Source organism: Roseateles sp. GW821-FHT09H11 (assembly GCF_059415845.1).
Map to the genome: position 1 here is coordinate 453,336 of NZ_JBWKOA010000003.1, position 57,326 is coordinate 510,661.

Sequence of the window (57,326 nt, forward strand, 5' to 3'; positions counted from 1 at the left end):
GCGCATCGCCTTCGCGTGCGGAGTCCGATTCGGAGCCGTGGAGCAGTACCACCACGGGCACGGGGCCCTGGCCCCTGGGCATGACCAGACGCCCGACCAACGGGACGCCACCCGCATCGAAGGTGGTCTCGCGCACGTCGAAGGCGATGCGCTGGCCGCGCTGTCCGCCGAAGGTGATCTCGCCCTTGTCGCAGTCGGCTGACGACAGCGTGTCCGCCGCCGGGCGATCGGTCCATCCGACGGTGCTGGCCCAGGCGCCGTCGGGCAGGGGCCGCAGCCGGCCCGTCTCGCCGCTGAACACGGTCCAGCGCAAGCTGTTGCCTCGGGCCGGCGCGATGTCCAGCGTCCGGCCGCTTTCCAGTCGATAGGCGCCGACCAGGCAGCTCGTCGTGAGCGGGACGGCAGCGGGCGCCCGATCCGCCGGGGCAGGCTGGGCCATCGTGGGAGCGGGCGTCGCGGCCAGCAGCGCACACAGCGGCAGCACGGCAAGTGATGTCATTCTTTTCCTCGCAGGTCCATCATCGGAGAGCCGGAGTCTCGATGTCCGCCCCGCTCGAGGCGACCGCCAGGTGACGCGCTACCGGCGAGCCGTGACGAACTGCCATCCGGGCCGACGAGCGTCATCCGCGGACCGGGCTGTCGTCGATCCGTCCTGCGGGGGCCGGTCCCTCCCCGCGTAACGGAGCGGCTTTCGTCAAGCTGTTCACGGCGCCGCTCGGGTCGCGCCCGTGCCGGGTCTGTCCGCCGATGAAACAAGCGCATAGGCTCGCGCCCAACCCGGTGGGGGCTCCCCCCAGCACCCGCCGACCGCTTCCACCCCCTGTCCTGGATGAGGTCCTCATGACTCTGAACAACATGCGTGTCGGTACCCGGCTTGGCGCTGGCTTTGCCCTCATCCTGCTGCTGCTGGCGCTGATGCTGGTGGTCAGCGTGCTGCGCCTGAACAGCGCGTCCGTCGCCGTCCAGGCCATGATGGCGTCGCCGCTGGCCAAGGAGCGCCTGCTGGAGGAGCAACTGCGCAACGTCGTCGCCGGCGTGACGCGCGGCAAGGCGATCGCGAAGAATGCGGACGGCGGGCTCGAGGCGCTCTTCCGCGACGAGGCCAAGGCCTCGACCGCGCGCGGCAACGAGATCGTCAAGGCCCTCGCGGACCTGCCGACGGACGACAGCGAGAAGCCGCTGCTGGAGAAGTTCAACGCGGCCCGCAAGGCCTACCTCGACGCGCGGGACCGCATGATGACGGCCAAGCGCGCCGACAAGGCCGACGAGGCCAACCGCATCTACGACAGCGAGTTCAGCGTCGTCGCGCCGGCCTACGTGGCCGCCCTGACCGCCGTGCTGGACTACCAGCGCAAGGTCATCGACGACCTGAACCAGACCATCGCCTCCGACACCGCGCGCGCCCAGTTCCATCTGGAAGTGCTGGGCGGGGTCGCGATCACGCTCGGCATCGTGCTGGCGATCGCGTTGACCCGCTCGATCACGCGGCCGTTGGCGCGGGCCATCGAACTCGTCGACGCGGTCGCCCAGGGCGATCTGTCCAAGCGCCTGCAGGTCGAGGGCCGTGACGAGATCGCCTACCTGGTCGGTTCGCTCGGCAAGATGAGCAGCGGTCTCACCGACCTCGTGCGCCAGGTGCGCCAGGCCTCGGAAGGCATCCAGACCGCCAGCGACGAGATGGCCGTGGGCAACATGGACCTGAGCGCGCGCACCGAGCAGCAGGCCAGCTCGCTGGAGGAGACGGCCTCCTCGATGGAGCAGTTGAGCGCCGCCGTGCGTCACAACGCGGACAGCGCGCACCAGGCCAACCAGCTGGCGCAGAACGCGTCGGACGTGGCGGTGCAGGGCGGCGAGGTGGTCGGCCGCGTGGTCGAGACCATGAAGGGCATCAACGACTCGTCGCGTCAGATCGGCGACATCATCGGCGTCATCGACGGCATCGCCTTCCAGACCAACATCCTGGCGCTGAACGCGGCGGTGGAAGCGGCCCGCGCGGGTGAGCAGGGTCGCGGCTTCGCCGTCGTGGCGTCCGAGGTCCGCTCGCTGGCCGGGCGTTCCGCCGAGGCGGCCAAGGAGATCAAGCGCCTGATCACCGCCAGCGTCGAGCGGGTGGAGCAGGGCACGAAGATGGTGGACCGGGCCGGCGAGACCATGACCGAGGTGGTGGGCAGCATCCGCCGCGTCAACGACATCATCGGCGAGATCAGCTCAGCCAGCAGCGAGCAGTCGAGCGGTGTCGCCCAAGTCGGCGAGGCCGTCACCCACATCGACCAGGCGACGCAGCAGAACGCCGCGCTGGTCGAGCAGATGGCCGCCGCCGCGAGCGGCCTGAAGGCGCAGGCCGAGCAGCTCGTCAAGGTCGTGGCGACCTTCAAGCTGGCCTGATACGAGCTCGGCCGCTCACTTCGCGCGAGGCACCTTGCGGTCCAGGAACTCGCGGATCACAGGACCGATCTCCCGCACGTGCGTTTCCAGCGCGAAGTGGCCGGTGTCGAAGAACCGGACCTCCGCGTCGGGCACGTCGCGCTTCCAACGCGTTCTCGTGCATGACCTCCGTGGCGAAGACCTCGCGTGGCTCCGCGTAGAAGCGCTGCTTGAGCATGTGATCGAGTTGCCGCAGGTTCGGCGTCGGCTACGCTCACCGGCATGAAGCACGAGACCGCTTACGACGTGACCCAACTGATCGCAGGGTCCGAGATCGATCCGGTGAGGTCCGAGAAAGACCTGACCCTGAACTTCCACGCGGTGCTTCCCCTTCTGAAGCGGGCGCTCGCCGCGGCCGACGAACAACCGTAGCGAGGGCGGCGGCGACCGAAGTCGCCGTCCACGAATCCGATGCCGAGGCCTTTCGGCGCGCGCAGACTGCGCTCTGTCAAGCGCGGCTCAACGCCTCGTCGAAGCAGTGGCGCAAGCGTGCGGGATCAGAAGTCCAGTTTCGCTTCCCGCGACAGCGGCTCATCCGGCTTCGGCCAGTCGCGGCTGTTGAACAGCAGGTAGGCACCTTCTTCTCTCCCTCGAGCCGTAAAAATAAAGCGCGAGAGTGTGACATCGCCGCGCCAGGTTTTCGCTCGTGGTTAGCCCCGTCAATCGATTGACATGCCCGCCGCGGGCCGGGGCGGATTCAACCGGGCAGCGCCGGCCTGATCCCATACAAGGCCAGCATCCCGAAGACATGCCCGATCGCGACGCCGGGCTCGCCGGACTCGATCCGCGCGACGGTCTGGACATGCACGCCCAGGCGTGCGCCCGCCGCGCCCTGACTCTCGCCGGCTGCCACGCGCGCGGCCTTCGCCGCGGCGCCCAGGGCCTTGATCGCCTGGAGGGCGTCCTCGTCGATGTCCACCGAGATGCGTTTGCCTTGTGCCATGGGGTGGCATTCTCGCCCGGCGGCGGGCGGCAATGCGGCGACACTGCCGCCCGGGCAATTGCAATGGAGGAAGGCCAGTGAGTCGAGATCAAAAGACCAGCGATCAGACGATCATTCCGCTCAGCAGGACCAAGCTGCTGCTCGTGATGGCGGGCTCGATGGTGTTCGTCGTCGGCGGCTGGTGGATGTTCCGCGCGCAGCCGGGATCGGCGCTGGAGGGCGGACCGCTCGGCCATCTGACGCTGGTCCATGCGATGGGCCTCATCGGCATCGCGTTCTTCGGCCTCGTCGCGGCCTTCGCCTTCAGGAAGCTCTTCGACCGGTCGCCCGGTCTGGTGCTGCGCGAGGACGGCATCGTCGACAACTCCAGCGGCGTCGCCGCGGGCCTGATTCCCTGGCGAGACATCGTCGGCTTCGACGTGCTGGTGATCCAGCAGTCGAGGATGCTGGTGATCCGCGTGGTGTCGCCCGAGGCGTACATCGAGCGCGGCAATCCGCTCAAGCGGTCCCTGAACCGGATGAACTTCAAGCTGTGCGGGAGCCCGCTCGCGATCGCTTCGACCACGTTGAAGATCAACTTCGACGAGCTGGTGCGGCTGTGCTCGGCGTACCACGCGAAGTACGGCGCCGCGCAGGGCCGGTGATCGCCACGATCCGGGCGACCGCCGACGGCGCGGCGTGTCAGCCGAAGCCGTGCGGGTCTGAGACCCTCGGCCAGTAGTCCAGCGACCTGGTCCGGTAGGGCGTGCTCGCGAAATCGCAGTTCATCGCGCCGGGCGTGGTGACGTAGAGCACCGCCTTCGCGATCGGCGCGAACTCCGCGTGGAAGTGCTGCGTCGACTTCACCACGATCAGCGCCTTGTTCTCCAGCGTCAGGCCCAGGCCGGTGAACGCGTCGGTGCCGTAGGTCTGCGTGCGGATCGAGCAGAGCACGATGTGCACGCCGTTCGCCGCCTCGACGCGCACGCAGGTGCCCAGCCGCTCGCGCGTGCCGAGCGCGGTCTGCGAGTGGTCCTCGACCACCGCGCGAACGACCACGCGCAGGTCCAGCGGATCGCCCGAGGCCGGGCCGCACTTGCCGCCGATGCGCAGGTCGAGCTCCGCACCCACGCCCGCGTCGCGGCAGATGTGCACCGCGCCCAGGTCCCACAAGGCCCCGACGATCACGTTGCCGATGCCGCGCTGGACGATGCGGCGGAGGATGAAGGTGCTGTCGCAAGGCGCGCCGCCGCCAGGGTTGTCGGCGATGTCGGCCAGTACGACAGGGCCTTCGCCCATCGCCAGCGCGCGGTCGAGCGCGCCGTCGACATCGATCAGTTCCGGCCCGATCTCGTCGCGCAGGTCCCAGAACTCGCGCCCCAACTGCTCGGCGAGTGAGCGCGCCAGCGCCGGGTCGTTGTCGATCACGACCCAGAGCTTCGCACCCGCTTCGGGCACGTCACCCCACGGGAAGCCGTGACCGAGTGAGACCGACAACACGCCCGGCTCTTGCTCCAGCGCCTGCATGCGCGCGACGAAGGACTGCATCGGCTCGCGCGTCGTGTGCCAGAGCCCGACCATCTTGCAGTCGAAGGTCGCCGTCACCGGGCGCACGCGGCCCGCCGCCGTGTCGTCGAGGATCCGGTAGAGCTCCCGCCCGCGCGGCTCCGCGTCGATGTGCGGGTACTCCTTGAAAGCCACGATCGCGTCCGCCGAGCGCTGCATCAACGCCGTGAGATGGCAATGCAGATCGAGCTCGATCCCGATCGCGACGTCCGGACCCACGACCGCGCGGATGTGCGCCGCGAGGTCGCCCTCGCAGTCGTCATAGCCCTCGGCGGCCATCGCGCCGTGCAGCAGCAGTTGCACCGCGTCGACCGGCATCGCCGCGCGCAGGTCGGCGAGGATCTCGTCGCGCAGCGCCTCGTAGACATGCCGCACCGTGCGACCCGAGGGCTGCGCGATTGCGCACAGGCTCTCGGCGACTTCATGCCCGTCCGCCTCGATCAGATCGCGCAGGAATCGCATGAAGGCGCCAGTGCCCTGAGGATCGCGCCGGCTCGCGTCACCGTGGAAGATCCCGTATTCCTCGAACCCCCCCAACCCCGTCGGCGCCGGGGCGAAGGTGTTGGTCTCGGTGGCGAGGTGCGCGATGAAGAACTTCATGGGACGTTCGATGCTCAGTAGTTGAGGTTGAGGCTCATCAACTGGCCGACGACGCCGATCCAGACGATGCCCACCAGCGCGAGCGCCACCAGCACGCCCCACATGCGCGTGAGACGCGTCGCATCGACGCGGAACAGCCGCCATGCCACCCATACGCCGACGATGGCCGCCGCGAGCGCGAACACGCCGCTCAGCTGCATCAGGCCGAAGAGCCAGTCGTTCCCACCGTTGTAGATCGCCAGGTCGGTGCTGAGCACCGGCATGATCAGGACGATCCAGGCGCTCAGGTAGACGACGTCGACGATGACCGCGATGCGCTGCCAGCGGCGCAGCCGGAGCAGCGCGGGCGACGCGCCGCTCGTGGCCCGATCCGCGCGGCGCAGCAGCGCGCCCAGCGGCCACGCGACCAGCGCGCTGACCAGCACCAGCAGCGACAACCCCAGGATGCTCAGCGTCAACGGCGCCGAGCGCAGGAAGGGCGCTTCCTGCAGCACGGAAACCGGGTTCTCGCTGTCGATGACGGTCTTCACGCCGTCGACGTCGGCCAGCGCGAGCTCCTGCGTGCCGCCCTGCTTGCGCCACAGCTGCGGCGCGACCTCGCGGAAGGTGGCCATCTCGCCGGTCGGACCGGAGGGCGCGACGATCGTGCCGTCGGGATTGGCGGCGATCACCGTCTGGTTCATCAGGTACAGCGCGCTGAGGAAGCCGTGCTCGACGCGACGCGAGGTCTGGTAGCGGCCCGCGATCAACTGCGCGTCCTTCGGCGCCGAGGCCAGCGCCGGCGCGTCGACGACCGGCTGGCCGGGGAAGTAGCGGTCGAGGAAACCTTCCATCAGGGCCTTGCGCGCGAGGTAGACCGCCGAGTCCTTTCCGCGGCTGTTGAAGGACACGAAGATGCCGACGCCTTCGTCCGGCAGCAGGCTCAGGTCGGAATGGAACACGATGGTGTCGCCGCCGTGGCCGAGCAGCGTGTGGCCGTTGCGGTACTCCCGGAAGAAGCCGTGCGCCATCACGTTGAAGCCGGGCCGTGCCTGTGCGGACGGACTGTGCATCAGCGCGGTGGTGGCGGGGCTCAACAGCTCGACGCCGTCGAGCCTGCCCTGCTGCAGGTGCGCGAGCATGAAGCGCGCCATGTCCGCCGCCGTCGCGCTGCCGCTGCCCGCGGGCGCGGTGACGACGAGCTCGAACGGGGAGGGCGCGGGATCGCTCGCCTGCCGGTAGCCCTTCGCGATGAAGGGCTCGAACTTCGCCGGCAGCGGCTGCGCGGTCGTCGAGTGCCGCATGCCGAGCGGCTGGAAGATGTGGCGGTCGACGTAGGCGTCGAAGGGCTCGCCGGACACCCGCTGCACGATGTAGCCCGCCAGCGCGACCCCGTAGTTCGAGTAACCCGGCGCCTGCCCCGGCGCGAACAGCATCGGCCGCGGGTGCTGCTTCAGGTAGTCCTCGTTGGACGGCGCGAGCTTCGGGTCGTAGGCGAGCAGGTCCTTCAGGCCTTCCTCGAAACCGGCCGTGTGGTTCATCAGATGCCGCAGCGTGATCGGCTTGCCGAAGGTCTGCGGGATCTTGAAGTCGAGGTAGTCGTTGACGTCGCGGTCGAGATCCAGCTTGCCGAGCTGGACCTGTTGCATCACCGCCGTCCAGGTGAACAGCTTGGACGTCGAGCCGGGCCGCACCATCGAGGTCTCGGCGCTCATCGGTACCTTGGCCTTGACGTCGGCATAGCCGTAGCCCTTCTGGAACAGGACCTTGCCGTCCTTCACCACGGACACCACGGCGCCGGCGATGTCGCCGGCCTCGAGCGAGTAGGCGACGCGGCCGTCCAGCCAGGCTTCGAGATCGGCGGCGGTCAGCGCGACGGCGGGGCGAGGCGCCGAAGCGGACGGCAGTGGCGGCTCCGGCGTGGCGGCGGTCTTCGGCAGGAGCGGCTTCTCCGGTGGGAGCGCCGCGGGCTGGCCGCTCGGTTGGGCGTGGGACAGCAAGGTCGCGGACATCGTCAGCGCCAGGGTCACCAGACCGGCGAGCCCGGCCTTCTTCATCGGATTCATCGAGCATCCTTCAAGCGACACAGGCGCGCCTTGTGGGCGCGCCCCGACTCCATCCCGGGAGCCTCGGGTTCAGAAGTTCTGGTTGAAGCTCATCAGGTGGTGGGCGCCGCCGATCACGATCAACGCGGCGAAGGCCAGCACCCAGACGACGGCCAGCGCCTTCGCCGCCTTGCTGCCGCCCTTGAAGGCGAGCCGTGCGTGCCACAGCGCCGCGAGCAGCCCGCCGATGAAGGCCAGCAGGGTCAGTCCTTGCGCGAGCGGCAGGACGACGCTCAGGTCGCCGTCGCCTTCAAGCCGCGTGAACACCAGCGTCCACAGCGCCACGGTGAGCAGCACGAGGACGCTGGCGACGCGCACCGCCAGCAACGGCCGACCCGGCGCCGCGATGCCGTGCTTGCGACGCAGCACCGCAGCCACCGGCCACAGCAGCGCCGTGAGCAGCATCGTCACCAGCGCGAGCCCGACCAGCAGCAGCGCCAGCCCGCTCGACAACGCCGGCACCGGCTCGAACACGAAGGCGAAGACGTAAGGCTCCAGACCCCAGCGCAACACGCGACCGTTCTCGACGATGGCCTGCAGGCGGCGCTTGCCGTGTTCCTCCTCCCACAGATGCGGCTTGACCTCGCGGAACACGCTGCGTGAGCCGGCCAGCTCCAGCGCGACGCGGCCGTCGTCCAGCGCCTGCACCTTCAGCGGGCTGAGCAGCGGCAGCAGCGAGAAGAAGGTCGAGTCCTCGCGCCGCGTGCTCTGGTACGAGCCGGCCAGTTGCTGCGCGTGCTGCCTGGCGGTGGCGTCGTCGACCTGCCGCGGCGTCGCCGGGCGCGCATCGGGCAGATAGCGGTCGGCGAAGGACTCCAGCAGCGTGTCCCGCAGCCACTTGCCCTGGCCGTCCTTGCCCGGCGAGTTGACCGAGATGTACAGCCCGATGCCGTCGTCGACGAACAGCAGCAGGTCGGTGTGGAAGAGGATGGTGTCGCCGCCGTGCCCGACGACGCGATGGCCGTTGATATCGTGCTGGTAGAAGCCCAGCCCGATGCCGAGCAGCTCCGGCATCGGCTTCGTCAACTGGCCGTGCATCTGCTTCACGGTTTCGGGCTTGAGGAGGCGCGACTCGCCGAGCTGGCCCTGCTGCAGGAAGGCCTGCATGAAGCGCCCCATGTCCGCGCCCGTCGCCGACAGGCTGCCGGCGGGCGCCAGGCTGACGATCTCGAAGCCCTTGCCGGGCTCGCCCTGCTTCTCGTAGCCCTGCGACATCAGCGGCGCGAGCGCTGGCGGCAGCGGCTGGCGGAAGCTCGCGTGCCGCATGCCCAGCGGTGCGAAGATCTTCTGCTCGACGTAGTCGTCGAAGGGCAGGCCGCTGACGCGCTGCACGATGTAGCCGGCCAGCGCCGTGGCGTAGTTCGAATAGCCCGGCCGCGCGCCCGGCTCGTAGAGCGCGGGCGGGATGTAGTCCTTGAGCACCTTCGCCAGGTCGGGCGACTTGCCCGAATAGGTGATGAGGTCGCGCGCCGTCTCCTCGAACCCGGTCGTGTGCGTGAGCACATGGCGCAGCGTCATTGCCTTGCCGTTGAACTGGGGGATCTTGAAGTCGAGGTACTGGTTGAGGTCGGCGTCCAGGTGGAGCTTGCCCTGCTCGACCAACTGCATCACCGCCGTCCACGTGAACAGCTTGGACACGGAGCCCGGGCGGAACAGCGTGCGATCCGCATCGACGGGCACGCGCCGTTCCCAGTCGGCGTAGCCGTAGCCCTTCTGGATCAGCGGCTGGCCGTCCTTCACGATGACGACGACGGCGCCCGGCACCTGCGCCATCTTCAGCGCGGCGGGCATCAGTCCGTCGAGCCAGGCCTGCGTGTCGGCCAGCGTCATCGGCTGGGCGGCTGCCTTCGCGCTGGCGGTCGGCGTCGCGGCGGAGGGCGCCGAAGCCGGTGCTGTCGCAGTGATCGGCGAGATCGGCGCGGACTTTGGCGTGGTGGTCGGCGTCTGCGCGGAGGCGTTCGGCGCGGCGGCGCCGAACGCGGCCAGCATCAGCGCGACGAGGCGCAAGGTCAGTGGCTTCATGGGTCGGCGTTCAGAAGTTGTAGGTGACCGTGGCGCCGATCGTGCGCGGCTGCGCCGGCGTCGCGCGCAGCGGGCCGCCGAAGGCGGTGAGGGCGGTGTCGGCGCCGAGGATCGCGCGCTTGTCGGTCAGATTGCGGACGAAGGCGGACAGCTGCCAGGCGCCGAAGTCCATGCCCCACTGCGCGTCGACCAGCGTGTAGGCCGGCATCACGAAGTTGGGGATGGAGGTGGTGTCGCTGTCGTAGCCTGCGTTGCGCTTGCCGACGTGCCGCACCTGCAGGCTGGCGTAGGACGGCTTGCCGGCCAGCGCGAAGGCGTAGCGCGCGCCCAGGGACACGGACAGCCGGGCCGAGTTCGGCAGCTTCGCGCCGGAGGGGCCGAGGGCCGGCGCGTCTTCCTTCAGCTTGCCGTCGGTCCAGGCCAGGCTGCCCTCCAGCCGCCAGTCGTCGTTGATCGCATAACGCGACGCCAGTTCCAGCCCCTTGACCTCGGCCTTGCCGGCGTTGCCCATCACCGTCGTCGCGCCGAAGGCGAGCGGCTGCTGCAGCTTGCTCCAGCGGATGTCGAAGAGCGCGACCTCCAGCGACAGGCGCCGGTCCAGCAGGTCGGCCTTGTAGCCGGCCTCGTAGCTCCAGAGCGTGTCGGCCTCGAAGGACGTCGGCGCGCCGGGGATGACCTGGCCGTTCTCGTCGATGGCCTGCGGGTTGGGACCGCCCGGGCGGTAGCCGCTGGCGGCGCGGACGTACACGCTGCTCTGCTTGTCGAGCGAATAACGACCCGTCACCAGGTAGGTGTTCGACCGGTCCTTGGATGTGGCCGGCGTCGGGAAGTCCGGGACGTCGTTGGTGAGCGTCTCGTACGCCTGCTTGTTGCGCGCCACGCGGGCCCCCAGCGTGAAGGAGAGCGCCGAGCTCGGATTCCAGGTCACGTCGCCGTAGACGGCGTTCTCCTCGTAGCTCGCGGGCTGGCCCACGCGCACGAGCTCCATGTCCGCGTCGGCGCCGGTGGGCCGGCCCCACAGGCGCTGGTGGTAGTTGTTGCGTTCCTTGTTGTGATACAGGCCGATCAGCCATTCGACGGTGCCCCGCGCCGACGTCAGGCGCAGCTCCTGCGTTTCCTTGCGCAGCTTCGTGCGGTTGTCCAGCTGCACGAAGTCGAAGGCACCGCCGCCGAGGATCTCGGTGGCGTCCAGCAGCGTGTCGCCGTTGAAGCGCTGGCTCGACACGATGGCGTTCAGGCGCGCCCAGCCGAAGTCGTAGTCGACGTCGGCGGAGAGCAGCCGCGTGCGGATGCTGTAGGGCTCGGAGATCGACAGGTCATGGGTCAGGTCGCCGTGGATCGGCTGACCCGTCCCGACGTCGTACTGGACCACGCCGGTGCCGTCGCGCTCGATCTTCTGGTCGACCGCGGAGAGGCGGACCTTCATCGTCGACATCGGCTCCAGCAGCAGCGAGACCCGTCCGCCGCGCGTGTCGCCGTCGTTGACGTGCTTGCCTGGCGCCAGGCCGGAGGCCTTGATGTAGCCGCCGTCATGGTCGTTGAAGGCGGCCACGCGCAGGGCGGCGACGCCGGCGCTCAGCGGCACGTTCACCACCGCGTTCTCCGTGTGTCCGAGCGCGCCGCCCTTGATGCCGCGCACGCCCAGGCCGACCTTGCCGGAGAACTCCAGGGTGTCGGGTTCGTTGGTGACGTACTTGAGCAGGCCGCCCATCGCGCCCGCGCCGTAGAGCGTGCCCTGCGGGCCGCGCAGCAGCTCGATGTGATGCAGGTCCAGCAGCGACATGTCGAGCGCAGCCACCGCCGCGCCGCCGAAGGCGGTGCTGGAGCCGTAGGCCACCTCGTCGACATAGGTGCCGACCGTCGCCGTGCCGGCGCTGCCCACGTTGATGCCGCGGATGCTGACCTGGCCGCGTCCGGGGCCGCCGTCGCTGCTCACGTCCACGCCGGGCAGGTTGCCCACGTAGTCGACCAGGGAGCCGGCGCCGGAACGCTCCAGGCCCTCGGTGCTGATCGTCTCGACGCGCAGCGGCACGTCGCGCAGCGGCTCGCGGCGGCGCGTCGCGGTGACGGTCACGACTTCCAGCTTCTCCGCCTTGACCGCGGCGCGGTCGCCTTGCTTCTCCGTGGGCACCGCGGACGAGGCCGGCGAGGCGGGCGCCGCCGGTGCGGCGGCCTGGCTCCAGGCGGGCAACGCGTGCATCGCCGCCAGGCAGGGCAGCAGCAGCGGCGCTACGGCGAAGCGTCGCGCGGCGGACGCTCGGCGGCCGGAGCGGGGAGAGCGGGGGGAGGCGTTCATTCGGTGGACTCCTGGCGAGGCGGGCGAAGTTGAGCCACAAGTTTCCATTTTGGAAAAAGCTTTCGCATTGGTGGAAACCTTAGCTGCTATCGCGCGAAGCTTCAACTCAGGGTGATCGCGGTGGTCCGCCGGGGAGGCCTTGCTAAGATCGCCGCACTGTTTGCTTCTCCCGACCATGGCCATCGACTCGAACCTTCCTGGTGACCACATCCGCAGCGTGCGCCGACGGCTGGGCCTGACGCTCAGCGACGTGAGCGGGCGGACCGGCCTGGCGGTGTCGACGCTTTCCAAACTGGAAAAGGGCAATGTCTCGCTGTCCTACGACAAGCTGATGCTGCTCAGCAAGGGGCTGGGCGTGGACATGGCCGAGCTGCTGGCCGACGTGCCGGGCACGCGCGCCGCGCCGGGCGGCGGCGGGCGCCGCATCGTCGAGCGCGCGGGGGAAGGGCAGCAGGTGGTGACCGAGAGCTACCAGCAGCTCTACCTGGCGACGGAGCTGCTCAACAAGCGCGTCACGCCCTTGATCGCCGAAGTCCGCGCCCGCACGCTGGACGAGTTCAAGGCGGAGTTCGGCGACCTCATCCGCCATCCGGGCGAGGAGTTCGCATACGTGCTCGAGGGCGAGATCGCCTTCCACTGCGAGCTGTATGCGCCCGTGGTGCTGAAGGCGGGTGACTCGATCTACTTCGACAGCGAGATGGGGCACGCCTACCTGAAGGCGTCCGACGAACGCTGCCGCGTGCTGGCGACCTGCGCGCCGCGCAGCAGCGGCACGCCGGACGGCTTCAGCCAGCATTTCATCGATGTCTCGCGGCGACTGCAGGAGCCGGCGCCGGCGCCAGCGCCCTCGGGCAAGGGTGCGAAGGCGGGCGGCAAGGCGCGTTCGTCAAAGCGTTGAGGCGGGAGCTTCCAGCTTCCTGAGCATCGGCGTCAGCGCCAACAGCGCGACAGCCGACATGGCAGCAAGCGCCGCGAGCAGCACGAAGAAGCCTGCGGGGCCGAGCCACTCCCACGCGCGTCCCACGACGCCCGACAGCAGGTTGCCCGCGAAGGCCGCGAGGAACCACGCGGCGATGACCGTCGCGCCCATGCCCGACGGCGCGAGCCGAGCGAACAGTCCCAGGCCGACGGGCAGGATGTAGAGCTCGCCGATCGTGTAGACCGCGAAGAACACCAGCAGCCACAGGCCGCTCACCGGCTTGCCATCGGACATCGAGGCCATCGCCGCCAGCAGCAGGTAGGCCGCGGCGACGCCGGCCGCACCGATCGCCATCTTCCGGACCGGCGCCGGTTCACGGCCCTGCACGGCGGCGCGACGCCATGCGCGGATCAGCAGCGGCGTGAACAGGAAGACGAACAGCGGGTTGAGCGACTGCACCCAGGTCACCGGGATCGCGAAACCGAAGACGTGCAGATCGACGCTCGTGTCCGCCCACAGCGCCAGCGTGTTGCCGCTGTGCGCGTAGGCGCTGCGGAACACCATCACCGACAAGGCCACGAGCAGCAGCGGCATGACGATCGCCGCGCCGCCGAGCTTGCGACGCGCGTTCCCGCCCGCAGATCCCGCCGCGCCCATGGAGCCGGTCGAACCCGCGGCCCCCGCCGCATCGGGGCTCGCGGCGTTGGCGGCGCGGGCCGACGTGTCGCGCGGCCGGTCCTGCGGCAGATGCCGCCCGCCGAGCAGATAGATCGCCAGGCCCACGCACATGCCCACGCCCGCGGCGCCGAAGCCCCAATGCCAGCCGTAGACCTCGCCCAGCGTGCCGCAGGCCAGTGGTGCGAGCAGGCCGCCGAGGTTCACGCCGACGTAGTAGACGTTGTAGGCGCCGCCGCGGCGCGGATCGTCCTCGGCGTAGAGGTCGCCGACCTGGCTCGGCAGGTTGGGCAGGAAGAGGCCGTTGCCCAGCGCGATCAGCACGAGGCTCGGGTAGAACAGCGCCTCCCAGCTCAGCGCGAAGTGCCCGACCGCCATCAGGCTGCCGCCGATCACGATCGCGAGGCGCCTTCCCAGCCATCGGTCGGCGAGGTAGCCGCCGGCGATCGGCGTGAGGAACACGCCGCCCGTGTACAGCCCGTAGATCAGCGAAGCGTCCGCCTGCGAGAAGTGCAGCTGCTTGGTCATGTAATAGACCAGCAGCGCGCTCATTCCGTAGAAGGAGAAGCGCTCCCACATCTCGGTCAGGAACAGCACGGTGAGCCCGCGCGGCTGGCCGAACCAGGTCGCGCGCAGGGGCGTCGCGGCGTCGGGGGCAGGGCTGGGGGTGGTCATGGTGGCGCTCATCGTCGCGGTGCCTCCGGAAGGATTTCTGCGGGTCTTCCCGTGACAAACAAGGTTGTGCATCGAGTTGTCTGGATGGTAGAGTTATTTTCCATTTTGGAAAGTAGCTAAAAACCATGAGTGAGACGACCGCCCGCAGCGTGGATTGCCTGGTGATCGGGGCCGGCATCGCCGGGGCGTCGGTCGCGGCGAACCTGGCGCCGCACATGACGGTGGCCGTGCTCGAAGCGGAAGCGCATGCCGGGTATCACACGACCGGCCGGTCCGCGGCGCTGTATTCGGCGCTCTACGGCAACGCGCCGGTCCGGGCGCTGACGCGGGCGAGCCGCCCGTTCTTCGATCAACCGACGGCGGGCTTCGCCGAGGTGCCGCTGCTGCGGGCGCGTGACACGCTTTATCTGATCGGCGCCGGGCAGCAGGCCATCGCCGACCGGTTCGCCGCGGATGAGGACGTGCGCGCGCAGATGCGCCGCCTGGATGCGGACGAGGTGATCAGGCGCCTGGCCATCCTTCAGCGCGATCGGATCGAGGGCGCGTTGCTCGACGACACGTCGGCGGACATCGATGTCGACGCGCTGCATCAAGGCTACCTTCGCCAGGCCCGGGCCGGTGGCGTGCGGCTGCACCTCGGCTCGCCGCTGCGCGAGCTGGTGCGGGAGAAGAAGGGCTGGCTCGCCCGCACCGACAGCTTCAGCGTGCGCGCGCCGCTGGTGATCAACGCGGCCGGCGCCTGGGCGGACACGGTGGCCCAACTGGCCGGCGTCGCGCCCTTGTCCCTGCAGCCGCTGCGGCGGACCGCCGCGCTGATCGACGTGCCGGCGGGCGTTGCCGCCGCCGAGGCGGCCGACTGGCCGGCGGTCATCGCCATCGACGAGAGCCACTACTTCAAGCCGGATGCCGGCCTGCTGCTGATCTCCCCGGCGGACGAGACGCCGAGCCCGCCCTGCGACGCGCAGCCCGAGGAGCTGGACGTGGCCATCGCGGTGGACCGCTTCGAGACGCTCAGCGGGCAACGCGTCGCGCGGGTGCGCCATCGTTGGGCCGGGCTGCGCGTGTTCAGTCCCGACCGCACGCCGGTGGTGGGGTTCGATCCGACGGCGCCGGGCTTCTTCTGGTGCGCGGGGCAGGGCGGCTACGGCATCCAGACCGCGCCGGCGCTGAGCCGCGCGGCGGCGGCGCTCGCGCTCGGCCAGGACCTGCCCGAAGACATCGCTCTTGCCGGCGTGCACGCCCGGGATCTTTCTCCTCATCGTTTCCGCAATACCTGACCCTCCACGCTCTGTTCCCGATGTCATGACCCGTCTTCAACTGTCCAGCCATGTCGAGCAGCTCGTGCTGCGCGAGCCCTTCGTCATCTCCGGCTACCGCTTCACCGAGATGCCCGCGATGCGCGTCGTCTTGCGGGATGGCCCGTACGAAGGGCGCGGCGAAGCGGCCGGCGTCTACTACCTGGACGACCGTCCAGCGGACATGCCGGCGCAGCTGGAGGCCGTGCGTGAGGCCATCGAGGGCGGCATCGGTCGGCAGGCGCTGCGGCGCCTGCTGCCGCCGGGCGGTGCGCGCAACGCGGTCGACTGCGCGCTGTGGGAACTCGAAGCCCGGCGCGCCGGCCGGGCCGTCTGGCAGATGGCGGGGCTCGGCGAGCCGCGACCGCTGACCACGACGATCACCTTGGGCGCCGGCGAGCCGGGCGCGATGGCGAAGGCCGCGCTGGCGCTGCGCGACATGCGGGCGCTCAAGCTCAAGCTCACCGGCGACACCGACGCGGACATCGCGCGAGTGCGGGCGGTGCGCGGCGCGCGGCCCGACGTGTGGCTGAGCGTCGACGCCAATCAGGGCTTCACGCCGACCACGATCGAGCCGCTGCTGCCGGTGCTGGTCGCGTGCGACGTGAGCCTCGTCGAGCAGCCGTTCGCGCGCGGCCGCGAGGCCGACATGGCGCTCGTCGATTTCCCGATGCCGACGGCGGCGGACGAAAGCTGCCTGAACCTCGACGAACTCGAGTCGCTGCCGGGTCACTTCGACGTGCTCAACATCAAGCTCGACAAATGCGGCGGCTTGACCGAAGGGCTGCTGATGGCGCACCGCGCGCGGGTGCTCAAGCTCGGCGTGATGGTCGGCAACATGGGCGGCACCAGCCTGGCGATGGCGCCGGCGATGCTGGTCGGCCAGCTGTGCGACATCGTCGACCTCGACGGGCCGACGATCCTGCTGCAGGACGTCGTGCCCGGCGTGCGGTACGGAGCAGGGACGGTGGACTGCCCGGTGACGGTGTGGGGGTAGGACGACTGCAGCTGTGACGCAGCGCTGCTCTAGCTCGCCGCGGAGACCCGCGTGAACCGCATCACCCAGTTCGTCTCCCAAGTGCTCCCGCCGTCGGCGGAGAACGCCTGCTCCCAGCGGGGCTCCTCCGGGTTGCGCTTGTCCCAGGTGAAGCGGACCTTGATGTCTCGGCCGTCCAGCACGTCGTCGGCGAAGAAGAGGCCGACCGGGCCGTCGAAGCGGCCCTTGACCGGCACGTCCAGCGCATGCGGCGCGCGGCTGTCCAGCCACCAGATCGCCCATTGCCCGCTCGTGGTATCGAAGGACCGGAGCGCCACCGCGCGATAGCTGCCCTCCGGGAGATCCAGCTCGTTGTCCTCGAGGTTGCCGAGACCGCCCAGGATGGGCCGTGTCGTGCAGCGACCCTCGAAGGAGGTCCATTCGTCGCAAGCGCTCAAACGTCGATTCAATCGGCGGTGCTGGACTGTCCAGGCGCCGAATTCGAAATTGAAATCATCGGCGCCTGTGGAAGGGGGCGTGTGCATGGCGGGCCTCGGGTCGGGTGGTCGACCGGCCCAGTTTCCGCGCGAGGCCGTCCAGTTCTGGCAGCAGACCCGGACGCCCGTTTCAGGCCCGTCTTATGCCGTCTCATGCCCGTCTCAGGGCCTGTGCGCGATGGCGAAGTCGAGCGCGGCTCGCACCGCCGTCACCTGCGCTTCGACGCATTCCTCCGGGTTGGTGCGCGGACTGTCCGGATAGACCTCGGTGGTCGTCGTGAACGGTGCTCGCGTCACGCATGCGCACAGCCCCGAGTTGCGGACGGGGAACTCGATGACGCCGCGTGCGCTCAAGGGCGCGCCGATGATGTGGCCGTCCGCATCGGGCGGCGCGATGTGGGTGACCCGCTCCACCGCCTCGATGATCGCCTGCTGGAAATCGAGCCGGGTCGTCTCACTGTCGCCGACCAGATAGAAGCCGTCGGGTACTTCCTCGGCCTCGAGCGGCTTGCCATCGCGGGCCGCGAGCGCCAGGCGGAACTCGGTGATGTCGGTGTCCGTCGTTTCGTGCAGGTCGATGTGCATCAGGAACTGGCCGGCGTACGGCGCCAGCAGCTCGATCAGCGCCGACGACTCCGCCGCCTCGCGTCGCGCGCCGAAGTTCCGGTTGGGATCGACCGCGTGATAGTTCCAGCGGCAGATGCGCTCATAGGCCCACGGGCTCACGCAAGGCGCGACGAGGACGTTCACGCGATCGCCGAAGGCTTCGGCGTGTTCCTCGGCGAAGCGCAGCGCACCGAGCACGCCGCTGGTCTCGTAGCCGTGGACACCGCCGGTGACCAGCGCCACCGGGCGCGACGGATCCCACGAGCGGCTCTTCAACGCGAGCAGCGGGTAGGTGTCGGCGCCATACGCCAGTTGCCCGTAGCGGACGATCTCGAAGCGGTCGGCCAGGGCCTCGACGCGCGTGACGACGTCGTCCTGATAACGCCGGAAGGCCACCTGGCGTTCGCGCCAGGCGGTGCGTTCGGCGTCGCCCCACGGGACGCCGGGAGTGCCGATGGGGTAGAAACGCGCTGAGGTCATGAATGCTCCGTAACCGGGGAGGGCCATCAAGAGGTCGAGTGTCTCCCATTCGCGAGGCTCGACTATCCTGCGGCGGCATTTCGAATGGACGGCGGATGCCACCGCCGTGCGGCGTCATGTGCCGCGATGCATCGCTGTCACGCGGCATTCACTTGACCTCAAACCAGGAGCTGCAGGCATGAAGTACACCAAGCTGGGCAACACGGGACTGGATGTCTCGCGGCTGTGCCTGGGATGCATGACCTTCGGGGCCGCCGACGTCGGCAACCACCGCTGGACCTTGGACCTCGACGCCTCCCGCCCGATCTTCCGCAAGGCGGTCGACAGCGGCATCACCTTCTTCGACACCGCCAACAGCTACTCCGGCGGCACCTCCGAGCAGATGGTGGGCGTGCTGCTCAAGGAGATGACGCGCCGCGAGGAGGTCGTGCTCGCGACCAAGATGTACTTCCCGTACGAGACGCCTGAAGGCGTCAGGCATCGCCGGGGCCTGTCGCGCAAGCAGGTGCTCGCCGAGATCGATGCGAGCCTGGCGCGACTGGGCACCGATTACGTCGACCTGCTGCAGATCCACCGCTGGGATCACGACACGCCGATCGAGGAAACGATGTGCGCGCTGCATGACGTGGTGCGCTCGGGTCGGGCCCGTTACCTCGGCGCGTCCTCGATGTACGCGTGGCAGTTCGCGAAGGCGCAGGAGGTGGCGCGCCGCAACGGCTGGACGCCGTTCGTGAGCATGCAGAACCACGTCAACCTGCTGTACCGCGAAGAGGAGCGGGAAATGATCCCGCTGTGCGCGGACCAGGGCGTGGGACTGATCCCGTGGAGTCCGATGGCACGCGGCCGTCTCACCCGGCCCGCGGACGAGGCCACGCCGCGGCTGCAGACGGACGACGTCGGCAAGCGGCTCTACGACAGGTCGGGCGAGCAGGACCGCCCCGTCATCCAGGCCGTGCAGGACCTTGCGGCCAAGCGCGGCGCGAAGATGGCGCAGGTCGCGCTGGCCTGGGTGCTGGCGAAGCCGCAGGTGACGGCGCCGATCATCGGCGCCTCGAAGATCGGGCAACTGGAGGACGCGGTGGGGGCGCTCGATGTCGCGCTCGATGCCGAGGAGATCGCCGCGCTGGAGGCCCCCTACGTACCGCACGCGATCAGCGGACACGAGTAAATCCGGGCCGCGCGACCGGCGGCGTTGCGCTACCCTGGGCGCTCGGGCCCGGCGTCATCCATCCGGTGGTGGCGAGGCGGATCCCGCGAGGAATACAGGGATGGATGCCGCACATCAGGCGCACGGGAGGCGCACGATCCTGCTCGTCGATGACGAGGCCGCGCACCGCTATGCACTGCGGCGCCGGCTGGAACTCGCAGGCTTCGCGGTCGTCGAGGCGCCGGATGGCGCGCAGGCGCTGCGGCAGGCCGTCGATGGCGACGGTGCCGGGGTCGACGCGGTCATCCTCGACGTCATGCTGCCCGACATCAGCGGCTTCGAGGTCTGCCGGCAGCTGCGCGCGTCGACGTCGACCGCGTCGGTGCCGATCATTCATGTCTCCGGCATCCACGTCGCGGACCGGGACCTGATCCATGGGCTTGAAAGCGGCGCGGACGCCTATCTCACGCGCCCCGTCGACGAGGACGTGCTGATCGCCAACCTGCATGCGCTGCTGCGGCGGCGCGAGGTGCTGCGGTCGCTCTCCGACGAGCTCGACCAGAAACGGCTCGACGAGGAACGCGCGCGGGATCTGTTCCTCGCCATCCTCGGACACGATCTGCGCAATCCGCTGGACGCGATCTCGATGAGCAGCCAGCTGCTGGCGAAGGCGCCGCTGTCCGCCGAGCTGACGCAGAAGATGGCGTCCCGCATCACGGCGGCGTCGCAGCGCATGACGCACATGCTCGACGACATTCAGGATTACGCCCGGAGCCGGCTCGGCGCCGACCTGATCCTCCGGCGTACGCCGCAGCGCCTGGGCGCGTTGGCGTCCGCGGCGATCGACGAGGCGCGGGGCGCCAATCCGGGCCTCGTCGTCGAGCTGGTGCAGGAGTCGCCGGACGACGGCTGGTGGGATGGCGAGCGCTTGTCGCGTGTCATCGCCAACCTGTTGCGCAACGCCGTGGAGCATGGGGCCGTCGGCCGGCCGATCGTCGTGAGGACGAGTGGTCGTGCCGACCTCCGCGTACTGTCGGTGCGCAACGAAGGCCAGCCGATTCCGGAGGACGTGCGGGAACGGCTCTTCGAACCGATGGTCCATCGGGCCACGGACGCACCGGCGGCCAGCAACATGGGCCTGGGGCTTTTCGTGTGCCGCACGATCGTCGAGGCCCACGGCGGACGCATCGGCGTCCAGACCGGCGACGCGGGCACCGAGTTCCGGATCGAGTTGCCCGCCGGGCCGGCTGGCGCCGCCGACTGCGCGGAAGGCGTCTGAGCTACTATCGGCCCATAGACCGTGAGGTTGTCATCCCGAAGTCCTTGCCCCGTTCGAGCGTGTCGGATGCGCCGCAAGTCCTCGCCTTGATCGCTTGGCGCTTCTGTTCGCGCCGCATGTCGTGGCGCGAAACGCGAGGAGTAGGACGATGGCTGTACCGCAGGACCTGGAAGCCCTCCGGGCCTCATTGCGCACCTGCGTGGACGCGCTCCACCGGCGTCGCGCGAGCGAGATCCCCGAACTGCTGATCGATCGGCTCGTGAGCCAGCATTGGCTGGAATGGCGGGGTGGGGCCTTGTGCCTGACCGAGGTCGGCGAGGGCATCTACTGGCAGGAGCTGGCGTGAACACCGCGGCGGTGATGCCATGCTGATCCGGACGCGTCTGGCCAACATCAGCGGCCTGCGGATCGATTCGTTTGATCTGGTCTTTGTCACGGCACCCGCGACGGACGTCGGGGCGGTGATCTTTCAGCGGCCGGGGCTGCCGACGCGGAGGGTGCTCCACGTGGAGGGCGTCGCTGATGATCGCGAGGCGGCTGCGCAGGCGATCAGGAGAGCGCTCGACCCGTCGCTGAGCAGCGACGGGTGGAAGCTGTGAGGCTCGAAGGCGCGGCTCCGGGGAGATGCGCCTGTCAGCTCACTCAGCCCGCGTTCAGATGACGCGGATGCCGGAGGCTTGGGGACCCTTCGGGCCGTCCTTGGTCTCGAACTCGACCTTGGCGCCTTCGGCCAGCGTGCGGAAGCCGCCGGAGCTCTGGATTTCGCTGTGATGGGCGAACAGGTCCTTGGAGCCGTCTTCCGGGGTGATGAAGCCGAAGCCCTTGTCGTCGCTGAACCACTTCACAGTGCCGGTCTTCTTGGTCGTCATGTTGTTTCCTTTGGAATGAATGACAGGAAAAAACCCGGCGCACGATTGCGGGCCGGGACAGACACACTCAAGAGCTTGCAGCGGGGGGGTGTTGCTGAAGCAGTCCGCTCGCACGAAAGGCCCGGGGAGGGCCGGCGGCGGCTGCAGAGAAGACCTCAGAAGAAAGGTCTTGTGCGAATCTATCCGACTAATGTAGCACGAATGAAACCCCCTGGAGGTTCTCGCGGAAGAAGCCGTGTTCCGGCGCCAGGCCGGGCGGGTGCTCGACCTGGCGCCTTTCCTGCGGCCGCTGCTGCGGCCGTGACTGCGGCTGTCCCTGCGGCTGTCACTGCGGCCGGTAGGTCACCTTCAACTGGTAGCTGCCCGCCGAGTAGCCGTAGACCAGCACATAGACGTCGCCATTGGCCGTCATGTTGACGCTGCAGCCCTCGGTCGCCGTCGAGCCGTCCGACTTGCACGTGTAGGTGCTCGTCGTGGGCACCGCGCTCTTGCGGACGTAGAGGTCCATGTCGCCGGTGCCCGTCGTGCTCGCCGCGAGGCTGCCGCCGTTGGCGACCTTGAACGGGCCGAAGCTCTTGCTCTGGCCGCGCGTCAGGCTGCCGCTGAAGTTCTCGGTCTTGTCCGCCGGCGGCTGCGTGCCGGGACCGTCGCTGCCGAGCTCCACCGCGTAGGCCGCGGCCATGCGCGCGAACTTCAGCGCATGGTCGGCCTGGCTGCCCATGTTGGCGTAGGTGTCGTTGGCGCTGTGGATGTACGGGTTGTCCGCGCTGAAGCTCGACTCGAACGGCATGCTGGCGAAGTAGCCCTTGGCGTTCCACGAGGCATGGTCCGAGCAGGCGTAGCCGCAACGGTCCGTGCCCACGCGCAGCGTCGGCAGGTAGGTCGCGATCACGTTCGTGAGGAAGGTGTTCTGCGCACTGTCCGTGTAGTCGGTGAAGATGTAGATGTCGTTGGCGGCGCCCTTGTAGTTGGTCATGTCGAGCTGCAGCACGCCGACCACGTTGGTGTTGGCCGCGGCGAAGCTGTTGGCGATCTCCTGTGAGCCGCGCAGGCCGACTTCCTCCGCCGCATAGGCCATCAGCTTGATCGTGCGGCGGGGCTTGTAGTTCGCCTGCACCAGCGCGCGCAGCACCTCGGTCAGGCTGGCCACGCCGGAGGCGTCGTCGTCGGCGCCCGGCGCGCGCATCGTCTCGCCCGAGCCGCCGGACTGGTTGATCGAGTCCAGGTGCGCGCCCATCACGATCACCTCGCTGCCGTTGTCGCTGCCCTGGATCGTCGCGATCACCGACTTCTGCGCCCAGCCCGCGTGGGTGAACTGCTCGACGGTGATGTCGCTGCGGCCCGCGCCCAGCGTCGTCCACTTCTGCTTGAGCCAGTTGGACGCCGCCACGCCGCTGCTGCTGGTGTAGTAGCGGTTGATGTTGGCCGACAGGTCGACGATGGTCTGGCCGATGTTGCTCGCCTGCATCTGCGACAGGATGGGCGTGACCACGGATTGCTGATCGATCGTGTAGCTGGGCCGCGTCGCGACCAGCGCGGCGGCCAGCTGCTGCGACGCGACCGGCGTGCTGTGCCGCTTCAGCGAGGCCAGGCCGGCCTCCTGGCTGGCGTGGTACATGTAGCCGCCGCAGCGGCGCAGCTCTTCGTGGATCGAGTGGCTCAGCGAGGCGAGCGCGTCCTCGTCGACTTCCACCAGATGAATGCCCTCGGGCCTTGCGGCGAAGGACTGCGCCGACGCGTCCTGCGCGGCATCGGCCTTGACGCTGGCCACGGCGCGCGCGGCCGGGCGGTGCTTCTGCAACTGGGCCAGCGCGGCGTCGCCGAGGCTGATCCAGACCTTGTCGCCCGCGTACGCGGGGGTGAGCGCGGCCAGGCCGACGCACACCGCGGTGATGGTGAGGAATGAACGCATGGGGTGTTGTCTCCGGATTCGTTCCAGGAATGGCGAAGCCGGCGCGCCGCGCAGGGCAGCGCGCCGGAGCCCCCGACGCGCCGCGCGAGGCGGCGCGTCGGGGTCGTTCAGGCGGGGATCAGTAGGTACCGACCAGCGAGGTGCTGGTGACCGTCGAGTACGCGCTCAGCAGCACGTAGTACACGCCGGCCGTCGGCGCCGAGAAGGTGATCGTCTCGGCGTTGGTCGAGCCGATCGAGCGCTTGTCGTAGCTCGTCGTCGTCGGCGCGGAGCCGCGCTTGACGTAGAGGTCGCCGTCGCCCGAGCCGCCGGACAGCTTGATCGTCAGCGTCGTGCGGCCCGCCGGCACGGTGATGCTGTAGAGCTTGGTCGCCCCCTTGGCCAGCGAGATGCCGGTCACCGGCACGCCGCTGGTCAGCGGGGTCGCGGTCGGCGGCGGCGTGGTGCCGCTGCAGCTCACGCCGACGCTGGCGAAGGCCGCCGTGACGTCGGCCTTGGCGTAGCCGCGGTTGGTCGCCGCCGTCTCCACGCCGCAGGCGCCCTGGTTGAAGGTGCTGTTGGCGGTCCAGTAGAGGCGGTTGGCGTCGACCATCACCTCGAAGGCCTTGCGCGTGTTCCAGCCCGTCTTGGTCGCCAGCAGGTAGAAGGCCTTGTTGTAGACGCCGCTCGAGTAGTGCACGTCCATGCCGCTGCGGTAGTCGGCCGCGTTGCCGATGGAGCTGCCGTCGCGGGTCGGATCATCGAAGTAGCGCAGCGCGCCCGAGCCCTTGAAGATCTGCGCGCCGACCAGCCAGTCGTTGCTGCCGTTGTTGCGGTAGTACTCGGCGGCTTCGCCGGCCATGTCGGAGAAGGCTTCGTTCATGCCGCCCGACTGGCCGGAGTAGGTCAGGCCCGAGTTCTGCTCGGTGAAGCCGTGGCTCACCTCGTGCGCGGACACGTCCAGCGACACCAGCGGGTAGAAGGTGGTGCGGCCGTCGCCGAAGCTCATCGCCGTGCCGTCCCAGAACGCGTTCTCGTAGTTGCTGCCGTAGTGCACGCGCATGTACAGCGTGCCGGTCAGCGGACGGATGTTGAACCAGTCCCCGTACATCTTGAAGATGATCTCGCCGAAGTAGTGTGCGTCGTTCAGCGGCGAGTAGGCGCCGTTGATCTGCTTGTACTCGTTGCGCGAGCAGGTGAACTGGAAGGGCGTGTTGCTGGCGCCGGTGCTGCCGTTGAGGTTGACGGTGACGACGTTGCCGGAGTTCATCTGGCAGGTGTCGGTCACCTTCAGCGCCGGGTAGTCGGTGCCGTACTCGTAGCGGCCGGTCTTGGCGTTGCCGCCGGGGCCGGTCGCGTCCTTGTGGGCCAGGCCTTCCCAGCGCTCCAGCACGGCGCCGGTGGTGGCGTCGATCATGAAGTGCGGGCGGCTCGGCTGCTTCGCGTCATGGCGCACGAAGGACACCAGGTAGAACAGCTGCGCCTTGTTGTTCTGGTTCAGCCGGACGTAGAGCTTGACCTGCTCGTTCTCGGTGATCGCGGCGTTGATGGCGCCCTTGGCCTGCGCCAGCGCGCCTTGCGAGGTCAGGCTGGCCTGCGTGGTGGCCAGGTCCTGCTGGATGTTGGCCAGCATGCTGCCGGAGAAGCGCGAGGTGCCGGCGCTGGTGTCGAGCTGCTCGACCACGCCTTCGCCCCACACCGGGACGCCCTGGTAGTACTGCTGATGGCGCGTGACGACCTTGCCGGTGGCGTAGGTCTGGCTGCGCACCGGCTGCAGGTCGCTGGCCGCGAGGCCCAGCGCCGTGGCGGCCGATTGCGGAGCGGCGCTCGACGCGCGCATCTGCGTGTTCACCGGGGAGGCGTCGTCGAGCAGGACGCGGTCCGCGGCGATCGCCTGGCAGGCGGCGGTGGCCGCGGCGGCGATGAGGGTTGCGCGCACGGCGCGTTGGATGAATGCCTGTGTGGAAACCTTAGACATAAGCCTCTTTCTTTCGTGATGGATCGATCAGATCTCCCGAAGAAACGGCCGTGCTCGCTCAGGTAGGAACGGGACGGCCCCCTCTGTTCGCGACCCGTGGTGGGGCCGTGACAGATGTTCTTGGAGGTGCGGCTGGCGCCGCGTCCCGAGGTGTCGCCGGGTGCCCCGGAGGTCCCGAGGTCAGGTCTTGAGTGGTCCGGACGACTGGGCGAATGTAGGGGCTTCGCGGGCCGGTTCGGACTGTCAGGCCTTACAGCCGGTGTAACCCTTGCAACGAAGTTTCCGGGCACGTCCGTGGCTGGCGTGCGCGCGATAGGCGAGGATCCGGATTGTCGCGACCCCGATCCAGAGGACATGCTGGAAACGAGGGACGTCGACGACGGACGCATCAGGAGACGCACACCATGACGACCATGGACACGAACCCCACGCCGGCCGCCGCCGCGGCCTCGGGATGGCGCACCCACGAGGTCGCCAATCAGGTCGACGAACTGGCCGACTACTCGCTGCTCGACACCGATCCGGCGCTCAAGGAGGCGCTCGCGCGCGCCGGCGCCGACGCCTTCGTGCCGGGTCTTGCCGCTTACGCCAGCCAGCTGGGGCGGGCGCAGACCTACGCGATCGCCGAGCGCATCAACCGCGTCACGCCGACGCTCGAGAGCTTCGACAAGCGCGGCCGCCGCATCGATCGGGTCGAGTTCGACGCCGGCTGGCACGAACTGCTCGCGATGTACCGGCAGGCGGATCTGGTCGCGATGCCGTTCCGGGACGAGCGTCCCGGCCGCTGGGCGGCGTGGGCCGCGGGCTTCTACCTGCACGGGCAGGTCGAGGCCGGCACGCTGTGCCCGGCGACGATGACGCAGGCCAGCATCCCGGTGCTGCGTCGCGAGCCGCAGTTGTGGGACGCGCTGCGCGACCAGCTTTTCAGCACCGCGTACGACGGCCGCGACATGCCGCTTGCGCAGAAGCGCTCCATCTGGCTCGGCATGGGCATGACGGAGAAGCAGGGCGGGTCCGACGTGCGCGCCAACACGACGCGCGCCGAGCCGGTGGGCGCCGGCGGTCGCGGCGGCGAGTACCGCCTCACGGGGCACAAGTGGTTCTTCTCCGCGCCGATGTGCGACGCGCACCTGGTCGTCGCCAAGACGCCGGACGGTGCGCCGGGCTGCTTCTTCGTGCCGCGCTGGCGGCCCGACGGGACGAAGAACGCCGTCAACGTGCAGCGCCTCAAGGACAAGGTCGGCAACCGCAGCAACAGCAGCTCGGAAGTCGAGTTCCAGGACGCCTACGGCGTGCTGATGGGCGAGGAGGGCCGCGGCATCCCGACCATCATCGAGATGGCGACGTACACGCGGCTGAACTGCGTGGTGGGCAGCGCGGCGATGCTGCGGCAGGCGCTGGTGCAGGCGCTGCACTACACGCGGCATCGCACGGCTTTCGGCAGGCGGCTCGCGGAGCAGCCGCTGATGCGGGCGGTGCTCGCGGACCTCGCGCTCGAGAGCGAGGCCGCGATGCAGCTGAGCCTGCGTCTGGCTCAGGCCTTCGAGCACCAGGACGATCCGCGCGAGCGCACCTGGATGCGGCTGGTCACGCCGGCGGCGAAGTTCTGGGTCTGCAAACGTGCGGTCGAGCTCACCGGCGAGGCGATGGAAGTCCTCGGCGGCAACGGCTACATCGACGACGGCGTCATGGGCCGCCTGTATCGCGAGGCGCCGGTCAACTCGATCTGGGAAGGCTCAGGCAACGTGATGTGCCTGGATGTGATGCGCGCCGTCGCGCGCGATCCGCAAGCCTTCCTGGCGCTGCTCGACGAGTTCGAGGCGGACCTCGGCGACGACCGTGCGTTGCGCGCCGAACTCGATGCGTTGCGCGACTTGCTGACCACGCCGCCGGAACAGCTCGAAGCGCTCGGCCGCCGCTTCGCGTCGCGCCTGGTGCTGCTGGCGCAGGCCGCGCTGCTGCGCCGGCACTCGCCCGGTGTCGTCGCGGACGCATTCGCCGCCAGCCGGCTCGATCCGCGTTGGGGCGCGGTCGCCGGTGCGCTCGATACGCGCGCCGTCGATGTCGATGCGCTCCTGCAGCGAGCGTTTCCCGCGTGAGACCGAGCCCGTCGGCAGGCGCCGGTATCCCCCCTCGCTCCTACGACTCGCAGGCTCCCCAAGTCGCTCGGGGGGACACCGGCGCCTGCCGACCCGCCAGCGCCGCTGTTCCAGTGCCCTAAACTCGTCCGCTTTCGTTGCTCTCTGGGCCGTTGGCCCGTCGCTGTTTTGGACAAGATCCTGCTTCAGATTGCCGCCGAACTGAAAGTCCGTCCGGCTCAGGTCAACGCGGCCGTGGAACTGCTCGATGGCGGGGCCACCGTCCCGTTCATCGCCCGCTACCGCAAGGAGGCCACCGACGGCCTCGATGACATCCAGCTGCGCGAACTCGAGGCCCGCCTGAGCTACCTGCGTGAGCTCGAGGACCGTCGCGAGGCGGTGCTCAAGAGCATCGAGGAACAGGGCAAGCTCACGCCCGAACTCGCCGCCGCCATCGCCGCCGCGCCGACCAAGCAGGAGCTGGAAGACCTCTACCTCCCGTACAAGCAGAAGCGCCGCACCAAGGGCCTGATCGCCCGCGAGGCCGGCCTGGAGCCGCTCGCCGACAAGCTGTTCGCCGATCCGTCGCTCGATCCGATGACGGAAGCCGCCGCCTTCCTCAACGCCGATGCCGGCTTCGCCGATGCCTTCGCGGTGCTGGACGGCGTGCGCGACCTGCTCTCCGAGCGCTGGGCCGAGGACGCCCTGCTGATCGGCAAGCTGCGCGAGTGGCTGTGGGAGGAGGGCCTCTTCAAGTCCAAGCTGATGGACGGCAAGGACGAGAACCATCCCGACATCTCGAAGTTCCGCGACTACTTCGATTACGCCGAGCCGATCCGCACCGTGCCCTCGCACCGGGCGCTGGCCGTCTTCCGCGGACGCACGCAGGAGTTCCTCGACGCCAAGCTGGCGCTGGACGAGGAAGTCGTCCTCGGCCAGCCCTCGCTCGCCGAAGGCCGCATCGCGCGCCACCTCGGCTGGAGCCATGCGAAGCGCGCCGGCGATGAACTGATCCGCAAGACCGTGGCGTGGACCTGGAAGGTGAAGCTTTCGCTGAGCCTGGAGCGCGATCTCTTCGCGCGGCTGCGCGAGGAGGCCGAGAAGGTCGCCACCAAGGTCTTCGCCGAGAACCTGCGCGACCTGCTGCTGGCCGCGCCGGCCGGCAAGCGCGTCGTCATGGGCCTGGACCCGGGCATCCGCACCGGCGTGAAGGTCGCCATCGTCAGCGATACCGGCCGCGTGCTGGACACCTCGACCGTCTATCCGCATGAGCCCAAGCGCGATTGGGAAGGGTCGATCCACACGCTGGGCCGCCTGTGCGCCACGCACGGCGTCAACCTGATCGCGATCGGCAACGGCACCGCCTCGCGCGAGACCGACAAGCTTGCCGCCGACCTGATCAAGCGCATTCAATCGATGGCGCCCGAGACGGTCATCGAGAAGGTCGTCGTCAGCGAAGCCGGCGCGTCGGTGTACTCGGCGTCCGAATTCGCGTCGAAGGAACTGCCCGACCTGGACGTGTCGCTGCGCGGCGCCGTGTCGATCGCCCGCCGCCTGCAGGACCCGCTGGCGGAGCTGGTGAAGATCGATCCGAAGTCGATCGGTGTCGGCCAGTACCAGCACGACGTCAACCAGAGCGAGCTCGCGCGCACGCTGGACGCCGTCGTCGAGGACTGCGTGAACTCGGTCGGTGTCGACCTGAACACCGCGTCCGCGCCACTGCTGTCGCGCGTGTCTGGGCTGTCGGCCAGCGTCGCGAATTCGATCGTGCGCTGGCGCGACGCCAACGGCGCGTTCCGCAATCGCCAGCAGCTGCTGGACGTCACCGGCCTCGGTCCGAAGACCTTCGAGCAGGCGGCCGGCTTCCTGCGCATCCGTGACGGCGACAACCCGCTCGACGTCAGCGGCGTGCATCCGGAGACCTATCCCGTCATCGAGCGCATCCTGGCGCAGGTCCAACGTCCGATCGCCGACGTGATGGGCAAGTCCGACGTCATCCGCGCGCTGAAGCCCGAGGCCTTCGCCGACGAGCGCTTCGGCGCGATCACCGTCAAGGACATCTTCGGCGAGCTGGAAAAGCCGGGCCGCGATCCGCGACCGGACTTCAAGGTCGCGCGCTTCAACGACGGCGTCGAGGACCTCAAGGACCTGAAGGAGGGCATGGTGCTGGAAGGCACGGTGTCCAACGTCGCGCAGTTCGGTGCCTTCGTCGATCTGGGCGTGCACCAGGACGGCCTGATCCACGTCAGCCAGCTGGCCAACAAGTTCGTCAACGATGCGCGCGAGGTCGTCAAGACCGGCGACATCGTCAAGGTGAAGGTGCTGGAGGTCGACCTGGCCCGCAAGCGCATCTCGCTGACGATGAAGCTGGACGCGCAGGCGCCTCGCGGCGGCTCGAAGCCGGACAACAGCTTCCGCCCTGCTGGCCGCAACGAACGACAGGGCGGTGCTCGCCCATCCGGCGCGCGTGACGCCCAGCCTGTCGGTGGCAACGCGATGGCCGCGGCCTTCGCCAAACTCAAGCGCTGAGACGGTGAGACGGTGAGACGCTGAGACGGTGAGACGGTGAGACGCTGAGACGCTGAGACGCTGAGACGCTGACGAGCTCGGTGCCTCGGATCGGGACGACCGGGGCCCCTTTTCGGAGGTCAAGGAGGGAATTTGGCTGCCGGGAGGCAGCCAAAGGAGGGACACGGAGAAAAGGGGCCCCGGTTGTCCCGATGCGCTCGCTCGAAGGAGTGAACGCCGTCCACGGCTCCTGATCGCGTTTGATCCCACATTTTTCGCGGCTGGTCGCACCTGAGGTGCCAGGACTGGCGGTGTACGGCTACGCTGCGCGCCGTTTACCGTCAAAGACAAAAGTCGACAGACCTACACGGTGTCGACACCAAATCCCCGGGAGTTCCCTTGAAGACCCACGCCATCGCCAGGGCCTGCGCCCTTGTCTGTCTGTCCGCGCTTGCGCCTGCGACTGCCGTTCTTGCGCAGGATGCTCCTCCTGGGCTGGGCAACGAGCCGACCTCGGGCAAGCGCCTGGACCGCGTGGAGATCACTGGCCGGAACACAGATTCCGAGTTGCGCCGCCGCGCGCCGGTGGCTAAGCAGATCTATGGCCGCGACGAGCTCGACAAGTACGGCGACACGAGCGTCGCCGACGTGCTCAAGCGCCTGCCGGGTGTGAACGTGTCCGACGGCGCGCCGCGCATGCGGGGGTTGGGTTCGGGCTACACGCTGATCCTGATCAACGGCGACCCCGCGCCTCCGGGCTTCAAGCTGGACCAACTGGATCCCGCCCAGGTCGAGCGCATCGAAGTGACCAAGGGTCCGAGCGCCGACCAGAGCGCGCAGGCCGTCGCTGGCGCGATCAACATCATCCTGAAGGAAGCGCCGAAGATGTCGCAGCGCGACCTGCGCGTCGGGGCCGGCTACAACATCAACCACCCGGTGCCGTCCGCCACCTTCACCTACGGCGAGCGCTTCGGCCCGGTGTCGGTATCGGTGCCGCTGTCGGCGTTCCAGTGGCTGCAGGAGATGAAGTCCACGACCGAGCGCAACGGCACCGACCTGGATGGTCAGCCGGTCATCGCTTCCCAGCACGGGAAGATGCGCAACTGGGGCCACGGCTTCAATTCCGCGCCGCGCGCGACCTGGAAGATCAGCGACGACGAGACCGTGTCGCTGATCGGCTTCGCGCAGAAGGGCTTCTGGAACAACTCGGTGCGGCTCACGCCCGATGCCGTCTACAGCCCCGGCACGCGACTGGACGACAACGCCGACAACCAGGGCACGTGGCAGATGCTGCGTGCCAACGCGCAGTGGAACAACCGCTTCAGCGAGACCCAGAAGTGGGAACTGAAGGCCGGCGTGCAGGACGCCAAGAACCACATCGAGAACCACACGCTCACCGGCAGGCCGGTCGATGCGCTGCTCGACAGCCGCGACCGCAGCCTGACGCAGGCGGGCAAGTACAGCCAGATCCTCGGCGAGGAGCACACGCTGACCGTCGGCTGGGACTTCGAGTTCCGCAAGCGCGACGAGATCCGCAACACCCTCGTCGCCGGCGACGAGCAGAGCCCCGGACTCAATGGCGAGAACTTCGGCGCCCGCATCCGCCGCCAGGCCTTCTTCATCCAGGACGAGTGGGAGATCAATCCGCAGTGGTCCACCTACTTCGGCCTGCGGCATGAGCAGATCGTGACCACCAGCCGCGGCGTCGCCACCGATGCGCGCAACAGCTCCAGCGTGCTGTCGCCGCTGTGGCACCTGACCTACAAGCTGGACCCGAAGGGTCGCGACATGATCCGCGCCAGCATCACCCGCAGCTACAAGGCGCCGGAGCTGACGCAGATGCTGGGCCGCTACACGCCCAACAGCAAGTTCCCGAGCCCCGCCACGGGCGAGCAGAACGACGAGTTCAATCCCGACCGCATCGGCAATCCGGGCCTGAAGCCGGAGCTCGCGACCGGCTTCGATGTCGCGTACGAAAAGTACCTCACCGGCGGCAGCCTCTTCAGCGTGGGCGTCTTCCACCGCAACATCAGCCAGTTGATCCGCAACGTCGTGACGCTGGATCCGGCCAATCCGCCGCTGTCCACGGTGCCGCGTTACGTGATCCGGCCGATGAACTTCTCCAGCGCCACCACCAGCGGCATCGAGATGGAGCTCAAGGGCCGTGCGGGCGAGCTGTTCCCGTCGCTGTTCGATCCGAAGCTGCCGTTGAACCTGCGCAGCTCCGTGAGCGTCTACCGTTCGCGGGTCAAGGCCGTGGACGGCCCGGACAACCGGCTCGACCAGCAGCAGCCCTGGACCGCCAACCTCGGCTTCGACTACCGCTTCAGCAGCGTGCCGGTCACCACCGGCGCCAACCTGAACTACACGCCGGTCTACACGGTGCGTCAGACCGATCGTCAGAGCGTCGAGTACTCGCGCAACCGCGGCCTGGACGTTTTCGCCCAGTGGATGGTCAGCCCGAAGACCTCGGTGCGCTTCTCGGCCAATAATCTGTTCCCGCTCGACGCCCGGGCCGAGACCCAGCTCCCCGGGGATCAGTTCTACGCCACCGGTCGCGGTCTGAAGCCGTGGTTCCAGCTCAACCTGGAGATGAAGCTCTGAGCCTTCTCCGCAGCGAGGGCTTCAGGTCCGCGTCGGGCGTTTCCGTTTCTTGAAAGGACGACCCGCCCGATGCAGGCCTTGCAGATCCTCGCCGGACCCCGTGCGCGCCAACGGCTGCGCGACCATGGCCTTCGGGCCGCCGACGTGCGCGTCGTGCCCGGCGCCGCCGGCGGCCCGAAGGGGCTGGTGCTCAGCGCGCTCGACGCGCATCTCTTCGGCGAATTCCTGCCGTCGGGCGGTCAGGAGGTCCATCTGCTCGGCGCCTCCATCGGCGCCTGGCGCATGGCCACGGCCTGTCTGACCCGCGACGCCGCGCAGGCGAATGCGGAGTTCGAGCGCCTCGCCCACGATTACGCCCATCAGGACTATGAGTCGGCGCCCGGCAAGCGGCCGACCGCCGCGACGGTCTCGCGCGCGTTCTCCGAGAAGCTCGGAGAGATCTTCGGCGGCCGCGAGGCCGAGGTGCTGTCGCATCCGCAGTTCCGTCTGCATGTGTTCACCTCGCGCGGCAAGCACGTGCTTGGGCGGGAAGGGCGGCTGCGCACGCCGCTCGGCTACCTGGGCGCGTTCGCGGCCAACGCGATGTCGCGGCGCGCGATGGGTGCCTGGCTGGAGAGGGTGGTGTTCTCCGACAAGCGCTCGCCGCTGCCGATGCCGCTGGCCGACTACCGCAGCCGGCAGGTGGTGCTCGACGCAGGCAACCTGAAGCGAAGCATCCTGGCGAGCTGCTCGATCCCCTTCTGGCTGCAGGCCGTGCACGACATCGAAGGCGCCCCGGCCGGCGCCTACTGGGACGGCGGCATCACCGACTACCACCTGCATCTGAACTATGCCGCGATGGTCGGCGACGGCATCGCGCTGTATCCGCATTTCCAGGCCAGCGTCGTGCCGGGTTGGCTCGACAAGGCGTTCAAGCATCGGCATCGGACCAGCGCGTTCCTGGACAACGTCGTGCTGCTGACGCCCCACCCCGAATGGGTGAAGACGCTGCCCAACGGCAAGCTGCCTGATCGCAACGACTTCCAGCGCTACCTGAACGACGTCCCCGGCCGCGCCCGCGACTGGCTGAAGGCTGTCCGCGAAGGCGAGCGCCTGAGGGACGAGTTCCGCGAAGCCTGCGCCCGGCCGACCCTCGACATCCAGGCGCTCTGAGCTACACTGGCCGCCTCTTTTTTCTTTTTCCAACAAGGACCGGGAAAGGCGACATGGTTATGACACCGCGGACTACCACCTCCACTGCGAAGGTTTGAGCGACCGCGGCTCGTCACGTCTTTCATCAGCTGTCCGGAAAAAGTCAGCACCCCAGAAAAAGCGCGGCACGTGGTCGCGCTTTTTTGTTTTCTGGAGTTCCCTCACATGTCCCACATCTCCATCCAACTGCCCGACGGCTCCAAGCGCGAGTTCCCGCAACCGGTGACCGTCGCCGAAGTCGCGGCCTCGATCGGCACGGGCCTGGCGAAGGCGGCGCTGGCCGGCCGCGTCGGCTCGGGCGACGACGCCAAGGTCGTCGACACGAGCTTCCTCATCGACAAGGACACGCAGCTGGCCATCGTCACGGACAAGGATCCGGACGGGCTGGAGGTCATCCGCCATTCGACGGCCCACCTGCTGGCCTATGCGGTCAAGGAACTGTTCCCCGACGCGCAGGTCACCATCGGCCCGGTCATCGAGAACGGCTTCTACTACGACTTCTCCTACAAGCGCCCGTTCACGCCCGACGATCTGGCGGCGATCGAGGCCAAGATGGGCGAGCTCGCGAAGAAGGACGAGAAGGTCACGCGCTCGGTACTGCCGCGCGATGAAGCCGTCGAGTACTTCAAGGGCATCGGCGAGGCCTACAAGGCCGAGATCATCGCCAGCATCCCGGCGGACCAGGACGTCTCGCTGTACGCCGAAGGCGGCTTCACCGACCTGTGCCGCGGCCCGCACGTGCCGTCGACGGGCAAGCTGAAGTTCTTCAAGCTGATGAAGGTGGCCGGCGCCTACTGGCGTGGCGACCACCGCAACGAGCAGCTGCAGCGCATCTACGGCACGGCCTGGGCGACGAAGGACGACCTCGCGAATTACCTGCGCATGCTGGAGGAGGCGGAGAAGCGCGACCACCGCAAGCTCGGCAAGGACCTGGAGCTGTTCCACATCGACGAGCATGCGCCGGGCGTCGTGTTCTGGCATCCCAAGGGCTGGACGATCTGGCAGGAGGTCGAGCAGTACATGCGCCGCGTGTACCGCGACAACGGCTACCAGGAAGTGAAGGGCCCGCAACTGCTGGACAAGACGCTGTGGGAGGCCACGGGCCACTGGGACAAGTACCGCGACAACATGTTCACGACGGAATCGGAGAAGCGCGACTACGCGCTCAAGCCGATGAACTGTCCCGGCCACATCCTGATCTTCAAGCACGGCATCAAGAGCTACCGCGACCTGCCGCTGCGTTTCGGCGAGTTCGGCCAGTGCCACCGCAACGAACCCACGGGCGGCCTGCACGGGATCATGCGCGTGCGCGGCTTCACGCAGGACGATGGCCACATCTTCTGCACGGAAGACCAGATCCTGGCCGAGTGCGTGGCGTACACGGCACTGTTGCAAAAGGTCTACAAGGACTTCGGCTTCGACAACATCATCTACAAGGTCGCGACGCGCCCCGAAGCCCGGATCGGTTCGGACGAGGTCTGGGACAAGGCCGAGTTCGCGCTGATGGAGTCGCTGCGCGCGTCGGGCGTGGAGTTCATCATCGCCCCGGGCGATGGCGCCTTCTACGGTCCGAAGATCGAATACACGCTCAAGGACGCGATCGGCCGCCAGTGGCAGTGCGGCACGATGCAGGTCGACTTCTCCATGCCCGCGCGCCTGGGCGCCGAGTACGTGGCCGAGGACGGCGAGCGTCACACCCCCGTGATGCTGCACCGCGCGATCGTCGGCAGCCTGGAGCGTTTCATCGGGATCCTGATCGAGCAGCACGCCGGCGCGCTGCCGGTTTGGCTCGCTCCGACGCAGGTCGTTGTCGCCAATATCACCGACGCCCAATCGGACTACGTTTCCAGCATTGTGAAATCGCTGCAAAAACAAGGGGTTAGGGTCCAGGCAGATTTGCGGAACGAGAAAATCACGTATAAAATCCGCGAGCATTCACTGCAAAAGGTGCCGTTCATCCTGGTCGTCGGCGACAAGGAAAAGGCGAACGGCGCAGTCGCAGTGCGCGCCCGAGGCAACCAGGATCTGGGCGTGATGTCGCTGGAGGACTTCGTTTCGAAGCTCTCGACCGCCATCGCGGACAAGACCTGAGTCGGGCGCTTTTTGCGTTGTACTGATCATTACGGACCCTTGCCAAGGCCCGCCTAAAGGTAACCACCATCGCTACTTTTGCTGACCGTCGTGCGATTCCGGAGCGCAAGCACCGCCTGAATCGCGAAATCATCGCTTCTGAAGTCCGTCTCAATGGCCCCGAGAACGAGCCGATCGGCATCGTCTCGATCCAGGAAGCGCTCCGGATGGCCGGTGACCTGGACGTCGATCTGGTCGAAATTGCCGCCACTGCAGTTCCGCCGGTCTGCCGGCTGATGGACTACGGCAAGTTCAAGTACCAGGAGCAGAAGCGCGCCGCGGAAGCCAAGTCCAAGCAGAAGGTCATCGAGGTCAAGGAAGTCAAGTTCCGTCCGGGCACGGACGAAGGCGACTACCAGATCAAGATGCGCAACCTGCGCCGCTTCATCGCGGAGGACGGTGACAAGGGCAAGGTCACGCTGCGCTACCGCGGCCGCGAGATCACCCACCAGGACATCGGCATGCGCATGCTGGAACGCATCCGCGATGAGCTGTCGGACGTGGCGGTGGTCGAGCACATGCCCAAGCTCGAAGGGCGCCAGATGATCATGGTGCTCGCACCGAAGAAGCGTTGAGCTTCTGAAGAATCGACTCGGCGGGGCCGGCAGGCCCCGCCACAGTTTCAGCCCGCCGATCTGGTCGTCGGCGGGCTTATTAGTCTCCTGCAGGCCGGTCAAGTACCGCGGAATCCGCGGTCGCCTGGAGGGACGCACATAGAAGGAGCAGTCATGCCCAAGATGAAGACCAAGAGCAGCGCGAAAAAGCGTTTTCGCGTTCGTCCGGGTGGCACCGTCAAGCGCGGTCAAGCGTTCAAGCGCCACATCCTGACCAAGAAGACCACGAAGAACAAGCGCCACCTCCGTGGTGCGACGACCGTGCATGAGACCAACATGGGCCACATCGCTTCGATGCTGCCCTTCGCTGGTCTGTAATCCAGCAGTAGACAAGGAGATACAACATGCCTCGCGTCAAACGTGGTGTAACCGCACGTGCTCGTCACAAGAAGGTCCTGGCTCTGGCCAAGGGCTTCCGTGGTCGTCGCAAGAACGTCTTCCGCATCGCCAAGCAGGCGGTGATGAAGGCGGGCCAGTACGCCTACCGTGACCGCCGTGCCAAGAAGCGCGTGTTCCGCCAGCTGTGGATTGCCCGTATCAACGCGGCAAGCCGTGGCCTGGGTTTGAGCTACAGCAAGTTCGTGGCCGGTCTGAAGAAGGCCGAGATCGACATCGACCGCAAGGTCCTGGCCGACCTCGCCGTCAACGACCCTGCTGGTTTCGCCAGCATCTTCGCCAAGGTGAAGGCCGCTCTGGCTTGATAGCCATGGTCCGCCCGCCGGTGCTCTCCGGCGAGCGGACTGGCCGCTCCGGCCCTGCCGGGGTTGCCTCTTTCAAAGGCCGACACCCCGGTGTTCGGCCTTTTTTCATTCCGGCGCGGTGGTGCGATGTTCGCCATTCCACCGTCGTGCCATTCGATTTCCGCCAACGACGCCGACGCCCAGTCGCCGCCCCGCGATGAACGACCTCGATCAATTGCTGCACCAGGCGACCGGCGAATTCGCCGCCGCCACGACTCCCGCCGACCTGGAGAACGCCAAGGCGCGCTTCCTGGGCAAGACCGGTCAGGTCACCGAGCTGATGAAGGGCATGGCCAGCCTGCCGGTCGAGGAGAAGAAGACCCGCGGCGCGCAGATCAACCAGCTGAAGCAGGGCATCGAGGCGGCGCTGACCGCGCGCCGCCAGGCGCTGGCGGACGCGGAGCTCGAGAAGCAGCTCAAGGCCGAGGCGCTGGACGTCACGCTGCCCGGCCGCCAGCGCGGCACCGGCGGCCTGCACCCGATCACGCGGGCGATGGAGCGCATCGAGGCGATCTTCGGCTCGATGGGCTTCGACGTCGCCGACGGCCCGGAGATCGAGAACGACTGGTTCAACTTCACCGCGCTGAACACGCCGGAGGACCATCCGGCGCGCTCGATGCACGACACCTTCTACATCGAAGGGGGTCATGTCTTGCGCACCCACACCAGCCCGATGCAGATCCGCTATGCGGTGCAGCATGTCAAGAAGCACCGTGCGCTGATCGACGCCGGCCAGCCGATGCCCGAGATCCGGGTGATCGCGCCGGGCCGCACCTACCGCGTCGACAGCGACGCCACGCATTCGCCGATGTTCCATCAGGTCGAAGGCCTGTGGGTCGGCGAGAACATCAGCTTCAAGGACCTGAAGTCCGTCTACGTGAACTTCATGCAGCAGTTCTTCGAGACGACGGACATGGAGATCCGTTTCCGTCCGAGCTACTTCCCGTTCACCGAACCCAGCGCCGAGATCGACATGATGTTCGGCTCAGGCCCGCTGAAGGGGCGCTGGCTGGAAGTCTCCGGCTCCGGCCAGGTGCACCCGCAGGTGATCCGCAACATGGGGCTCGATCCCGAGCGCTACATCGGCTTCGCCTTCGGCTCGGGCATCGACCGCCTGGCCATGCTGCGCTACGGCGTCAGCGACTTGCGCCTGTTCTTCGACGGCGACCTGCGCTTCCTGTCGCAGTTCAAGTAATTCGAGCCCCCGGTCGCCTAGAGAGCAAGAGAGAACCCCATGCAATTCCCTGAGTCCTGGCTGCGGGCCTTCTGCAACCCCGCGCTGAACACGCAAGAACTGGCCGAGCTGCTGACGATGTCCGGCCTCGAGGTGGAAGAGCTGCGCCCGGTGGCGCCGCCGTTCCACGGCATCGTCGTGGCCGAGATCGTCGAGGCCGTCCAGCATCCGGACGCCGACCGCCTGCGCGTCTGCAAGGTCAACGCCGGCGGCCCCGAGCTGCTGCAGATCGTCTGCGGCGCGCCGAACGCGCGCGTCGGCATCCGCGTGCCGCTGGCCACGATCGGCGCCGAACTGCCGCCGGGCGAGGACGGCAAGCCGTTCAAGATCGGCAAGGGCAAGCTGCGTGGCGTCGAGAGCTTCGGCATGCTGTGCTCGGCCCGCGAGCTGAAGCTGGCGGAGGACCATGGCGGTCTGCTGGAACTGGCCGCGGACGCACCGATCGGCGAGAACATCCGCAAGCACCTGAACCTGGACGACACGCTGTTCACGCTGAAGCTGACGCCGAACCTGGCGCACGCGCTGAGCGTGTACGGCGTCGCGCGTGAAGTGGCCGCGCTGACTGGCGCGCCGCTGCTCGCACCCGAGATCAAGCCGGCCGCCGTCGCGACCGATGCGAAGCTGCCGGTGCACGTCGAGGCTGCGGACCTGTGCGGCCGATTCTCTGGCCGTGTGATCCGCAACGTCGACACGACCGCGAAGACGCCGCAGTGGATGGTCGACCGCCTGGCCCGCTGCGGCCAGCGTTCGGTGTCGCCGCTGGTGGACATCTCGAACTACGTGATGTTCGAACTGGGCCGCCCGTCCCACATCTTCGACCTCGACAAGATCCACGGCGAGCTGATCGTCCGCTGGGGCAAGCCGGGTGAGCAGCTCAAGCTGTTGAACGGCACCACGATCGAGGTCGATGCGACCGTCGGCGTGATCGCCGATCGTGAGCAGGTCGAGTCGCTGGCCGGCATCATGGGCGGCGACGCCACGGCCGTCTCCGACGACACGAAGAACATCTACGTTGAAGCCGCGTTCTGGTGGCCGAAGGCGGTGATGGGGCGCTCGCGCCGATTCAACTTCTCGACCGACGCCGGCCACCGCTTCGAGCGCGGCGTCGATCCCGCGGGCACCGTCGACCACATCGAGCGCATCACGCAACTGATCCAGTCGATCTGCGGCGGCGAGGCGGGCCCGATGGACGACCAGACCACGCAACTGCCCGAGCGCAAGCCGGTGGCGCTGCGCGTCGAACGCGCCGCCAAGGTCATCGGCATGCCGGTGACTCAGGCGGATTGCGAAGGCGTGTTCAAGCGCCTGGGGCTCGAGTTCACCTCGGCACCCGGCGTGATCACGGTGACGCCGCCGACCTTCCGCTTCGACATCCAGATCGAGGAAGACCTGATCGAGGAAGTCATCCGCGTGCTGGGTTATCCGAAGCTGCCGTCGACGCCGCCGCTGGCGCCGGTGGTCGGCAAGGTGGGCTCGGAATCGCGCCGCGCGACGCACGCGCTGCGCCACGCGATGGCCGGCCTCGGCTACTTCGAGACGATCAACTTCAGCTTCGTCGAGGCGCGCTGGGAGCAGGAGCTCGCCGGCAACGCCAACCCGATCCAGCTGCTGAACCCGATCGCCGCGCCGCTGGCGGTGATGCGTACCTCGCTGATGGGCTCGCTGGTCCAGGCGCTGCGCAACAACCTGGCGCGCAAGTCGCCGCGCGTGCGCGTGTTCGAGATCGGCCGCGTGTTCCTGCGCGACGCGTCGGTGCAGGAAAGCGACACGACGATCTCCGGCATCGCGCAGCCGATGCGGCTGTCCGGGCTGGCTTGGGGGCCGGCGGACCAGCAGCAGTGGGCGCAGAAGGACCGCTCGGTCGACTTCTTCGACGTGAAGGGCGACCTGGAGGCGCTGTTCGCGCCGCGCGTGTTGAGCTTCGAAGCCGCCACGCATCCCGCGCTGCATCCGGGCCGCAGCGCCCGCGTGCTGCTGGACGGCGAGGCGATCGGCGTCGTCGGCGAGCTGCATCCGAAGTGGCGCCAAGGCTACGAACTGCCGAGCGCGCCGGTCCTGTTCGAGCTGTCGCTGGACGCGGTGCTGGCCCGCACGCTGCCGCAGGGTCAGGGCGTGCCCCGCCTGCAGGCGGTGCAACGCGATCTGGCGCTGATCGTCAATGAGCAAGTGACCTATGCCTCCCTCCTCGGGGCGATCGAAGCCAGCGGCGAAGCCCTGGTACGCTCTGCGCGTTTGTTCGACGTCTTCAAGCCGGCCCAACCGACGGCGGAACTGAAGGCGAACGAGCGCAGCCTGGCCGTGCGCCTGGAGCTGCTCGATGACGAGAACACGCTGACCGACGAACGCATCGAGCAGGCGGTGGCGAAGGTGGTGGCGCAGCTGGGCGAACGCCTCGGCGCGCGCCTGCGGGGCTGAGGGAGGGGAGGGACACCATGAGTGATGACGATCTGAAGGAGCAGGCGCGTGTGCTGCTCGGCAGCCTGGAGACGCCCACGCTGACCAAGGCCGAGCTGGCGGAACTGCTGTTCGACAAGCTCGGCCTGAACAAGCGCGAGTCCAAGGACATGGTCGAGGCCTTCTTCGACATCATTCATCAGAGCCTGTCCAGCGGCCGCGAAGTGAAGCTCTCGGGCTTCGGCAACTTCAACATCCGGCGCAAGGCGCCAAGACCGGGCCGCAATCCGCGCACCGGCGAAGCGATCCCGATCAAGGCCCGCAACGTCGTGACGTTTCATGCGAGTCACAAATTGAAAGAAGCCGTCCAAGGCAACACGCCTTCGGGTGGTGACTTCGAGTAGAGTCTGACCCTTCCCGCCGCTGCCGGAGCCGTTGATCCCCATGGACGTCCAGCTTCCCGCCATTCCTGCCAAACGCTACTTCACCATCGGTGAGGTGAGCGAACTGTGCGGCGTGAAGCCTTACGTGCTCCGCTATTGGGAACAGGAGTTCACGCAGCTCAAGCCGATGAAGCGGCGGGGCAACCGGCGCTATTACCAGCATCACGAGGTGCTGCTGATCCGCCGGATCCGCGATCTGCTCTACGACCAGGGCTTCACGATCAGCGGCGCACGCAATCAGTTGATCGACGTCAGCCACACCGGGGTCAGCGCCCAGGAGTTTCGCGCCGAGGCGTTGGCGGCTGCGCAGCTCGACGCCTACCGTGATCATCGCGAAGCGTCGCGCGCGTTGGCGGCGGACGTTGCGGACAGCGCGGCACACACGACCGTGTCGCTCGAGAAACTCACGCTGGAGCAGGTCAGGGATGAGTTGTTGGCGATTCGAGAGAGTTTGCTTGCATGAGCCTCTCGAATACGTATAGAATCTAAGGCTTAGTCGGGGCGTAGCGCAGCCTGGTAGCGCACTTGCATGGGGTGCAAGGGGTCGCGAGTTCGAATCCCGCCGCCCCGACCATTTATAAGAAGAATCAGGAAGCCCGGTATCGCAAGATGCCGGGCTTTTTGCTTTCCGGGCTCAGCCCCATCCACGGGCGTAGCGCGTTCACGCGCATCGCCAGCAGCGCGGCCAGCAGGCATCCCAGCGCGGTGATCGCGACGAGTGCGATGGCCTCCATCGCGAGCGGCCACTGCAGCGGCGCGAGCAGATGCCCCGCGACCACGGTGACTGTCTGGTGGACCAGATAGAAGGGGAAGACGGCGAGCGTCAGCCAACGCAGCAACGGCGAATCGCGATCGGCCAGCCACTGTCTCCCGAAGCCCAGCACCGCCACGATCGGCAGCCATTGCTTGCCGGCGTTCAGCGCGCGCAGCGCCATCAGCAGCCACTGCGGGAAGTCATCGCCGTGCGCGAGGCGCCACTCGTCGGTGAGCATCTGCGACATCCACTGCACCACGACGTAAGCGATCAGCGCGACCCAGCGAAGTCGGCGGGCTCCTTCCCAGGCGCCATGGCGATCGTCTCGGCTGCCGTAGAGCGCGAAGCCCAGGACGAACACCGTCAGGTACACCCCATGCTGGTACCAGTCGTGGACGAGGTCGTGCGTGCTGGGGAAGCGTTCCAGCAGATGCTGGCGCAGCAGCGCGAACACCAGCCAGGGCCCCCACAGCAAGCGGCCTCCGGCGACGACGTGTCGCCAGCCCGGATGCGCGACGAGGGCGCGCACGGTCCGAAGCCGCAACGCCAGGAGCACGACCACGGTGTAAGCCCACAGGTAGGGCAGGAACCAGAGGTGATTCCAGGTCGGCAGCTTCAGGCAGTCGTCGCCGCGGCAGAAGCCGTGATAGGCCTGGAAGTAGAGCGTCAGGAAGTCGCCATAGTTGCCGGCGTAGTGCAGCTTCTCGACGACCTCCAGGTAGGCCTGCGGCGGCACGATCACCGTCATCCCGAACAGCAGCGGCAGCAGCAACCGCTTGCTGCGCGTCGCGATCAGGCCGGAGCCGCCGTCGGCGCGTCCCGTCATCAGCGCGGTCGCCGCGCCGGAGATCAGGAACAGCAGCGACATCCGCCACGGGTTCAGCCACAGCATCCAGGACTCGAGCGCGGGGACGAGTCGCGGCGACTTCACGTGCCAGTCCCAGCTCACGTAGAACATGCCCGAGTGGTAGAGGATCAGCAGGCCGAAGGCGATGACGCGGAGCCAGTCGAGCTCCGTCAGCCGGGACGACGCTGCCACGCTGCGCGCGGCGGGAATGGAGGTGTTCATGAGTCGGAGCTTCGTCGCGCAGGGCGCTTTCACGGAGGGAATGTGACGAGCCGCCCCCGCCGGGTGACGACCCGCCCCGTCCCAGGGGCCGCTCGACGGGCTCATCGGCGCGCGGCGCCCCTACACTGCGCCGCCATGACCGAGGACAAGTGGCTGGCGATCTATCTGAAGCGACGGCGCTGGGTCGAGCGCGGGATCTGGAGCGCCTTGCTGCTTGGCTCGGCCATCGCGAACACGATCACCACGAATCTGGACATCCGCCGTGCCGGCCTGCCCTTCGAGTCCTGGGAACCGGCGGTCTGGGAGTTCTCCAGCGCCATCGTCTGGATGGCGCTGATCCCGTGGATCGTCCGCGCGGCTGACACCAGACCCTTGCGCTGGGGGCTGCTGCGCAGGCATCTGCCATGGCACGTCCTCTTCGCGCTGGGGACCAGCCTCGCGCATGTCTTGGGCATGGTGGCCCTGCGCAAGCTGGCGTACGCGACGCAGGGCGCGGTCTACGACTTCGGCAACTGGCCGCTCGAACTGTTCTACGAAGCATTGAAGGACGTCCGCAGTTACGCCTTCGTCCTGGTGATCGTCGGGGCGTACCGGCTGTTCGTGTGGCGCTGGCAGGGCGAGGCGAGTCTGCTGGCGGACACGCCGGAACAGCCCGCCGCGTCGACGCCGCCATCGACACCTTTGCCGTCGGCGGCGTCGGCCACGCCCGTGCCTGGATCCACTCCTGGAATCGTCGCGGCGACCCCGGTGGAGCGGCCCGCGCTCCCCGAGCGCCTGCTGGTGAAGAAGCTCGGCAAGGAGTTCCTGCTGCCGATGGACGAGATCGAATGGGTGCAGGCCTGTGGCAACTATGTGAACCTGCGTCGGCAGCAGCACGACTACCCGCTGCGCAGCAGCCTGGGCGCCTTCGAGCAACGCCTGGACCCGGCGGCATTCGTGCGCGTGCACCGCGGCTACCTGGTGCGACTGAGCCTGATCGAGGCCATCGAGCCGACCGAGGCCGGCGATGCCCACCTGCGCCTGCGTGACGGCAGCCGCGTGCCCTGCAGCCGCACCTATCTGGAGCGCTTGCGGCAGCGTCTTGTCTGACGGGGCGAACTCCTGCCCGCCGGGTTCACCGGAGGGCTCGCGCGCAGCTATGCTCTGACCCCAATGGACGCCCCTCTGGAACCCCACGACGTCGCCGACCCGTCCCCGCGCCTGCTGCGCGAGTCCGGCGAGGGCGGACGCATCCAGGCGCGGCTGGAGGGCGACTGGACGCTGCTGGCGCTGCGCGAGCGCGTCGAGGCGCTGCGCGGCGAACTCGGCGAGGTGCCGACCGCCAATGTGTCCTGGGACCTGAGCGCGGTGCGCCGGCTCGACCCGACCGGCGCGCTGCTGCTGTGGCAGGCCTGGGGTCGCCGCCAGCCGGAGGATCTGCGCTGGCCGCCCGCCCCGATGGCGGACATGTTCCAGGCGCTGTTCGCACGACTGGGCAGCAAGCAGGGCAAGCCGGCGAAGCCGCCGCGCGCGCAGAACGTGCGCCAGTTCGGGCAGGGCCTGCTCAACCTCGCGAGCCATCTGCTCGATGCGACCGCGTTGCTCGGCCAGGTCACGCGTGACCTCGGCACGCTGGCCCGCCACCCCAACCTGATCGCGTGGAAGGACATCTCCGCCCACATCTACCGCAGCGGCGCTCAGGCGCTGGGCATCACGGCGCTGGTGGGGGTGCTGGTCGGCATCACGCTGTCCTACCTGACCGCCAAGCAGCTGCAGAGCTATGGCGCCGACATCTACGTCATCAACATCCTCGGGATCAGCGTCTGGCGCGAACTGGGGCCGCTGCTCGCGGCGATCCTGGTGGCGGGACGCAGCGGCTCGGCGATGACGGCGCAGCTCGGTGTGATGCGGGTGACGCAAGAGCTGGATGCGCTGTCGGTGATGGGCATCTCGCACACGATCCGGCTGGTGGTGCCCAAGATGGTGGCCCTGGCACTCTCGTTGCCCTTGGTCATGACCTGGACCAGCAGCATGGTGCTCCTGGGCGGCATGCTGGCCGCGCGCGCCACGCTGGGCCTGGACTACATCCAGTTCCTGCAAGGCCTGCCGGCCGCGGTGCCGGTGGCCAACCTGTGGCTGGGACTGGCCAAATCGGCGGTGTTCGGCGTCATGATCGCCTTCGTGGCCTGCCATTTCGGGCTGCGGATCAAGCCGAACAGCGAAAGCCTCGGGACCGGCACCACCGATTCGGTGGTGAGCGCGATCACCGTGGTCATCATCGTGGACGCGATCTTCGCGGTGATGTTCTCCGACGTGGGGTTGAAAGCATGAGCGGATGTATCGAACCGACCTCGGCCGAAGCCGTCGAGGAACTCAACGTCCAGCCGGGCGATCCGGTGATCGAGGTGCGTCACGTCGGCACGGTGCTCGGCGGGGTGCGCATCCACAAGGACCTGAGCCTGGAGGTCACCGCCGGCGAGGTGCTGGCCATCATCGGCGGCTCGGGCAGCGGCAAGACGACCTTGCTGCGGCTCATGCTAGGCCTGGAGCGGCCCAGCGAGGGCGATGTGCTGGTCTTCGGCCACAAGCTCGGCAAGTGCGAGGCGACCGACCTGGCGCAGGTGCGGCACCGCTGGGGCGTGCTGTTCCAGCAGGGCGCGCTGTTCTCGGCGCTGTCCGTGTTCGACAACGTCGCACTGCCGCTGCGCGAGCTCAAGAGCCTGCCCAAGGACCTGATCGCCGAGCTGGTCATGACCAAGCTCCAACAGGTCGGGCTCAAGCCCGAGGACGGCATCAAGATGCCGGCGGAACTCTCGGGCGGCATGATCAAGCGGGTGTCGCTGGCGCGCTCGCTGATCATGGATCCGCAGCTGCTGTTCCTCGATGAGCCGACGGCTGGGCTGGACCCGGCAAGCTCGAAGAACTTCGTGCAACTGATCGAGAGTCTCCGGCGCGAAATGGCGCTGACGGTCGTGATGGTCACGCATGACGTCGACACGCTGTTCGCGATCGCCGATCGGGTGGCGGTGCTCGCGGACCAGCACCTGATCGCACACGGGCCGCTCGAGCTGGTGGTGAAGCAGAAGCATCCGTTCATCCGCAACTTCTTCCTCGGCCATGCGGACCGCTGCGCCGCAGACAACCTGCGCAGCTACCGCGACGCGCTGCAGCACCGCGACGAGATGCCCGCCTGAACGCGGCGAACGGCCGGCGGACTTCTCCCACCACAACGAACAACGATCAATCACAAGGACTCGGGCGAGCACATGGAAAACAAGGCACATGCATTGGCCACGGGCCTCTTCGTGCTGCTGCTCGGGGCGGCGCTGGTGGCGGTCATCCTGTGGTTCCGCGACGATCGCGGGGACACGCAGACTTTCACCGTGGTGACCGCTTCGGGTGTACCGGGGCTCAATGTGAAGGCGCCGGTGAAGCTGCGCGGCGTACAGGTCGGCAAGGTCGACACCATCCGTTTCGATCCGGCGCAGCCGCGGCAGATCCTCGTCGACATCGAGGTCGATTCGGACGCGCCGATCGCGCCGGGGACGCAGGCCAAGCTGGGCTACCAGGGCATCACCGGGCTGTCGTTCATCGACCTGTACGACGGGCCGGATCCGACGGATCCGAAGCAGAGCGTGCTGCAGACGCGACGCATCGCGCTCGCCCCCGGTTTCCTCGACCAGTTGCAGGACGCGGGGCCGAAGCTCGCGGCCGGTGCGCTCGCGACGATGGACCGCATCCAGAAGGTGCTCAGCGACAGCAACCAGCAGCAGCTGAGCCAGACCCTGGCGCAGTTGAACGAGGCCTCCGCGGGGCTAAATGAGCTGGTCAAGGAACTGCGGCCAACGGCGCAGGCGTTGCCGGGGCTGGTGAAGAACACCGACGGACTCATGGTCGCGGGTCGGAACACGCTGGGCAACGTCGACACGCTGGCGAAGCAGGGCGGCGAACTCGTCGATGAATACAAGGGCAAGGCGGCCGCGATCGATCAACTGGGCGACGCGGCGGTGCAGTTGCAGCGCACGCTGCGCCGGGTGGAGCTGTCATTGGTGGGCTCGGCGGACAAGCCGCGTCAACGCGCGGTGCTGGACGATCTGTCGGCGGCGGCGCGCGCCCTGGAGCGCGCGGCGCAGAACATCGGCGATCAGCCGCAGAGCCTGATCCTCGGGCCGACGCCCGGTGCGCCCGGACCCGGTGAGACGGGATTCGAGGCGGGAGCGAAGAAATGAACGACCACATCGAACTTCCGTGGACCGGTAGCCTGCGCCGCGCGCTGCTGCTCGGCGGCCTGGCGCTCGCCGCGACGCTGAGCGCCTGCGGCAGCCGGCCGCCGGCGCCGACGCAGATGGACCTCGGTCCCGCGCCCGCGTGGCCGCAGCAGACCACGCTGGCCAAGCGCGTTGAACTCCAGGCGGTCACCGCGCCAGAGACGCTGCAAGGCACCGGCATCGCCTACCGGCTCGTCGACTCCGATCCGTATGCGCGGCGCGTTTACCGCGACTCGCGCTGGGCGGCGCCGCTCCCGGTGCTCGTGGGCTCGCGGCTGCGCCAGCAGATCGCACGTGCGCCCGTCGCCGCAGGCGCCGATCCGCAAGTGGCCATCAGCGTGACCTTGGAGCTTGAAGAGAGCCTCCAGAACTTTTCCAGCGCCTCGCGCAGCGACGTGCAGGTGCGGGTGATAGCCACCGCCGAGGACGGCACGCAGCGCGCGTTCGATCGGTCGGAACCCGCCGGCGCGAGCGCCGAAGGCGCCGTCAAGGCGACCGCGGCTGCGGTCGATGCGCTCGGACCGGAGATCGCGGCCTGGGCGGCGACCTTGTCTCCCCGCGTGCCTCAGGCGCGGGGGCGGCGCTGATCGGCAGGCTGCCCACCTTCACCCGGCTGTGCGTTGGCCGCCTGTGCTTGGGGCCCCGGAGGCGAGCTCCGAAACCCCAAGCACAGCCGTCCCCAACCACTGCCGTACTTCCTCGGTTTTGCTACCGAGGACTTTGGGGAGCGACAAGCGGAGAGGCGGGGCTGAGTCTTCAGTGAGAGGCGGCGATCCCGCCACCCATGCGCTGCTGGCGCTGGCGCAGGAAGGCCTCGGCCATGCTCGAGGCCGGCTGCAGGCGCTGGCCGATGTAGAGCTCCTGCCGCCGTTCGGTGATCTGGGCGCGCAGGCGATTGGCCATGATCCCGAGCGGATCCAGGCCGCGCTTCTCGGCGCGCTCGATCGACTCGCCAAGTTCATGCATCGTGTGGCTCTTCAGCAGCGCCAGGTGGGCCTGGACGACGCGCAGCCGCCCTTGCACCGAGCGTTCCGCGCTGCGCAGCCATTCCATGACCGCGTCCGCATCGCCGCCGCGAACCTTCACCAGGCTCTCTCCGGCAGCCAGCAGCAGCGCTTCGAGACGATCCCGATCGCAGGCCTCATAGGCCTCGTTGACCTCGGCCATCTTGCGTTCGCGATGCACGCGCTCGGCGTCGTCCGGCGCAAGGTCCGGATGCAGCCGCTTCGCGGCGCGGCGGTAGAGGGTCTTCAGCGGCGGCGGGCCGACCTGCACCAGGCCGCCTTCCGGCTCGGCGGGCAGCGGGGCGCCGGCCGGCAGCACCGGCAGTTGTGGCATGGCCGTGGCTCGGGGCGAATCAAGGGCGCGGACATCCAGTCCGTTGCGGGCCAACGCGTCGTGCAGGTAGCGCATCGCGCAGTAGAGCTGCGATTCGAGCGCGTCCAGCTCCATGTACAACGGACCCAGCGCGGCGACGTAACGGTCGACGAAGCGCTGCATGCGCTGGCGGCATTCCGCGTACTCGGATTCCTGCGAGGCCAGGTAGCGCTGAAGCTCGGCCAACTGCTCGCGGCGGCGTTCGAATTCGCGCGGCGTGATGGCCTGGCTGAGCATGTTGAGCGGAGTCCCTGGACGTTCTGGTATCGACAGCCGATTCTGCCGTGAGCGCATGACCCTTCAAAGCGCAAACAGCCCCTCGCGGGGCTGTTTTTCTCAGCGTTTTCACCGAGGCTCGGGCGAGCCTCGCCCAGTCGGCCTGACCGTCAGGGCGCGGAGGCCGCGCTGGCGGCTTCCGTCGGCCCGCTGGCCACCGCGTCCGGCACGCCCGCAGGCGCTGAGGCATCGGGAGCCGGCGCGGTCAAGGCCGGCGGCGTGTGCGCCCCCGCCGCGGGGCCGCTGATCCCGGCCGTGGGCAGCAGCGGCACGATCAGCAGCGCGACGATGTTGATGATCTTGATCAGCGGGTTGACCGCGGGCCCTGCCGTGTCCTTGTAGGGATCGCCGACGGTGTCGCCGGTGACGGCGGCCTTGTGGGCCTCGGAGCCCTTGCCGCCGTGGTGGCCGTCCTCGATGTACTTCTTGGCGTTGTCCCAGGCGCCGCCGCCCGTGCACATCGAGATGGCGACGAACAACCCGGTGACGATGGTGCCCATCAGCAGCCCGCCCAGCGCGGCCGGTCCGAGCACCAGTCCGACCACGACCGGCACGACCACCGGCAGCAGCGACGGCACGATCATCTCCTTGATCGCCGCGGCGGTGAGCATGTCGACGGCGCGTCCATATTCGGGCTTGCCGGTGCCTTCCATGATCCCCTTGATCTCGCGGAACTGGCGGCGCACCTCCTCGACGACCGAGCCCGCCGCGCGACCCACCGCCTCCATGGCCATCGCGCCGAAGAGGTAGGGGATCAGCCCGCCGATGAACAGGCCGACGATGACCATGTGGTTGCTCAGGTCGAAGCTGACCGAGAGTCCGCGCTGCTCGAGCGCATGCGTGTAGTCCGCGAAGAGCACCAGCGCCGCCAGGCCCGCGGAGCCGATCGCATAGCCCTTGGTCACGGCCTTGGTCGTGTTGCCCACGGCGTCCAGCGGATCGGTGATGTCGCGCACGCTCGCGGGCAGGTCGGCCATTTCGGCGATGCCGCCGGCGTTGTCGGTGATCGGGCCGTAGGCGTCGAGCGCCACGACGATGCCCGCCATGCTGAGCATCGCCGTCGCCGCGATCGCGATGCCGTAGAGCCCGGCCAGCTTGAAGGCCACCAGGATCGCGATGCAGACGAACAGCACCGGCCAGGCCGTCGAGCGCATCGACACGCCCAGCCCCGCGATGATGTTGGTGCCGTGACCGGTGGTCGACGCCTGCGCGACGTGCTGCACCGGCTTGTAGTTGGTGCCGGTGTAGTACTCGGTGATCCACACCATCGCCGCGGTCAGCAGCAGGCCGACCAGGCAAGAGAGGAAGAGGGCGTTCGCGCCGATGGTCTGTCCGCCGGGCAGCGTCAGGTCTTGCGGGAACAGCGCGCGGGTGATGAACCAGAACGCGATCGCCGACAGCACGCCCGCGACGATCAGGCCCTTGTAGAGCGCCGGCATCACGTTCTTCATGCCGGGGCTGGCCTTGACGAAGCTGCAGCCGATGATGGACGCGATGATCGACGCCCCGCCCAGCACCAGCGGATACACGATCGCCGCGATGGACATGCCGCCGAAGGTCAGCGCGGCCAGCGCCATCGTCGCGATCAACGTGACCGCGTAGGTTTCGAAGAGGTCGGCCGCCATGCCGGCGCAGTCGCCGACGTTGTCGCCGACGTTGTCCGCGATCACCGCCGGATTGCGCGGATCGTCCTCGGGGATGCCGGCCTCGACCTTGCCGACGAGGTCGGCGCCGACGTCGGCCCCCTTGGTGAAGATGCCGCCACCCAGCCGCGCGAAGATCGAGATCAGCGAGGAGCCGAAGGCCAGGCCCAGCAGCGGCTTCAGCGTCTGGCTGTCCGCGCGGGTGCCGCTGTCGCTGACCCACATGAAGAACAGGCCCACGCCGAGCAGGCCCAAGCCGACGACCAGCATGCCGGTGATGGCGCCGCCCTTGAATGCGACGTTGAGCGCCGGCGCCATGCCCTTGGTCGCCGCCTGCGCGGTGCGCACGTTGGCGCGCACCGAGACGTTCATGCCGATGAAGCCGCAGGCGCCGGACAGCAGCGCGCCGATGAAGAAGCCGATGGCCGTCTTCCAGTCGAGCGCGACGCCGATCAGGATGCCGAGCACGACGCCGACGATCGCGATGGTGCGGTACTGCCGCGCCAGGTAGGCCGCGGCACCTTGCTGGATCGCGCCGGCGATCTCCTGCATGCGGGGGTTGCCGGGATCCTGGCTCAGGATCCAGCTGCGTTGGATAAAGCCGTAAAGCACCGCCGCCAGCCCGCAGGCCAGCGCGAAGTACAGCGCCAAACTCGTCGACATAGGGTTGTCTCCTCTCGCTGATTCTTGATCCGTGAAGACGGTTCCATCCAGCGGGCGCCGGGCCTGCGCGCACGCAACAGCAACAGTCCGTCGATCGATGCTAAGGCCGTGAATAGTGCATGGCATGAGCGTTTACCAGCGGATTCACGGGCTTTGCAAGACGGGTGTCAGGCTTTGCAGGGGCGCGCGACAAGACAGGGGCAACAACTGGCCCCGGGCATGTCATGTGCCTCGTCACGTCACCTTTACACGCAGCCGGTGCGCTGCGCCCGAAGCCGGCGGAGCCGGTGCCCCTCTCCGCTCAATCTCCTCCTCGCCGCTCGGAATTCGCTCCGAGGGGCACCGGCTCCGCCGGCTTCTCCGGACCGAGGACCGCCCCGTCAACGCTTGCGACGTTCCTTGCGGGGATCGACCGGACCCGCAGCGCTGGGGCCGATGTAGCGGCCGCGCGGACGGATCACCGAATCGATGGCGAGCTGCTCCATGCTGTGCGCCAGGAGACCGACGCTGCGCGCGATCGCGAAGATCGCGAACCCGGCGTCCGGCGGCAGCTTGTAACGCGCGACGAGCGCGGCGAGCGCCACGTCCATCGACGGCGGCAGACCGGTCAGCGCCACGACACGTTCGATCAGGCGCGCGATCGCCGCGGGCGGCTTGAAGTCCGCCATCAGTGATGCGGCGCGCGGATCGCCGTCCGGATAGATGTGATGGCCGAAGCCGGGCAGCGGCATCGCGGAAGCCAGATAGCGGTCGACGACGGCATCGGCCCCGTCGCGCTCGACCTCGTCGAACAGCGTGCGCACGCGTCCCGAGGCGTCGCCGTGTAGCGGGCCGGAGAAGGTGGTGAGTCCCGCGAGCAGGCACGCCGGCAGCGAAGCGCCGGTGGACGCGGTGATGCGTGCGGAGAAGGCCGAGCTGGTGATCTCATGGTCCGCCGCAAGGACCAACGTCTTGCGCAGCAGCGCGGCCACTGCCCGCGGCTGGCCCCAGCCGCGGGCGAGGCGCTCGTGCAGCGGCAGCGCCTCCTCATCCGAGGCGCCGAAGGCGACGGCCAGTCGACCGACCAGCGCCGACGCTTCCTCGATCAGCACGCGCGGCACGCGGCCGCGCGTCGAATGTCCGGTGGCGGTGAGCGCCGCCAATTCGGCGAATGCGCGGGAGCGCCCATTCGGCAGCGCGGCGACGACATCGAGCGCGGCGCGCGAGGGCGAGCGCGATGCGACCGCGGGGCGCGGGAACGCCGGCGGCGTCTCGACGTTCCACAGCAGCCTCGCCGCATCCTCCAGCGTTGCGGTCGCGGCCAGTTCGACGACGTCGACGCCGCGGTAGAACGGCCGTCCGCCCGAGAAGGTCGAGACCGCCGTCGGGATACTGGGCTCGGCGCCGAACAGCGTCGTCGCGGCGAGCGTCTCGCGCGTGCGCCCCGTCTCCTTGCGGCGTACCAGCGCCTTCACGTCTTCCGTGCGGTACAGGCTTCGCCGCGAGTCCTGCGGGTCGGGCTCGACACCGATGCGTCCGCGGCTCACATAGGCATAGATCGTCTGCGCGCGGACGCCGAGCGCGTCGCGTGCTTCATCCAGGGTCATCCAGGCGGCCATCGGGGCATGGTCTCGTGTCGTTGATGTCGTCAATGTATTCATCAACATAAGTCCTGTCCAGGTTCCGACGTTCGCCGGTCATTGGGACGATTCAGTCGAATCAATGGGAGTATCCGTGCCTCAGATTGATATTGATCATCAATATTGACCGGTTGTTTTCGCGCTGCCAGCATGAGTCCACGCGACATCGACGGAGACCGCCCCGAAGCCTCCGCGATGCCGGCCCTCATGCCCCTTCCATGGAGACAACCGCATGAACCGCATCCCTCGCTTCCAGCCGGCCCGACGCCGGGCCTCGCTCGCCCTCGCGGCCGCCGCCGCCTTCGCCTTCTTCGCGTCCTCGGCCTCCTTCGGCGCGCTCGCGCAGGGCGAGACGTTCCCCTCCCGCGCCATCACCCTCGTGGTCGGCTCCAGCCCTGGCAGCACCACCGACGGCCTGGCGCGCGCCCTCGGCGCGGAGATCACCGCCGCGACCAAGGTGCCGGTGATCGTCGAGAACAAGGCCGGCGCCAGCGGTGGCATCGCCGCGCAGGCGGTGGCGCGCTCGGCGGCCGACGGCTACACGCTGTTCATCACGACCAACACCACGCAGGCCGCCAACCCGCACCTGTTCCGCAAGCTCGCCTACGACCCGGTGAAGGACTTCGCGCCGGTCGGTGCGCTGGTCAAGGGCTACCTGCTGCTGGTGACGAATCCGCGCATCCCCGCACGCAACGTCACCGAGCTCAGCGCGATCGCGAAGAAGCAGCAGCTCACCTTCGGCGCCGGCAGTTCGTCGGCGCGCGTGGCGGCGGAGCTGTTCCAGCAGATGACGCAGACGCAGCTGACCTATGTGCCGTACAAGGCCAATCCGCAGGCGATGGTCGATCTGGTCGGCGGTCAGGTCGATCTGATGATCGTCGACCTGACCACGAGCCTTCCTCAGGTGAAGGCCGGCAAGCTCAAGGCGCTGGGCGTGAGCAGCCCAAAGCGCTCACCGCTGGTGCCGGACCTGCCGACCATCGCCGAGGCCGGCCTGCCCGGCTACGAGATCAGCTACTGGAACGCCGTCTACGCGCCCGCGGGAACACCGACGCCCGTCGTCGAGCGCATCAACGCGCTGATGCAGAAGGCCATGACCGCGGAGCCGGTGAAGCGCTTCGTCGAGCAGAACGGCATGGAGCCGTTCACGTCGACGCCGGCGGAACTCGCCAGCTTCCAGGCCGCTGAATACAAGCGTTGGGGCGCTGTCATCAGGACCGCCGGCATCCAGCCTGAGTGAGCCGGGACGCCGGTGCCTGCATCCTTTCCGACCCTCCTGAAGTAGAGAACGCCATGAAGCCGAACATCCTGCAACTCAATCCCATCCTCGTGCCCGCGATCAATGCGCAGCTGGACGCGCTGTACACGATGCACCGGCTGTTCGAGCAGGCCGATCCGGACGCGTACATCGCCACGCACGGCGCTGCCATGCGCGGCGTGATCACCGGCGGGCACACGGGCATCTCGCGATCGATGATGGAGCGGCTGCCTGCGCTCGAGGTGGTCGCCGTGAACGGCGTCGGCACGGACGCCGTGGACATCGAGTACGCCCGCTCGCGCAGCTTGCCGGTGACCGGCACCTTCGGTGCGCTGACCGAGGACGTGGCAGACATGGCGCTCGCGCTGCTGCTGGCGACCGCCCGCAACGTCGCGTCGGTCGACCGCTTCGTGCGCGGCGGCCTGTGGCCCAAGTTCCCGCAGCCGAACGCGATCCCGTTGGCGCGTCGCGTGAGCGGGATGCGCGTGGGCATCGTGGGTCTCGGCCGGGTCGGCCGCGCGGTGGCGGAGCGCGTCGGCGCCTTCGGTTGCCCGGTGCGCTACACCGACCTGAAGGAGATCGCCGACGCGCCGTGGGCCTTCGAGGCGGACCTCGTGCAACTCGCCCGCGACAGCGATGCGCTGATCGTCTGCGCCGCGGCCGACAAGGCGCGCGATCTGATCGACGCGACGGTGCTCGACGCGATCGGTCCGCGCGGATTCCTGATCAACGTCGCGCGTGGCCGCCTGGTGAAGGAGTCCGATCTCGTGAAGGCGCTGCAGGAGAAGCGCATCGCGGGCGCGGGGCTTGACGTCTTCGCCGACGAGCCCAACGTGCCGCCGGCCTTGCTGGACCTGGACCACGTCGTGCTGCAGGCGCATCGCGCCAGCGCGACCGAGGAGACGCGCGCCGCGATGGGCCGCATGGTGCTGGAGAGCCTGGCGCAGGCGCTGGCCGGCGAACGGCCGGCGCACAGCCTGACGACCTGAGCTTGGCCGCGGGATGGCGAGGGATGACGAATCCCCGCGATGGAGGAGGGCGTCAGGGCCGGTTCAGGCGACCCTCTAGAATTGCTGCTTTTCCGGAACCCTCCGGATTCCCCCGCTTTCACCGCTGTCCACCACCATGAGCCTGCACAAAGTCACCCCTGGCGCGAAGGCGCCCGAGCAGTTCAACGTCGTCATCGAGATCCCGATGAACGCCGACCCGATCAAGTACGAGGTCGACAAGGAAAGCGGCGCGCTGTTCGTCGACCGCTTCATGACGACGGCGATGCATTACCCGTGCAACTACGGCTACGTTCCCCAGACGCTGGCTGACGACGGCGATCCGGTCGACGTGCTGGTGATCACGCCCTTCCCGCTGACCCCGGGCGTGGTGGTGACCTGCCGCGCCATCGGCGTGCTGCAGATGGACGACGAAGCCGGCGGCGACGCCAAGCTGCTGGCCGTGCCGACCACCAAGATCCTGCCGATCTACGAGCACTGGACCAAGCCCGAGGACATCAACCAGATGCGCCTCAAGGCGATCCAGCACTTCTTCGAGCACTACAAGGACCTCGAAGCCGGCAAGTGGGTGAAGGTCAAGGGCTGGGAAGGCCCGGAAGCCGCCAAGAAGGAAATCACCGACGGCATGGCCAATTACGCGAAGGCCCAGCAGGCCTGATCGCTGGACTGGAACGCCGGGCCTACAAGGCTCGCTGCAGTACGACAAGCGCCCCATGTGGGCGCTTTTTCATTTCTGACCGCAAGAATGTCCGCGTGGCAAACACGATGCCATGACGGTGCGTTACAACTGAGATGTCCCCGCTTTGGGGATTAACGTTGTGTGCTGGTGCGTGCGGCACCAAAATGGGCGACCTCACCACGGAAGTATCGTCACGTGAAAGTCGCCTACCTGCTCAATCACTATCCCAAGGTCAGCCACACCTTCATCCGCCGGGAGATCCTGGCGCTGGAGCAGCAGGGCGTCGACGTGATGCGGCTGGCCGTCCGCGGCTGGGACGATGCCGCCCCCGATCCCACCGACCAGGACGAGAAGTCGCGCACCCACTACCTCCTGCGCGGCGGTGTCGGTCCGCTGCTGAAGGCGATGGCGCGCCAGGCGCTGACCTCGCCGGCGAAGTTCCTGTCCGCATTGGCGTTGACCTTCAAGCTGGGACGTCGCGCCGACCGGCCGCTGCCGGTGCACTTCATCTATCTGGCGGAAGCCTGCCTGGCCGTGCCGTTGCTGCGCGCCGAAGGCGTGAACCATGTGCACGCGCACTTCGGGACGAATGCGACCGAGGTCGCCGCGCTGATCGAGGCGCTGGGCGGTCCCGGCTACAGCTTCACCTGCCACGGCTCCGAGGAGTTCGACCGCCCCGAGATGCTGCATCTGGGCGAGAAGATCCGCCGCTCGCGGTTCGTCGTGGCGATCTCGTCGTTCTGCCGCAGCCAGATCTACCGGTGGGTGGATCACTCGCACTGGTCCAAGGTGCCGATCGTGCCTTGCGGTGTCGAGCCGGCGTTCCATGCCACGCCGGCCGCGCCGGCGAGCGGCCGCCGCCTGCTGGCCGTCGGTCGGCTGTGCGAGCAGAAGGGTCACCTGTTGATGCTGGAAGCAGCCGCGCTGGTGGCCGCGAAGGGCATCGATTTCGAACTGGTGCTGGCCGGCGACGGCGAACTGCGTGAGCCGGTCGAGGCGCGCATCGACGCGCTGCGCCTGCGCGACCGCGTGCGCATCACGGGCTGGATCAGCAGCGACCAGGTGCGCGAGGAGATGCTGGCGTCGAGGGCGCTCGTCGTGTCGAGCTTCGCGGAAGGCCTGCCGGTGGTGGTGATGGAGTCGATGGCCTTGAGCCGTCCGGTGATCAGCACCGCGATCGCGGCGATCCCCGAACTGGTCCGGCCGGAGAACGGCTGGCTGGTGCCGGCCGGCGATCCGCAGCCGCTGGCGCAGGCCATGATCGATTGCCTGCAGCTCGACGATGCCGAACTCCAGCGCATGGGCGAAGCGGCGCGCGTGCGCGTGCTCGCGCGGCATGACGTCGACGATGCCGCGACCAAGCTGGCCAAGCTCTTCCGCGAACATGCGGGCGAAGCCGTGCGCACGCAGCCGCGCCTGGTGACATCGACGACGACGAGCTGAACGCGGCCAGTCGCGTCCGTCCCTGTCAGGCGGCGTCGCCCGGCGCCGCGGCCTTGAACGGCTGATGCCGTTCGAGTTCGTCGATGTACTCGTCCATCGCCTCACCCTCGCGGGCCAGGAAGTCCGCGACCGCCTCGCGGAACTGCGGATGCGC

The 57,326-nt window shown here is 68.3% G+C and carries 48 protein-coding genes, 1 tRNA gene and 1 pseudogene (2 of these 50 cut by a window edge); 32 read left to right on the plus strand and 18 right to left on the minus strand.

The genetic code is table 11. The annotated features are described in order from the left end of the window. Positions 1-499: the start of an alpha/beta hydrolase family protein gene (locus AC07PR_RS12835; RefSeq protein ID WP_495135528.1), read on the minus strand. It extends 878 nt beyond the left edge of the window; the window shows 499 of its 1,377 coding nt (coding positions 1-499); it begins with the start codon at positions 497-499; its stop codon lies beyond the left edge, outside the window. A 341-nt stretch (positions 500-840) separates the two neighbouring features. On the opposite strand from AC07PR_RS12835, the gene AC07PR_RS12840 reads away from it, so the two are divergent. Further along, positions 841-2,385, plus strand: a complete 1,545-nt coding sequence (locus AC07PR_RS12840; RefSeq protein WP_377152432.1) for a methyl-accepting chemotaxis protein — start codon at positions 841-843, stop codon at positions 2,383-2,385. A gap of 15 nt (positions 2,386-2,400) precedes the next feature. Here the strand turns inward: AC07PR_RS12840 and AC07PR_RS12845 are convergent. Continuing rightward, a pseudogene (locus tag AC07PR_RS12845) lies at positions 2,401-2,532 on the minus strand (alpha/beta hydrolase); the annotation flags it as partial. Positions 2,533-2,646: 114 nt separating this feature from the next. On the opposite strand from AC07PR_RS12845, the gene AC07PR_RS12850 reads away from it, so the two are divergent. Then, entirely contained in the window at positions 2,647-2,796 is a 150-nt protein-coding gene (locus tag AC07PR_RS12850) for a hypothetical protein (RefSeq protein ID WP_483107356.1), read from the plus strand. A 325-nt stretch (positions 2,797-3,121) separates the two neighbouring features. On the opposite strand, the gene AC07PR_RS12855 is transcribed toward AC07PR_RS12850, so the two are convergent. After that, positions 3,122-3,367 (minus strand): helix-turn-helix domain-containing protein, encoded by a 246-nt coding sequence (locus AC07PR_RS12855; RefSeq protein WP_377152440.1) that lies wholly within the window; start codon positions 3,365-3,367, stop codon positions 3,122-3,124. A gap of 77 nt (positions 3,368-3,444) precedes the next feature. Between AC07PR_RS12855 and AC07PR_RS12860 the strand changes: the two genes are divergently transcribed. After that, positions 3,445-4,011 (plus strand): STM3941 family protein, encoded by a 567-nt coding sequence (locus AC07PR_RS12860; RefSeq protein ID WP_495135529.1) that lies wholly within the window; start codon positions 3,445-3,447, stop codon positions 4,009-4,011. A 37-nt stretch (positions 4,012-4,048) separates the two neighbouring features. On the opposite strand, the gene AC07PR_RS12865 is transcribed toward AC07PR_RS12860, so the two are convergent. The 4 genes from AC07PR_RS12865 to AC07PR_RS12880 all read right to left on the minus strand — a co-directional run bounded on the left by AC07PR_RS12865 (position 4,049) and on the right by AC07PR_RS12880 (position 11,914). Then, positions 4,049-5,512, minus strand: a complete 1,464-nt coding sequence (locus tag AC07PR_RS12865) for a M81 family metallopeptidase (RefSeq protein ID WP_495135530.1) — start codon at positions 5,510-5,512, stop codon at positions 4,049-4,051. A gap of 14 nt (positions 5,513-5,526) precedes the next feature. Continuing rightward, positions 5,527-7,557 carry a serine hydrolase gene (locus AC07PR_RS12870; protein ID WP_495135531.1) on the minus strand — a complete coding sequence of 677 codons (2,031 nt, stop codon included), beginning with the start codon at positions 7,555-7,557 and terminating at the stop codon, positions 5,527-5,529. A gap of 69 nt (positions 7,558-7,626) precedes the next feature. Next, the gene (locus AC07PR_RS12875) at positions 7,627-9,618 is read right to left on the minus strand and encodes a serine hydrolase domain-containing protein (protein WP_495135532.1); all 1,992 of its coding nucleotides are present in this window, start codon (positions 9,616-9,618) and stop codon (positions 7,627-7,629) included. A gap of 10 nt (positions 9,619-9,628) precedes the next feature. Beyond that, positions 9,629-11,914, minus strand: a complete 2,286-nt coding sequence (locus AC07PR_RS12880; RefSeq protein WP_495135533.1) for a TonB-dependent receptor — start codon at positions 11,912-11,914, stop codon at positions 9,629-9,631. A 175-nt stretch (positions 11,915-12,089) separates the two neighbouring features. Between AC07PR_RS12880 and AC07PR_RS12885 the strand changes: the two genes are divergently transcribed. Next, a complete protein-coding gene (locus AC07PR_RS12885; RefSeq protein ID WP_483107350.1) occupies positions 12,090-12,812 on the plus strand; it encodes a helix-turn-helix domain-containing protein in 723 nt (240 codons plus the stop codon). Here the strand turns inward: AC07PR_RS12885 and AC07PR_RS12890 are convergent. Next, a complete protein-coding gene (locus AC07PR_RS12890) occupies positions 12,801-14,183 on the minus strand; it encodes a peptide MFS transporter (RefSeq protein ID WP_495135534.1) in 1,383 nt (460 codons plus the stop codon). The two genes, AC07PR_RS12885 and AC07PR_RS12890, sit on opposite strands and share 12 nt — an antisense overlap. A gap of 125 nt (positions 14,184-14,308) precedes the next feature. On the opposite strand from AC07PR_RS12890, the gene AC07PR_RS12895 reads away from it, so the two are divergent. After that, positions 14,309-15,460: an NAD(P)/FAD-dependent oxidoreductase gene (locus tag AC07PR_RS12895; protein ID WP_495135535.1), complete on the plus strand. Its 1,152-nt coding sequence runs from the start codon at positions 14,309-14,311 to the stop codon at positions 15,458-15,460. Positions 15,461-15,485: 25 nt separating this feature from the next. After that, on the plus strand, positions 15,486-16,475 hold the full coding sequence (locus AC07PR_RS12900; protein ID WP_495135536.1) for a dipeptide epimerase: 990 nt from the start codon (positions 15,486-15,488) through the stop codon (positions 16,473-16,475). 29 nt (positions 16,476-16,504) lie between these two features. Here the strand turns inward: AC07PR_RS12900 and AC07PR_RS12905 are convergent, their stop codons facing one another. After that, positions 16,505-16,924: a DUF1579 domain-containing protein gene (locus tag AC07PR_RS12905; protein ID WP_495135537.1), complete on the minus strand. Its 420-nt coding sequence runs from the start codon at positions 16,922-16,924 to the stop codon at positions 16,505-16,507. Between the two features lie 189 nt (positions 16,925-17,113). Beyond that, a complete protein-coding gene (locus AC07PR_RS12910; RefSeq protein WP_495135538.1) occupies positions 17,114-18,037 on the minus strand; it encodes a M14 family metallopeptidase in 924 nt (307 codons plus the stop codon). 178 nt (positions 18,038-18,215) lie between these two features. On the opposite strand from AC07PR_RS12910, the gene AC07PR_RS12915 reads away from it, so the two are divergent. The 4 genes from AC07PR_RS12915 (at position 18,216) to AC07PR_RS12930 (ending at position 21,062) form a co-directional block, all read left to right on the plus strand. After that, the gene (locus AC07PR_RS12915) at positions 18,216-19,205 is read left to right on the plus strand and encodes an aldo/keto reductase (protein WP_495135539.1); all 990 of its coding nucleotides are present in this window, start codon (positions 18,216-18,218) and stop codon (positions 19,203-19,205) included. A gap of 100 nt (positions 19,206-19,305) precedes the next feature. Beyond that, complete coding sequence (locus AC07PR_RS12920) at positions 19,306-20,463, plus strand: hybrid sensor histidine kinase/response regulator (RefSeq protein ID WP_495135540.1); 1,158 nt, start codon at positions 19,306-19,308, stop codon at positions 20,461-20,463. A gap of 148 nt (positions 20,464-20,611) precedes the next feature. Then, a complete protein-coding gene (locus AC07PR_RS12925) occupies positions 20,612-20,809 on the plus strand; it encodes a hypothetical protein (RefSeq protein ID WP_377152484.1) in 198 nt (65 codons plus the stop codon). Positions 20,810-20,828: 19 nt separating this feature from the next. Next, on the plus strand, positions 20,829-21,062 hold the full coding sequence (locus AC07PR_RS12930) for a hypothetical protein (RefSeq protein WP_377152486.1): 234 nt from the start codon (positions 20,829-20,831) through the stop codon (positions 21,060-21,062). Between the two features lie 54 nt (positions 21,063-21,116). Here AC07PR_RS12930 and AC07PR_RS12935 read toward each other — a convergent pair whose 3' ends face one another. The 3 genes from AC07PR_RS12935 to AC07PR_RS12945 form a co-directional block, all read right to left on the minus strand. Then, a complete protein-coding gene (locus tag AC07PR_RS12935) occupies positions 21,117-21,332 on the minus strand; it encodes a cold-shock protein (RefSeq protein WP_377152489.1) in 216 nt (71 codons plus the stop codon). A gap of 325 nt (positions 21,333-21,657) precedes the next feature. Further along, positions 21,658-23,244: a M20/M25/M40 family metallo-hydrolase gene (locus AC07PR_RS12940; RefSeq protein WP_483107343.1), complete on the minus strand. Its 1,587-nt coding sequence runs from the start codon at positions 23,242-23,244 to the stop codon at positions 21,658-21,660. Between the two features lie 118 nt (positions 23,245-23,362). Continuing rightward, positions 23,363-25,162, minus strand: coding sequence for a M4 family metallopeptidase (locus AC07PR_RS12945; protein WP_495135541.1), 1,800 nt, complete (start codon positions 25,160-25,162; stop codon positions 23,363-23,365). A 452-nt stretch (positions 25,163-25,614) separates the two neighbouring features. Between AC07PR_RS12945 and AC07PR_RS12950 the strand changes: the two genes are divergently transcribed. The 13 genes from AC07PR_RS12950 (at position 25,615) to AC07PR_RS13010 (ending at position 41,711) form a co-directional block, all read left to right on the plus strand. Then, on the plus strand, positions 25,615-27,300 hold the full coding sequence (locus AC07PR_RS12950) for an acyl-CoA dehydrogenase family protein (protein WP_495135651.1): 1,686 nt from the start codon (positions 25,615-25,617) through the stop codon (positions 27,298-27,300). 168 nt (positions 27,301-27,468) lie between these two features. Next, positions 27,469-29,808 (plus strand): Tex family protein, encoded by a 2,340-nt coding sequence (locus AC07PR_RS12955; protein WP_495135542.1) that lies wholly within the window; start codon positions 27,469-27,471, stop codon positions 29,806-29,808. Between the two features lie 378 nt (positions 29,809-30,186). Further along, complete coding sequence (locus AC07PR_RS12960; protein WP_495135543.1) at positions 30,187-32,391, plus strand: TonB-dependent receptor plug domain-containing protein; 2,205 nt, start codon at positions 30,187-30,189, stop codon at positions 32,389-32,391. Between the two features lie 69 nt (positions 32,392-32,460). Then, positions 32,461-33,543, plus strand: coding sequence for a phospholipase (locus AC07PR_RS12965; RefSeq protein ID WP_495135544.1), 1,083 nt, complete (start codon positions 32,461-32,463; stop codon positions 33,541-33,543). A gap of 204 nt (positions 33,544-33,747) precedes the next feature. Further along, positions 33,748-35,673: a threonine--tRNA ligase gene (thrS, locus tag AC07PR_RS12970; RefSeq protein WP_377152501.1), complete on the plus strand. Its 1,926-nt coding sequence runs from the start codon at positions 33,748-33,750 to the stop codon at positions 35,671-35,673. 68 nt (positions 35,674-35,741) lie between these two features. Beyond that, a complete protein-coding gene (gene infC / locus AC07PR_RS12975; RefSeq protein ID WP_082938615.1) occupies positions 35,742-36,287 on the plus strand; it encodes a translation initiation factor IF-3 in 546 nt (181 codons plus the stop codon). 153 nt (positions 36,288-36,440) lie between these two features. Beyond that, positions 36,441-36,644 (plus strand): 50S ribosomal protein L35, encoded by a 204-nt coding sequence (gene rpmI, locus AC07PR_RS12980; RefSeq protein WP_067275755.1) that lies wholly within the window; start codon positions 36,441-36,443, stop codon positions 36,642-36,644. Positions 36,645-36,670: 26 nt separating this feature from the next. Further along, positions 36,671-37,027: a 50S ribosomal protein L20 gene (gene rplT, locus AC07PR_RS12985; RefSeq protein ID WP_067275752.1), complete on the plus strand. Its 357-nt coding sequence runs from the start codon at positions 36,671-36,673 to the stop codon at positions 37,025-37,027. Between the two features lie 196 nt (positions 37,028-37,223). After that, the gene (pheS, locus tag AC07PR_RS12990; protein ID WP_297530917.1) at positions 37,224-38,261 is read left to right on the plus strand and encodes a phenylalanine--tRNA ligase subunit alpha; all 1,038 of its coding nucleotides are present in this window, start codon (positions 37,224-37,226) and stop codon (positions 38,259-38,261) included. Positions 38,262-38,300: 39 nt separating this feature from the next. Continuing rightward, the gene (gene pheT, locus AC07PR_RS12995) at positions 38,301-40,715 is read left to right on the plus strand and encodes a phenylalanine--tRNA ligase subunit beta (RefSeq protein WP_495135545.1); all 2,415 of its coding nucleotides are present in this window, start codon (positions 38,301-38,303) and stop codon (positions 40,713-40,715) included. A 17-nt stretch (positions 40,716-40,732) separates the two neighbouring features. Continuing rightward, positions 40,733-41,098, plus strand: a complete 366-nt coding sequence (locus tag AC07PR_RS13000; protein WP_279759860.1) for an integration host factor subunit alpha — start codon at positions 40,733-40,735, stop codon at positions 41,096-41,098. Positions 41,099-41,138: 40 nt separating this feature from the next. Then, a complete protein-coding gene (locus tag AC07PR_RS13005; protein WP_483107336.1) occupies positions 41,139-41,600 on the plus strand; it encodes a MerR family transcriptional regulator in 462 nt (153 codons plus the stop codon). A 34-nt stretch (positions 41,601-41,634) separates the two neighbouring features. Continuing rightward, positions 41,635-41,711, plus strand: a tRNA-Pro gene (locus tag AC07PR_RS13010). 13 nt (positions 41,712-41,724) lie between these two features. On the opposite strand, the gene AC07PR_RS13015 is transcribed toward AC07PR_RS13010, so the two are convergent. After that, positions 41,725-42,960 (minus strand): acyltransferase family protein, encoded by a 1,236-nt coding sequence (locus AC07PR_RS13015; RefSeq protein ID WP_495135546.1) that lies wholly within the window; start codon positions 42,958-42,960, stop codon positions 41,725-41,727. A gap of 135 nt (positions 42,961-43,095) precedes the next feature. Here AC07PR_RS13015 and AC07PR_RS13020 point away from each other — a divergent pair, with 135 nt between their 5' ends. From AC07PR_RS13020 to AC07PR_RS13040, 5 genes are all read left to right on the plus strand, one after another. Next, complete coding sequence (locus AC07PR_RS13020) at positions 43,096-44,049, plus strand: LytTR family DNA-binding domain-containing protein (RefSeq protein WP_483107334.1); 954 nt, start codon at positions 43,096-43,098, stop codon at positions 44,047-44,049. A gap of 63 nt (positions 44,050-44,112) precedes the next feature. Continuing rightward, on the plus strand, positions 44,113-45,270 hold the full coding sequence (locus AC07PR_RS13025) for an ABC transporter permease (protein ID WP_377152515.1): 1,158 nt from the start codon (positions 44,113-44,115) through the stop codon (positions 45,268-45,270). After that, positions 45,267-46,133, plus strand: a complete 867-nt coding sequence (locus AC07PR_RS13030) for an ABC transporter ATP-binding protein (RefSeq protein WP_377152517.1) — start codon at positions 45,267-45,269, stop codon at positions 46,131-46,133. The genes AC07PR_RS13025 and AC07PR_RS13030 overlap by 4 nt, the downstream gene beginning before the upstream one ends. A 72-nt stretch (positions 46,134-46,205) precedes the next feature. Next, entirely contained in the window at positions 46,206-47,168 is a 963-nt protein-coding gene (locus tag AC07PR_RS13035) for an MlaD family protein (protein ID WP_483107333.1), read from the plus strand. Continuing rightward, the gene (locus tag AC07PR_RS13040; protein WP_495135547.1) at positions 47,165-47,794 is read left to right on the plus strand and encodes an ABC-type transport auxiliary lipoprotein family protein; all 630 of its coding nucleotides are present in this window, start codon (positions 47,165-47,167) and stop codon (positions 47,792-47,794) included. The genes AC07PR_RS13035 and AC07PR_RS13040 overlap by 4 nt, the downstream gene beginning before the upstream one ends. Positions 47,795-47,963: 169 nt before the next feature. On the opposite strand, the gene AC07PR_RS13045 is transcribed toward AC07PR_RS13040, so the two are convergent. The 3 genes from AC07PR_RS13045 to AC07PR_RS13055 all read right to left on the minus strand — a co-directional run bounded on the left by AC07PR_RS13045 (position 47,964) and on the right by AC07PR_RS13055 (position 52,764). Further along, positions 47,964-48,821, minus strand: coding sequence for a J domain-containing protein (locus AC07PR_RS13045; RefSeq protein WP_377152525.1), 858 nt, complete (start codon positions 48,819-48,821; stop codon positions 47,964-47,966). A gap of 149 nt (positions 48,822-48,970) precedes the next feature. Beyond that, the gene (locus AC07PR_RS13050; RefSeq protein ID WP_377152527.1) at positions 48,971-51,166 is read right to left on the minus strand and encodes a sodium-translocating pyrophosphatase; all 2,196 of its coding nucleotides are present in this window, start codon (positions 51,164-51,166) and stop codon (positions 48,971-48,973) included. 380 nt (positions 51,167-51,546) lie between these two features. Continuing rightward, positions 51,547-52,764 (minus strand): citrate synthase family protein, encoded by a 1,218-nt coding sequence (locus AC07PR_RS13055; RefSeq protein WP_495135548.1) that lies wholly within the window; start codon positions 52,762-52,764, stop codon positions 51,547-51,549. A gap of 253 nt (positions 52,765-53,017) precedes the next feature. Here AC07PR_RS13055 and AC07PR_RS13060 point away from each other — a divergent pair, with 253 nt between their 5' ends. From AC07PR_RS13060 to AC07PR_RS13075, 4 genes are all read left to right on the plus strand, one after another. After that, positions 53,018-54,025 carry a Bug family tripartite tricarboxylate transporter substrate binding protein gene (locus AC07PR_RS13060; RefSeq protein ID WP_483107330.1) on the plus strand — a complete coding sequence of 336 codons (1,008 nt, stop codon included), beginning with the start codon at positions 53,018-53,020 and terminating at the stop codon, positions 54,023-54,025. A 53-nt stretch (positions 54,026-54,078) separates the two neighbouring features. Continuing rightward, positions 54,079-55,032: a 2-hydroxyacid dehydrogenase gene (locus AC07PR_RS13065; protein ID WP_495135549.1), complete on the plus strand. Its 954-nt coding sequence runs from the start codon at positions 54,079-54,081 to the stop codon at positions 55,030-55,032. 136 nt (positions 55,033-55,168) lie between these two features. Further along, the gene (ppa, locus tag AC07PR_RS13070; RefSeq protein ID WP_331614326.1) at positions 55,169-55,708 is read left to right on the plus strand and encodes an inorganic diphosphatase; all 540 of its coding nucleotides are present in this window, start codon (positions 55,169-55,171) and stop codon (positions 55,706-55,708) included. Positions 55,709-55,924: 216 nt separating this feature from the next. Next, on the plus strand, positions 55,925-57,172 hold the full coding sequence (locus AC07PR_RS13075; protein WP_483107327.1) for a glycosyltransferase: 1,248 nt from the start codon (positions 55,925-55,927) through the stop codon (positions 57,170-57,172). A gap of 25 nt (positions 57,173-57,197) precedes the next feature. Here AC07PR_RS13075 and AC07PR_RS13080 read toward each other — a convergent pair whose 3' ends face one another. Further along, positions 57,198-57,326: the final stretch of a GNAT family N-acetyltransferase gene (locus AC07PR_RS13080; protein ID WP_495135550.1), read on the minus strand. The gene runs 1,092 nt beyond the window's last position; the window shows 129 of its 1,221 coding nt (coding positions 1,093-1,221); the start codon falls outside the window, past its right edge; the stop codon is at positions 57,198-57,200.

Bases quoted from the DNA above. Each gene is read 5' to 3' on its own strand.
- pheT (WP_495135545.1), top strand. From the start codon at position 38,301: ATGCAATTCCCTGAGTCCTGGCTGCGGGCCTTCTGCAACCCCGCGCTG.
- AC07PR_RS12920 (WP_495135540.1), top strand. From the start codon at position 19,306: ATGGATGCCGCACATCAGGCGCACGGGAGGCGCACGATCCTGCTCGTC.
- AC07PR_RS12910 (WP_495135538.1), bottom strand. From the start codon at position 18,037: ATGACCTCAGCGCGTTTCTACCCCATCGGCACTCCCGGCGTCCCGTGG.
- AC07PR_RS13050 (WP_377152527.1), bottom strand. From the start codon at position 51,166: ATGTCGACGAGTTTGGCGCTGTACTTCGCGCTGGCCTGCGGGCTGGCG.
- AC07PR_RS13055 (WP_495135548.1), bottom strand. From the start codon at position 52,764: ATGGCCGCCTGGATGACCCTGGATGAAGCACGCGACGCGCTCGGCGTC.
- AC07PR_RS13035 (WP_483107333.1), top strand. From the start codon at position 46,206: ATGGAAAACAAGGCACATGCATTGGCCACGGGCCTCTTCGTGCTGCTG.
- AC07PR_RS12925 (WP_377152484.1), top strand. From the start codon at position 20,612: ATGGCTGTACCGCAGGACCTGGAAGCCCTCCGGGCCTCATTGCGCACC.
- AC07PR_RS12875 (WP_495135532.1), bottom strand. From the start codon at position 9,618: ATGAAGCCACTGACCTTGCGCCTCGTCGCGCTGATGCTGGCCGCGTTC.
- rpmI (WP_067275755.1), top strand. From the start codon at position 36,441: ATGCCCAAGATGAAGACCAAGAGCAGCGCGAAAAAGCGTTTTCGCGTT.
- AC07PR_RS12855 (WP_377152440.1), bottom strand. From the start codon at position 3,367: ATGGCACAAGGCAAACGCATCTCGGTGGACATCGACGAGGACGCCCTC.
- AC07PR_RS13060 (WP_483107330.1), top strand. From the start codon at position 53,018: ATGAACCGCATCCCTCGCTTCCAGCCGGCCCGACGCCGGGCCTCGCTC.
- AC07PR_RS12890 (WP_495135534.1), bottom strand. From the start codon at position 14,183: ATGACCACCCCCAGCCCTGCCCCCGACGCCGCGACGCCCCTGCGCGCG.
- AC07PR_RS13020 (WP_483107334.1), top strand. From the start codon at position 43,096: ATGACCGAGGACAAGTGGCTGGCGATCTATCTGAAGCGACGGCGCTGG.
- AC07PR_RS12930 (WP_377152486.1), top strand. From the start codon at position 20,829: ATGCTGATCCGGACGCGTCTGGCCAACATCAGCGGCCTGCGGATCGAT.
- ppa (WP_331614326.1), top strand. From the start codon at position 55,169: ATGAGCCTGCACAAAGTCACCCCTGGCGCGAAGGCGCCCGAGCAGTTC.
- AC07PR_RS12865 (WP_495135530.1), bottom strand. From the start codon at position 5,512: ATGAAGTTCTTCATCGCGCACCTCGCCACCGAGACCAACACCTTCGCC.
- AC07PR_RS12850 (WP_483107356.1), top strand. From the start codon at position 2,647: ATGAAGCACGAGACCGCTTACGACGTGACCCAACTGATCGCAGGGTCC.
- AC07PR_RS13040 (WP_495135547.1), top strand. From the start codon at position 47,165: ATGAACGACCACATCGAACTTCCGTGGACCGGTAGCCTGCGCCGCGCG.
- AC07PR_RS12950 (WP_495135651.1), top strand. From the start codon at position 25,615: ATGGACACGAACCCCACGCCGGCCGCCGCCGCGGCCTCGGGATGGCGC.
- AC07PR_RS12900 (WP_495135536.1), top strand. From the start codon at position 15,486: ATGACCCGTCTTCAACTGTCCAGCCATGTCGAGCAGCTCGTGCTGCGC.
- pheS (WP_297530917.1), top strand. From the start codon at position 37,224: ATGAACGACCTCGATCAATTGCTGCACCAGGCGACCGGCGAATTCGCC.
- AC07PR_RS13025 (WP_377152515.1), top strand. From the start codon at position 44,113: ATGGACGCCCCTCTGGAACCCCACGACGTCGCCGACCCGTCCCCGCGC.
- AC07PR_RS13045 (WP_377152525.1), bottom strand. From the start codon at position 48,821: ATGCTCAGCCAGGCCATCACGCCGCGCGAATTCGAACGCCGCCGCGAG.
- AC07PR_RS12870 (WP_495135531.1), bottom strand. From the start codon at position 7,557: ATGAATCCGATGAAGAAGGCCGGGCTCGCCGGTCTGGTGACCCTGGCG.
- AC07PR_RS12940 (WP_483107343.1), bottom strand. From the start codon at position 23,244: ATGCGTTCATTCCTCACCATCACCGCGGTGTGCGTCGGCCTGGCCGCG.
- AC07PR_RS12895 (WP_495135535.1), top strand. From the start codon at position 14,309: ATGAGTGAGACGACCGCCCGCAGCGTGGATTGCCTGGTGATCGGGGCC.
- AC07PR_RS13015 (WP_495135546.1), bottom strand. From the start codon at position 42,960: ATGAACACCTCCATTCCCGCCGCGCGCAGCGTGGCAGCGTCGTCCCGG.
- AC07PR_RS13005 (WP_483107336.1), top strand. From the start codon at position 41,139: ATGGACGTCCAGCTTCCCGCCATTCCTGCCAAACGCTACTTCACCATC.
- AC07PR_RS12840 (WP_377152432.1), top strand. From the start codon at position 841: ATGACTCTGAACAACATGCGTGTCGGTACCCGGCTTGGCGCTGGCTTT.
- AC07PR_RS12935 (WP_377152489.1), bottom strand. From the start codon at position 21,332: ATGACGACCAAGAAGACCGGCACTGTGAAGTGGTTCAGCGACGACAAG.
- AC07PR_RS12965 (WP_495135544.1), top strand. From the start codon at position 32,461: ATGCAGGCCTTGCAGATCCTCGCCGGACCCCGTGCGCGCCAACGGCTG.
- AC07PR_RS12885 (WP_483107350.1), top strand. From the start codon at position 12,090: ATGGCCATCGACTCGAACCTTCCTGGTGACCACATCCGCAGCGTGCGC.
- AC07PR_RS13000 (WP_279759860.1), top strand. From the start codon at position 40,733: ATGAGTGATGACGATCTGAAGGAGCAGGCGCGTGTGCTGCTCGGCAGC.
- thrS (WP_377152501.1), top strand. From the start codon at position 33,748: ATGTCCCACATCTCCATCCAACTGCCCGACGGCTCCAAGCGCGAGTTC.
- AC07PR_RS12880 (WP_495135533.1), bottom strand. From the start codon at position 11,914: ATGAACGCCTCCCCCCGCTCTCCCCGCTCCGGCCGCCGAGCGTCCGCC.
- AC07PR_RS12915 (WP_495135539.1), top strand. From the start codon at position 18,216: ATGAAGTACACCAAGCTGGGCAACACGGGACTGGATGTCTCGCGGCTG.
- AC07PR_RS13030 (WP_377152517.1), top strand. From the start codon at position 45,267: ATGAGCGGATGTATCGAACCGACCTCGGCCGAAGCCGTCGAGGAACTC.
- rplT (WP_067275752.1), top strand. From the start codon at position 36,671: ATGCCTCGCGTCAAACGTGGTGTAACCGCACGTGCTCGTCACAAGAAG.
- AC07PR_RS13065 (WP_495135549.1), top strand. From the start codon at position 54,079: ATGAAGCCGAACATCCTGCAACTCAATCCCATCCTCGTGCCCGCGATC.